Source organism: Curvibacter microcysteis, assembly GCF_028649455.1.
GTDB classification, from domain to species: Bacteria; Pseudomonadota; Gammaproteobacteria; order Burkholderiales; family Burkholderiaceae_C; genus Curvibacter; species Curvibacter microcysteis.
In genome coordinates this window covers 624,108-681,778 of sequence record NZ_JAQSIO010000003.1, presented here as the reverse complement: position 1 = coordinate 681,778, position 57,671 = coordinate 624,108, and the positions used below count along the sequence as shown (strand labels likewise).

Below are 57,671 nucleotides of genomic sequence, written 5' to 3'. Positions count from 1 at the left end.
TGATTTTTCTAGGCGAGAAGAGCGATCTTTTTTGAAGAATTTCAGATTTGACCCTTTGGTCAGCCAGGATCGACATTTCGCCATCCCCCAGTGGATGCTCAATTGAACTTCTGTTCGTTAGGTGACCAATGTCGGTCTCAAGCGAGCTGCTATTTGTTACATTGGAATGGCTCAGTTTGCTGAAGCAGATTGGGCGCTGCGTCCAGATCGACGACAAGCAAGGAACACAAGATGCGGGTTCAGCAAGTGATACTGAAGGCCGGCCAGGATTGGGCTGCCTTGGATGCGTTGAAGGCCTTGGAGCCCGACCTGTTGCTGGTGTTTGGCGCCGTGCCATTCTTTCGGCAAGCGGGCCTTCATGAAGCCTTGCGGCAGCGCTTTGACCAGGCTTTGTTGCTGGGTTGCTCCACGGCGGGAGAGATCAGCTCTGACGGCGTGAGCGACGGGAAGTGCGTCGTGACAGGGGTGCGCTTTGAGCACACGGCCTTGCGCCTGGTGGCCACCCGCGCAGAGACCATGGCCGACTCTTTTGGGGCAGGCGAGCGCCTGGGGCGCGACCTGGCCTCGGATGATTTGCGGGGCGTCTTGATCTACGGGCCCGGCGTGGCGCTCAATGGCAGTGCCTTGGTGGATGGTCTGTGTTGTTCCGTGGGCCGCGAGGTGCCGATCACCGGTGGCCTGGCCGCTGACGGTGGTGCCTTCACCCAGACCTGGGTGCTGGGCAACGAGGGCGTGTCCGACCGCAGCGTGGTCGCCTTGGGTCTGTATGGCGAGGCCTTGCGCCTGGGCCATGGCTCTTTTGGGGGCTGGGTGCCGTTCGGTCCCTCCCGCCGCGTGACCCGAGCCGAAGGCAATGTGCTGCACGAGTTGGACGGCGAACCCGCACTCACCATCTACAAGCGTTACCTTGGCGACCACGCCAAGGACCTGCCGGCTTCCGGCCTGCTGTTTCCGTTTTCGATGCAGGACGAAGCGCTGGAGGGCACGGGCCTGATCCGCACCATCTTGAGCGTGGACGAGGCTTCCGGCAGCCTGACCTTGGCGGGCGAGGTGGCCCAGGGCAGTTATTTGAAGCTCATGCAGGCCAGCACGGACCGCTTGATCGATGGCGCCGAGAACGCGGCCGAAGCGGCTCGCGCCATGCTGCCGGGTGAGCAGGCCAGCTTGGCCATTTTGGTCAGCTGCGTCGGGCGCAAGCTGGTCATGGGCAGCCAGGTGGACGAGGAGGTGGACGCCGCCGCCGGTGTGTTGGGAGCGCAGGCGCTGATCACTGGTTTTTATTCCAATGGCGAAATCAGCCCCTTGGTGGCCTCAGGCGTCTGTCAATTGCACAACCAGACCATGACCATCACCACGCTGCACGAGGCCGCTTGATGCACCGTGGACTGAAGCGACAACTCAAGCGCACGCTGGGGGTCGAAGACGAGGCCAGTTGGCAGCAGGTGCTGGGTGAATTGGGCGCCGCCGCGGCTGCGCTGCCACCTGAGTTGGGGCGGGTGCTCCAAGGTTTGGGCGAGCTGGTGCAGCAGGTCGACGGCGCCTATGCGCAGTACGAGCGTGACCTGGAGCTGCGCATGCGCAGCCTGATGCTCAGTTCGGATGAAATGAGCCAGGTCAATGACCGGCTGCGCCTGGAGCTGAACAGCCGCGAGCGCGCCATCGACTCGCTGCATGCGACCGTGACCCACTTGCTGCCTGAGGCAGCCACCGATGCGCCGCTGGACCGCAACCTGGAAGACCTGTCGGGCCTGCTGTCCGACTTGGTGGCCCAGCGCGAGGCCGGTCGCCGCGCCCTGAATGACCAGCAATTTGCCCTGGACCAGCACGCCATCGTCAGTGTGACCGACCTGAGCGGCACCATCCTGCATGCCAACGACAAGTTCTGTGAGATCAGCGGCTACACCCGCGAAGAGCTGTTGGGGCAAAACCACCGCATCCTGAAGTCCGATGTGCATCCCGACGAGTTCTACACCCAGCTGTGGCGCACGATCGCGTCCGGTCAGGTCTGGAAGGGGGAGCTGTGCAACCGGGCCAAGGACGGCAGCGTGTATTGGGTGGCGGCGAGCATCGTGCCGGCACTGGACCCCGCCGGCAAGCCGTTCCAGTACACGGCCATCCGCACCGACATCACCGAGCGCAAGCGCATTGAGGCCTCCTTGGCTCAGGCGGCCAGCCGCCTGGAGCTGGCCACCAGCTCCGCGGGCATCGGTGTGTGGGGCTGGACCCCGCGCAATGACACGCTGTGGATTGACCAGCAAATGGGTCGCTTGTTTCAGATCGATCCGCAGAACTTCAGCCAGCACTTCAAGGAGTTGCTGGAGCGCATCCACCCGGATGACCAGTCCAGGGTGCTGCAGGACTTTGAGTCGGCCCTGCGCGAAGGCATCGACATCCGCACCGAGTTCCGGGTGCGCCTGCCCCGGGGCGAGGAGCGCTACCTGCGCTGTGCCGCCTCCTGCGTCATGGGGCCAGATGGCCGAGTCGATCACATGATTGGCGTGGACTTTGACATCACCAGCCTGCGCATGGCCGAGTTGAACATGCGGCAGGCCAAGGAGTCGGCCGAAGCGGCCAACCGGTCCAAGAGCGACTTCCTGGCCAACATGAGCCATGAAATCCGCACCCCGATGAACGCGGTGCTGGGCATGTCGCACCTGCTGCTGCAAACCCCGCTGGACCGCAAGCAGACCGACTTCGTCAACAAGATCCAGCACTCGGGCCAGCACCTGCTGGGGATCATCAACGACATCCTGGACTTCTCCAAGGTGGAGGCGGGCAAGCTCGATGTGGAGCACATCGAGATGGACCTGGAAAAGGTGCTCGAGAACGTGGCCAACCTGGTGGGTGAAAAAGCCCAGGCCAAAGAGTTGGAGCTGCTGTTTGACGTGGCACCCGACGTGCCCACGCACCTGGTGGGCGACCCGCTGCGCCTGGGCCAGGTCCTGATCAACTACGCCAACAACGCGGTCAAATTCACCGAGCGAGGCGAGGTGACGATCGAGGTGCGCAAGGACAGCGAAAGCGACACCGAGGTGGTGCTGCGCCTGGGCGTGCGCGACACGGGCATTGGGCTGAGCGCGGACCAGATGGACCGCTTGTTCGAGAGCTTCCAGCAAGCGGACTCTTCGACCACGCGCAAGTACGGTGGCACGGGGCTGGGGCTGGCGATCAGCAAGCGCCTGGCGGCCTTGATGGGGGGGGAGGTGGGGGTGGACAGCGTGCTGGGCCAGGGCTCGACCTTCTGGTTCACCGCCACGCTCGGCAAGTCTCAGCAAAGCCCTTTGCCACGACCGCAAATCGCCGACTTGCGCGGCAAGAAGATGCTGGTGGTGGACGACAACGCCCGCGCCCGCGAAATCCTGGGGCAACTGCTGGCCCAACTCAGCTTCGAGGTGCATTTCGCCGAAAGTGGTGGCCAGGCCTTGCATGCCTTGCAAACCGCGGACGACGCCCTGCAGCCTTATGACTTGGTGTTTTTGGATTGGCGCATGCCGGACACCACGGGCATCGAACTGGCCCAGCGCATCGGGCAGCTCCCGCTGCAGCGCCGCCCCAAGCGCTTGCTGGTGGCCGGGCATGGGCGGGAGGACGTGCGCGCCAGTGCCCGTGAAGCCGGGATCGACGGCTTGATCATCAAGCCCTTCAACCACTCGGTCTTGTTCGATGCCGTGATCGAAGTGCTGGGCACGGGCCAGACGCCCCGCCGTTCTGGCCAAGGCAAGAGCGCATTTTGGAGTGGCGGCTCAGGCCTGAACGACCTGGCCCAGGTGCGCGGCGCACGGGTGCTGCTGGTGGAAGATAACGACCTCAACCAAGAGGTGGCTGCCGGAATTTTGCGACTCTCGGGCCTGTTGGTGGACATCGCGGGCAATGGCCAGGTGGCTTTGGACAAGATCCGCCAGCAAGAGTACGACCTGGTGCTGATGGACATGCAAATGCCGGTCATGGACGGCATCACGGCCACGCAAGAGATCCGCAAGTTCGACGACCTGGCCCACATTCCCATCGTGGCCATGACCGCCAATGCCCGCGATACCGATCGGCAACGGTGCATGGCCTCTGGCATGGTCGACTTTGTGGCCAAGCCCATCGAACCCGAAGAATTGGGTCGGGTGCTCCTGCGCTGGATTCCGGCCAAATCAAGCGAAGTGTTGACGAGCCCTTCTGAGCCCCGTGGCGGTGGTGCCACAGAGGCTGCACCCAAGGTCGACCCCGTCGAGCTCTTGAGCCGCTCTGTGCTGCAGATTCCTGGCCTGGACGTGGCACAGGGCTTGCGCCGGGTCATGGGCAGCATTCCGCTGTACCTCTCGCTGTTGCGCAAGTTCATCACCGGACAGCGCGAGGTACCAGACCAGATCCTGCAGGCCTTGGCCGAGCCCGACTGGGACCGGGCCGAGATGCTGGTGCACACGCTCAAGGGCGTGGTGGGCAACATTGGCGCCACCGAACTGCACCAGTTGGCGGCCCAGCTCAATGAGGTGGTCGATCAGCGGGCGGATGTCAATGCCGCCTTGGTGCTGGCCGGTCAACTCAAGCAAGGCCTGGTGGTGGTGGTCAGCGGCATCGAGTCGCAGTTGTCGCCCGCACCCGCCGCCGCGGCCCCCAGACCGGCCAACCCGGCTGAGCAAGCCCAGGCCCAGGCCCTGTGTGAGCAGTTGCGGGGCTTGTTGAGCGATGACGACCCGGACGCCGGCGATCTGCTGGACAGCCATTCGGCCTTGCTCAAGCGCCACTTGGGGGTGCACTATCGGGCGGTTGAGTCGGGCATTCGGGGTTTTGACTTTCCCGCCGCTTTGGCTGCATTGCAGCAGGTGGCCTGATTGCCCATGCTGACGCTTCCCTTTGTTTTTTCCCGTTCGGCCGGCGCCTTGTTCAGGCCCTGCGGCCTGACCGGCCCGTGTGTGCGGTCCCCGGTAACCTTTTCCTGATTCAGGTAGCTCCATGCAAGCCCCCGCCATCCCCCTTGACGAAGAAAGCCGACTGGCAGCCCTGCACCTGAGCGGCCTGCTCGACACGCCCCCCGAGGAGCGTTTTGACCGGCTGACCCGGCTGACCTGCCAGGCCCTGGGCGTGAAGATCGCGTTGGTGTCCTTGGTCGACAGCGAGCGACAGTGGTTCAAGTCCTGCCAGGGCCTGGATGCGAAAGAGACGCCCCGCGAGCTGTCTTTTTGCGGTCATGCCATCTTGCAGCGCGACATCTTTGAAGTGCCTGACGCGCTGCTCGACCCCCGCTTTGCCGACAACCCACTGGTCACTGGCGCACCCCATGTGCGTTTTTACGCGGGGGCGCCCTTGCGTGGGGCCGATGGCTACCGCCTGGGCACGCTGTGCATCATCCATGACCAGCCGCGTCTGTTGAGCAGCACCGAGCGTCAAACCCTGCGCGACCTGGCCGCCTGCGTCGAGCAGGAGATTGGGCAGCAAAAATTGCAGGAGAAGACCCTGGCCCTGCAGCAGGCCCGCCATTTGGGCGAGGTGCTGGTCGACACCCAGGCCTTGTTCATCCGCGATGCCGACCGGCCCCGCGTGTTTGAGAACCTGTTGAGCGAGTTGCTGGCCCTGACCGGCAGCGAGGTGGGCTTTCTGGGCGAGGTGTACCACCTGGGCGATGACTTTCCCAGCTTGCAGATCCAGGCCATCCATTCCCTGAACCCCGACCCGGCCACGCTCCTGCCGGGCGATGTCCCTGACCCCGAGGCGGCGCTCAGCGAGGACCTGAAAAGCCTGCAGCGGGTGTTTGCCAGCGTGCTGGAGAACGGCACGCCCGTGCTGCGCGATCAGCACGACGACATCGCAGGCGAGTACGACCTGGTCTGGGGCGACACCCAGCTCAGCGCCTTCCTGGCTGTACCCATCCACCATGGCGGCGAGTTGGTGGCCTTGCTGGGCGTGGGCAAGCTGCGTGGCACCTATGAGCTGGAGCTGACCGAGTTTTTGCGCCCCTTGCTGGTGACCATTGGTCAGCTGATCGAAGCGGCCCGCATCCAGGCTGAGAACACCCGCATCCAGCGCGAGCTCACGCGCCTGTCCCGCGTGGCCAGTGAGACCACCAACGCGGTCATCATCACCAATGCCCGCGGCGAGATCGACTGGGTCAACGACGGCTTCACGCGCATCACGGGCTACCGGCTCGAAGAGGTGCGCGGTTTGCGCCCCGGGCACTTTCTGCAGGGTGCCGAGACCGACCCCGCCACCGTGGCCCACGTCAAACGGTCGCTGCGCGCGGGGCAGGGCTTCCGGGTCGACTTGCTCAACTATGGCAAGAGCGGTGTGCCTTACTGGGTGAACATCAGCTGCAATGACCTGCGCGACAGCGACGGCGTCTTGCAGGGCTTCATGGCCATTGAGACCGACATCACCGAGAGCAAACGCGACGAGCAGGCCCTGCGCCAGGCCCGCATCGAGGCCGAGGCGGCGAATCGCTCCAAGAGTGAATTCCTGGCCAACATGAGCCATGAAATCCGCACCCCGATGAACGCGGTGCTGGGCATGTCGCACCTGCTGCTGCAAACCCCGCTGGACCGCAAGCAGACCGACTTCGTCAACAAGATCCAGCACTCGGGCCAGCACCTGCTGGGGATCATCAACGACATCCTGGACTTCTCCAAGGTGGAGGCGGGCAAGCTCGATGTGGAGCACATCGAGATGGACCTGGAAAAGGTGCTGGAGAACGTGGCCAACCTGGTGGGTGAAAAAGCCCAGGCCAAAGAGTTGGAGCTGCTGTTTGACGTGGCACCCGACGTGCCCACGCACCTGGTGGGCGACCCGCTGCGCCTGGGCCAGGTCCTGATCAACTACGCCAACAACGCGGTCAAGTTCACCGAGCGAGGCGAGGTGACGATCGAGGTGCGCAAGGACAGCGAAAGCGACACCGAGGTGGTGCTGCGCCTGGGCGTGCGCGACACGGGCATTGGGCTGAGCGCGGACCAGATGGACCGCTTGTTCGAGAGCTTCCAGCAAGCGGACTCCTCGACCACGCGCAAGTACGGTGGCACGGGGCTGGGGCTGGCGATCAGCAAGCGCCTGGCGGCCTTGATGGGGGGTGAAGTGGGGGTGGACAGCGTGCTGGGCCAGGGCTCGACCTTCTGGTTCACCGCCACGCTCGGCAAGAGCTCCTTGCAACGTGTTCCGCCAAGGCCAGAGCCCGACTTGCGCGGCAAGAAGATGCTGGTGGTGGACGACAACGCGCGGGCCCGCGAGATCCTCGGCCAGCTGCTGACGCACCTGACCTTCCAGGTCAGTTTTGCCCACAGTGGCGACGAGGCCCTGGCCCAAATTCAAGCTGCCGACGACGCCAAAGACCCCTTCGACGTGGTCTTCCTGGACTGGAAGATGCCCGGCCTGGGCGGCGTGGCGGTGGCCGAGCAACTGCGCCGCCGCGTGCTGCTGCAAGCCCCGCGCAGCGTGCTGGTGGCGGCAGACAACGGCGACGCGGTGCGCATGGAGGCCTTTGCGTCCGGCATTGACGCGGTGGTGGTCAAGCCGGTCAACCCTTCGCTGCTGTTTGACAGCGTGATGCAGGTGCTGGGGGGGCGCATGCTGCGCAAGTCCTCGGTGGGATTGGGCAGTGTTCAGGTCCACGCCCAAGCCCAGGCGCTGGGCCGGGGCCTGGGAGCGGCGGCCGATGTACTGCGCGGTGCGCGTGTCCTGCTGGTCGAAGACAACGAAATCAACCAAGAGGTGGCGGCCGGCATGCTGACGCTGTCAGGCCTGGTGGTGGATGTGGCCGAGAACGGCCAGGTCGCCCTCGACATGATCCGCCAGAAGGAATACGACCTGGTGCTGATGGACATGCAGATGCCTGTCATGGATGGCGTGACCTGCACCCGCGCCATCCGCCAGATCGATGAGCTGCAGCACATTCCCATCGTGGCCATGACCGCCAACGCGCGCCAGTCCGACCGCGAAGCCTGTTTGTCTGCGGGCATGGTCGATTTTGTGACCAAGCCCATCGAGCCCGAAGAGCTGTGGCGCGCCTTGCTGCGCTGGATCCCGGCGCGCCGCGCCCAACGCTCGGCGCCCAGCACCCTGGCGGCACTGGGCACGGCGGCCCAGGCCGGCCAGACCGCGGCCGAGGCCACCGGGGCCATGGGGGGCGCCGTGATTCAGATTCCGGGCCTGGATGTGGCTCAGGGCCTGCGCCGAGCCATTGGCAACATCCCGCTGTACTTGTCCCTGCTGCATAAATTTGTCAAAGGCCAGCGCGATGTGGTCAATGACATGAAGTCGGCACTGGCCGAGCAGGATTGGGGCGGGGCCGAACTTCTGGCCCACACGCTCAAGAGCGTGGCCGGCAACATTGGGGCCCACAGCCTGCAGCACGCCGCTGCCGATGTGGAAGACCTGTTGCACGACCCGTCGCGCCGGACGGAGGCACCTGCCTTGCTGCCATCGCTCGCGGCCCAGTTGCAGGCCCTGGTGGCCAGCATCGAACAACAGTTGTCGCCCAGCAGCGCCCCAGCCCCTGCACCGGTTGAAGCGCCCCAGCCCACGGCGGCGGTGAAGGTAATGGAAGCCGCCAATGAAAAACCCCTGGTGCTGGTGGTCGACGACACGCCAGAGAACCTGTCGCTGATGAGCGCGGTGCTCAAGGACCGCTACAAGGTCAAGGTGGCCAGCAAGGGTGAGCGCGCGCTGCAAATTGCCACCACCAGCCCGGCGCCAGACATCATCTTGCTCGATGTGATGATGCCCGAGATGGATGGCTACGAGGTCTGCCGTCGCCTCAAGGCCGACCCGCGCAGCGCCCACATCCCGGTGCTGTTCCTGACGGCCAAGACCGATTCGGAGTCGGAGGCCACGGGCTTCCAGTGCGGCGGCGTGGACTACATCGGCAAGCCCATCAGCCCACCGGTGGTGCTGGCCCGGGTGGCGGCGCAGTTGCAGCTCAAGCGCATGGCGGACTTCCTGCGCGACAAGAACGACTTCCTGGAGCAGGCCGTGGCCGAGCGCACGCGGGAGCTGTCCGCCATTCAGGACGTGACCATCCTGGCCATGTCCTCCATGGCCGAGACCCGCGACAACGAGACCGGCAACCACATCCTTCGCACCCAGCGCTATGTGCAGTGCCTGGCGCAAAAGCTGCAGGCCAATCCCCGCTTTGCACCGGTGCTGACCGACGCCTACATCCACCTGTTGTACAAGTCGGCGCCGCTGCATGACATTGGCAAGGTGGGCATCCCGGATCACATCCTGCTCAAGCCAGGCAAGCTCACGCCTGACGAGTTTGAGATCATGAAGACCCACACCACGCTGGGCTACCTGGCCATCGACCGGGCGGAGAAGTCGCTGGGGATGAACCTGCCCTTCCTGGCGCCGGCCAAGGAAATTGCGCTCTACCACCAAGAAAAATGGGACGGCTCAGGCTACCCCGAAGGTCTGGTGGGCGAGGCCATACCGCTGTCTGCGCGCCTGATGGCCGTGGCTGACGTTTACGACGCCTTGATCAGCCGGCGCGTCTACAAAGGCGCCATGACCCACGACGAGGCCATGGCGATCTTGCGCCAGGGCCGGGGCCAGCACTTTGACCCCGATGTGTTCGATGCCTTCCTGGAGGTGGAAAACGACTTCCGCCGCATCGCCATCAGCCTGTCCGACCCGGACGAGTGAGCGCTGGGCGCGCCCAGTGCCCCCAGCGGGGCGCCGGGCGCGTGGGTTCAGACCAGCTTGTGGCGCACGCGGTTGAGCGCCAGGCGCGCAATTTGGGGCGCGGCCGCGCTGGTGCCCACCAAGCGGACGGTGGCGCCGCCCCGCGTGCCGGCGGCCCGAATGCCTTGCAGCACCGGGTTTTCGTCGGAGGGGGCCAAGGTGCGTGGGGTCTTCACCACCCGGGCTGAGCGGGCCGGGCGCAGCCGGTCTGGGTCGTCCACTGGGGCCGAGTAAGGGGCCCAGCGGTGCTGCGGGTCGGCCTGCAGGCGCGTGCCCCCCACCGAGATCACATGCTCACCCGTGGCAATGCTGTTGAACGTGCCACTGCGCCGCACCAAGGGATGCACCTGGAGCGGCAGGGTGTCCAAGAGCTGGTCCGGGGCGTAGTCCGGGTCATCGAAACGGGACTGCGACGGGCCGCCACGGCGCCCCAGCAACACATCATCCCGTTCAATGTAGGCATCGAAGGTGAAGGCCTGGGCGCCGGTGTTGTGCAGGGTCAGCTCCCACAGCCCTGAAGGGGCGGTCGGCACGCCCGCCCACAAGGAAAAGGTGGGGGACAGGGCCAGCAAGGCACAACTGTCGAATTCACCCAGGGCGCTGTGCTTCAAAAACACCAGCGAGGCCAGGGTTTGACCATCTGCACTTTGCCACGCGCCGGCCTGCTCGACCTGCAGTGGGGGCAGCTCACCGCGCCCAGGCACCTTCAGGCTCAGTGACAGGCCCGGCGCGGCCGCCGCAGGCAGCCACAGCTCCAGGAAGTTCTGTGTCGGGTCGCCGGGCGGGCTGCGCCACTTCAGTGTCAGGGATTGGCCCGGCTGCACCGGGGCACTGGCGTGGGTGCGGCCCTGGTAGGCATTGCTGGTGGGTAACACCAGGGTCAGCGAACCCGCCCACAAGGTGATCAACTGGTCCATGGCCCGCTCCAGCAGGCTGCTGCCGTCGTGCGGACCCGCCAGCGTGCCCCAGCTCAGGTTCACCACCACTTCGGCCTGGGCATCGCAGCAAGACAGGATGTACATCAGCCCGTCGAGCAGGTGCACGCGCATGGAGCCGCCCGAGGTGTCCTGCACCGTGGCCTTGTCCAGCTGCACCGCCACCACAGGGCAGCGGCTGGCCTCGTCGTCGGCCGCCTGCCAGGACGGTGGGGCCAGCGGCTCCCAGTCAAGGCGGGGGCTCAGGCCGGCCACACTGGCACTGACCGTGCGCGGCCCAGCGGCGATGTCGAGCACATGGGTGCCGTGGTTGATGCGCTTGTCCAGGTCCAGGCCCATGCCAAATTGGCGGTACACCTGGGCCTCGTCGTCTTGCCCCTGCTGGCGGCTGGCTTGCACGGCGGTGTCGATTTCGGCGGCCGTGATCTCGCTGCCGTAGTGCAGGCCGGGCGGTGCGCTTTGGCCGGGCAGGGCGTCCTGGCTCCAAAAATAGGCAATGCGGGTGCCACCGCCCTGGGCCTCAGGGTGCCGAAAGCGCGGGTGGGCAAAGGCCAGGCCGCCATCGATCAGGCCCAGCACCTTGCCCGTCAGCCCCGAGGGGCTGCTGGCCTCGCTGTCGCAGAAGGCGCGGCGGGGCGTGGCGGCGGGGCCGCTGGGCGTGGTGCGGGCCAGGGCCAATTCATAGCGGACCAGCAGGGGCTTCAGGTCGGTTTGGCTGCGCTGAAAAAAGGCCGGGCTGGCGTCGGCCGTGCAAAAGCGCAGGCCGGCGGGCAAGGGCCCGTCGCTGCGGGTGTACAGCTCAGGAATGCGCAGGCAGGCGCCGGCTGCGGTCTGCAGTTGGGCGGCACTGCAACCAGGCGTCAACTCGATCAGCAGGCTCAGTCGGTGGGCCATTCGGCCGTGGGCACTGGGGCTGTGGGTGCACAGGCCCACGGTCTCGGCCCACATCAGGTAGGGGTCTTGGCCTTCGCGCACCGCGGGGTCGGCCCAATCGAGGCCTGTGAAGACCCCTTGGGGTAAGTCGGACCAGGCCAGGGGCTGCGCACCAGTCGAAGAGGGGGGCGGCGCCATGGCTCAGGCCCACTCTGCGGCGGCCAACTGCCACATGGTGCTCAGCCAGGCTGAGCGCGGCACGGGACTGGCGGCGGCGTTGTACTGGTAGTAGGCGGGCGCCTCCTGGCCTTCCATCGGGATGCGGGGGTCGAAGTCCTGTTCCGGCGGGTAGTGCGCCCCATCGAAATGCCGGGCATGGAAGGCACTGCCTTGCAAGCTGCGCGCCACAATGAACTCGGCCAGGCTGGTGCCCAGAAGGCGCCCTGCGGCGGAGTCCACCGGGTAATGCAGGCCCGCCACCGTGCGGTTCACCGCGACGCGGGCGGCCAGGCGTTTGAGCTGTTCGGCCGTGCGTGGGTCGGCCGACAGCAGGCGCGTCAGCAAGGCCGCCACCAGGTGGGTCTCGGTCGAATGCCCGCTGGGCCAGCTGGCATGTCCGGGCGTGGGCACCATGGGCTGAATCTGAGGGGACAGCTGCACGGGGCGGGGCGCGTCAAAGCCCAGCTTGAAACGCATTTCCACCAACTGGGCCAGCGACAAGGCGGCGCTGAGCCACTCCAGCGTGCGCTTGTGCCGCTCCGGGCTCAGGCCCACCACCGTGGCCACGTAGTCCAGAGCCCCTTGGGCTTGGGACAGGATTTCCCCGCCGCGGTCGTCGCGCAGTTCGGCGTAGTTGGCCACCAGGTCCAGTTGACCCTGGAAGGTTTCGGCATTGGGCCGGGTCAGGCGCACCACCTCCACGCCCGCCGCGCCAGGGCTGTTGAACACCAGGGTGATGTGCTTGCCGTGCTGTTCAAACGCCAGGCCGGACAACATTTCAAACGTCACCGTGGCCACGCGGGCCGGGGCCAGGCTTTTGGCCAACGCGTTGGAGGCGTCCACCGGCGGCAAGGTCGGCGCGTGGGCCAAGGGCACATAGCTGCCCACGAGCGCGGCTCGGCTGTTGGTCAGGGACCCCGCCAGCAGCTCGATGGGCACCCCACCCAGGCCGGCAAAGCCCCCGGAGAAACCGCCTGAAAATCCGCCAGAAAAACCACCCGAAAAGCCCCCGGAAAAACCGCCCGAGAAACCACCAGAAAACCCCCCAGAGAATCCACCCGACATGGCAAGCACTCCTTTGCTTCGTTGTTGACTTCAGTTCACTTGTTTATCTGTCATCTTCAAAAAGGAGGTGCCTGACGCCTAGGCGTCGGGCACACCCAATGCACGCAAGGCGGCGATGCAGCGTTGCCGGGTCACACTTTGGCTGCTGCCAATCGCCATGTATTTTTGAATCGTCAGGCCGGGTTGCTCTTGCAGCAGCCGGGCCAGGGTGCGGCGGCCTTCCTCGATCTGGCCCAGCTCGACCTGGGCCGTGAGCAGCACGCGGTAAGCCGGGGCGTGGTGGGCATTGGCCTGGATGGAGTGGCGGGCGTAGCGCACGGCGCCTTCATGTTCTTGGTTGGCCAGCAGCGCCGACGCTGTGATCAGGTCGTAGTAGTACTTGATGGGGTCCAGCGGCGACAGGGCCTCGGCGTAGAAGGCCTCCGACACCGACTCCGAGGCCGAGCCCCACATGGTGGACAGCACGCTCTTGAACAGCCACGCCATCGACTCATTCGGGTTGGCTTTGACCGCTGCATTGAGGCGCTGCTCGGCCAGACCGAATTCGCCCAGCAGCTGGGTGTAGATGTGGCCCTCCACCGAGAGGGTGAGGGCGTTTTCGGGGTCCAGATCGAGGGCGCGCTGGGTTTGGCTCAGCGCAATCTGGACCTCACGCTGCGGGTCGGCGCTCAGCCCACGCACGATGTTGAGCACATGCCACTTGGCCAGCCAGGCCCGCAGGTTGGCGACGCGGCCGTGGCGCTCGATCAGCACGGACAGGATTTCTCGGCTGCGCTGAAAGTCCGCCATGGAGGTGCGGTGCATGAGGCCAATGCCGCCCAGCATGAGCGCGTTGCTGTCCAGGCGGGGCAGCGGCTGTGACAGGGTGCGGGCCACCTCGGTGTTGACGATCTGGCGGTTCACCCCCTGCGCCAGGCGGCCAATCAATTGGCTGTCGGTCTGCAGCAGGTCCAGGGTGAGTTCGCTCAGGCGCTCGGCCCAGATCACCTCGTTGCGCTGGGTGTCGACCAACTCGGCCATGATCAAGGTGTTCTCGCCCATCACCGCGTAGCTGCCGCTCAGCAGGTACTTGGCCCCCAGCTGGCCGTTGGCGATCTCCGGGGTGTTGCTGCGCTCGCGCAGGCCATGGGTGGACATGCGCGAAATCACCCGCACATCGGGCAGGCGCGACAGGCTGGCAATCACCCCATCGGCGATCAGCTCGCCGATCACCCATTCTTCCGCCACGGTACTGCGCGATCGAAAAGGCACGACCGCGATGGTGGGGCGCAGGGATTCCTGCTCTTCTGCCAGATCGCGCAGCAAGGGGTTGTTGCCCACCGGGCCCAGGCGGTAGGCGCGCACGGGTTGGTCCAGGTGCTTGAGGTAGCACTCGCCCAGGTCGCTGAGGTTGGCGTCCAGGCCGTGGGTCAAGAGGTCGCGCACGCTTTGGCTGGCCACCGTCTCACCCGGGCCGGCCAGGCCGCACAAGCGGGCGGCCAGGTTCACATCGTTGCCGTAGATGTCGGCTTGGTCTTGGTACACCGCCCCCGCGTTCAGGCCCATGCGCAAGGCCATGGGCTCGACGCCCGGGGTAGGGCGCATCTGGGCGTGCAACTGAGCTGCCACCGAGGCAGCGTGCTGGGCCTGGTCAAACTCGGCCATCAGACCGTCACCCAGGCTTTTGACGACCCGCCCGGCGCCCGATTCGATCAGGCGCCGGGCTTCCTGGGTGAAGGCATGCCAGCGCAGCACCGTGCCCTGTTCGTCCTGCTGCATCAAGCGCACCGATTCCACCAGGTCAATCACCAAGATGACCTTCACGGCGCCAGGCATCAGCAAGCGGTTGGCGCCAGAGGAGTGGTCGGTGTCAATGAAGTGCAGGGGGCTCAATGCAGCGGCTTTGGGTGAAGTGGGGCCAATGTCAGCCGTAAATCGGCAGAATCGTACCGTTGATTCTGATACCGCGCAATTTAAACTGACTCGCGCGCGCTGTGGTGCCTGGGGCGCTCAAGGGTGGGCTCCGCTGCCGCAGGGGCCTACCAGGGCCTGGCACAGCTGCGGGCGCCCAAAAAAGAAGCCCTGTGCATAGGTGCAGCCCAGCTGCTGCAGCAGCTGGGCGGTGGCTTCGTCTTCGATGCCTTCGGCGATGGTGCTCAGGCCCAGCATGTCGGACAGGGCCAGTGCCGAGCTCACGATCTGCACGCTGCGCTCGCCGCTGTGCAGGCGCTGGACAAAGCTCCGGTCGATCTTGAGACAGGAAAACGGCAAGGTCTGCAGGTAGTCCAGCCCGGCGTAGCCTGTGCCAAAGTCGTCCAGTGCCACCCCAATGCCCATGGCCCGCAGGCCTTGGACCACATGGCTGACCAGCTCCACGCTGCTGATGATGATGGTTTCGGTCAGCTCGATGTGCAGTTCCTGGGGGGGCATGTCGTGGGCGGCCAGGCAGGCCTGGATGCGTTGCACCACCCCTGGCGTGCACAGCTCGGGGGCAGACAGGTTCACGCTCATGAAGGGCACACTGCCATCGCTGGGGCGGCACAGCGGGCGCAGGGTGGCCCAGTCGGCCACGGCGCGCTGCAGCACAAATTCACCCACGCGGTGGATCAGGCCGGTTTTTTCGGCCAGCGGGATGAACTCATCGGGGCTGATCAAGCCCAGGGCCGGGTGGCGCCAACGCACCAGGGCCTCAAAGCCCACCACCGAGGCATCGCTCAACAAGACGATGGCCTGGTAGTGCACCTCCAACTGGCCGAGCCGGATGCCATCCGACAGGCTTTGCGCCAATGACAGCGTGCGAACCGCCGCACTGTGCAACTGCTCGCCCGGGTCCAGTTCAGTCAGGGCGTTGTGGTCGGAGTGGTCGTCGCGCTCCCGCAGGGGGCGGGGCGTGCGCGCGCTGCGCACCCTTTCGAGCAGCAATTTGACCAGGTACTGGACCACTGGATCGGCGCGCTGCAACAGGCCCTCCACATGGTCGCGGTCGATGCGGATCAACTCCGTCGGCACCAGGGTGCGGACCGTGGCCGAGCGTGGCAGGCCATCCAGAAGCGCGATCTCGCCGAACATGGCGCCAGCGGCCAGCACGTCCACCCGGCGCTGGTCGCCCTCGGGGCCCAGCAAGATCTCCACGCAGCCGCAGTCAATGACATAGGCCGCCTCTCCCACCTCTCCGGCGCGAAAGACGATTGCATTGGCGGCATAGGTTTCCCGCTGGAAACCCGTGGTGACATCGGCCATCGTTTGAATCCTTAGCTCTGGGCAGCATAGCAGGATGTTTCAAGACGTTACAGCCATTGGTCAAATGCAGACAGCGCCAAGCCGGACGGCGCTGGGGTGTCAGGCGTCCGTTGCTTTTTGGGCGCCGTGCTCGGCCTGGGTGGGTTGCAGGAAATCGCCTGCCGGGGCGTTGGTCGAAGCCCAAGGGCCGGGCGGGACGACCATGGGCTCCTGGGGATTGACCCTGAAGTGAGGCGACATGATCTGCACGCCCATTTCATTGAACACGTCCTGGATGTGGCCGTGCAACTGGTTCAAGGCCTCAATGCGCCGGTGCGGCGCTGAGCGATTGCTCTGGGCACAGAGCCGGTACTCGACATAAAAGTCTGACAGCGCCGTTTGCACCACATAGGGCGGTGGTTCGCTGGCCACGCCGGCTGAGCGCTGCGCAGCCTCCATCAGCATGGCGTGCACCTGGCGCCAAGGCGTGTCGTAGCCGATGGTGATGGCGGTGTGCAGCATGAACCGACCATCGGCCACCAGGCGTGAGAAATTGCGGATGGGCTGGTTCAGCACCAGGGTGTTGGGCAGGCAGATCTCCTCGCCCATGCCCGTGTGCAGCCGGGTGCTGAACAGGCTCAGGCCCACCACAGTGCCTTCGGTTTCGCCCATTTTCACGTGCTCGCCGACGCGCAAGGAGCGCGAATACAGCAGCGACAGCCCTGCCAGGGCCTGCCCAACCATGCCGGACGCGCCCATGGACAGCATCAGACCGGCCAGCACGGTCATGCCCTTGAACGCTTCGCTGTCTGCCCCGGGCAGGTAGGGGTAGGCCATGGCCAAGGCAAACAGCCAAATCAGCAAGTTGCCCAGGCGGCGCGTGGGCATGGCGATTTCGGCGTCCAGCGACCCCAGCGTGATTTCGCCCTGTTCCACCCGCTTCATCACGGCGGAGAAGACCTGGGTGGCCAGGCGGGCCATCCCAAGGATCAGCAAGGCCACCATCAACTGGGGTATGGCGTTCAAGATGGCGCCTGCGAACTGGCTGAGCAAGCTCAACAAGCGGTCGCTGCCGCGCTCGCCCCAGGGGCGGGTGTAGGCAAACTGGCGCAGCACAAAAGTGGCCCAAGTGTCCAGCAACAGCAGCACCAGACCCAGGGTCAGCGCCTTGCTGAGCCATTGGATGGCGCGGCCGGAATGGGCCAGGTATTCCTTCAAAAACAGGCCCAAGGCGCCCTGGAACTGGTTGCCACTGAGCGCTTGGAACAAGCGCTCGGACCAGCGCCTTCTCAGCGCGATCAACAGACGCAGCGCCCCCAAAGCCAGGGCACTGGCCAGCAAGGTGGTGATCAAGGCCCGGCCCAGGGCCTTGGGGTCCCGGGACTCTCGGTGCTCGGCCACCGCCTGTTGCAGACGGCGCAGCACCTGACGCGCCGCCGCATCTTGCTGACCCAGGTTCAAGCCCGCGCCCAGGTCGGTCGGCGTGAGAACAAACAAAGGCTGGCCATTGAGCTCCACGCGCTGGACATCCCCTTCGCGCTGCAGGCCGAGGTCGTTGGCCTCGGAGCTGGCCAGGGCCTCGTTCAGCACCTCTTGTGCTTGTTCGGCCCGGCTCGCCGGTCCTTCGCCCAGCCAATGGCTGCGAAAGTTGACGATGGGGCGGTGGTTCAGGCGCAGGCTCGCGCCCTTGGCGGCCGACTGGGGCTCGACCGGCGGCTTGTCCGCTGGCAAGGGCTGGGTGGGCCAGGCCCCACTGGCTGGCAATGCGCTCAATTCGCTGCTCAAGCGTTCGGCCCGGGCGCCACCCGGGGCGAGCCATGCCCCGACAATGAGCAGGCAGCAGACCAGGATGCCCCAAGGCGGCACTGCGCCCGGCTTGACCTGGGGCGACGAATGAGGTCCAGGCCACAGACGGCGCAGCCAGGAGGACAGGACAGGGGCAAAAAACGGGTTCATCGGCGCCAACGCCCAGAGGGCCATCCAGAGGGGTTCCGATGATAGGGACGCCCCTGCAGCGCTTGACCGTAAGCATTTGCCGCAGATGTGAGCTGCGCTGCTGATTTGTGAGCGCGTGCCTGGTGAGGCCCCCGGGGGGCACGGCCTCGGTTCAGTTCAGCTCAGCCGTCCGACCAGGCTCGGACGCCACAGACCCCGATGGCGGGGACAAGGGCGCCTGGGCTTCGGCCTGCGAGGCCCAGGGGCCTGGCGGCACGACCTGGGCCTCGGGCGGGTCAGACCGGTAGTGGGGCGACATGATCTGCACGCCCATTTCATTGAACACGTCCTGGATGTGGGTGTGCAGCTGGCTCATGGCTTCGGCCCGGCGTTGCGGTGCCTGCTTATTGCTTTGCGCACACAGGCGGTACTCGACGTAAAAGTCCGACAGCGCGGTCTGCACCACGTACGGTGCGGGCGCCTGGGCCACCCCGGGGGTGCGCCGGGCGGCTTCCAGCAGCATGGCATGCACCTGGCGCCAAGGCGTAGCGTAGCCAATCGTGACCGCGGTGTGCATGACGAATTGCCCGTCTGCCACCAGGCGCGAGAAGTTGCGGATGGGCTGGTTGAACACCACCGTGTTGGGCACGCTGACCTCTTCGCCCAGGCCCGTCTGAACCTTGGTGGTGAACAGCCCCAGGGCCACCACCGTGCCTTCGGTGTCGCCCAACTTCACGTACTCGCCGACCCGCAGCGAGCGCGAATACAGCAGCGTCAGGCCCGACAGCGCCTGCCCCACCACACTGGAGGCGCCCAGTGACAGCATCAGGCCCGCCAGCACGGTCACGCCCTTGAAGGCTTCGCTGTTGGCGCCGGGCAGGTAGGGGTAGGCCATGGCCAGGGCGAACAGCCAAATCACCAGATTGCCCAGCCGGCGCGTCGGCATGGCGCTGTCGGCGTCCAGCCAGGGCAGGTGGATTTCCGAGCGCTCGACCCGGGCCAGAAAGGCCGACATGAGCCGCGAGCCCACACGGGCCAGCCAAAAGATCAACACCGCCACCACCAGGCTGGGCACCGCCTGCGCGATCACCTTCAGCAATTGCTGGCCCAGGTCCAGCAGCCAGGCCGTGGAGCGCTCGCCCCAGGGGCGGGTGTAGGCAAATTGCCGGACCACAAACGTGGCCCAGGCATCCAGCAGCAAAAGGATCGCAGCCAGGGTCAACGCCCCGGCCAGCCACTGGGTGGCGGTGCGGGCGTGGGCCATGTAGTCCTGCACCAGCAGGCCGACGGTTCCGTTGGTACTGCCTCTCTTGAGCGCTTTTTGCATCCGCAAGGTCAGGCGCCGGCGCAAGGCCAGCAGCAGGCGCAGCAGGGCAAAGGCCAGCCCACTGGCCAGGGCGGTGTACAGCGCGCCCCGGGCCAGGCTGCGGGGGTCGGTGGCCTCGCGGTCCTCATCGACCGCGGTTTGCAGGCGCCGGCTCACCTCGCGGGCGGCCGGCTCCAGCAGGCTGGCCGGGCGGGGGCCGCCCAGATCGCCGGGCAGCAAGAAAAACACGGCTTGACCATCCACTTCCAGGCGCACCGAACCGTCCTGCAAGTGGTGCGTGACGCGCCCGGGGCCGCCCGCTTGCAGCGCTTGGGCCAGGGCCTGGCGGGCCAGTTCGGTGCGTTCGGTGGGGGTGTCGCCCAACAGGCTGGCTCGGAAGGTGACGATGCGCCGCTGGTTCAGGCTGAGGGTGCTGAGTTCCGGCACCGCCGCAGGGGCGCTCGCGGCGGGCGACGGCACCGGGGACACCGGGCCCGGCGCGGCCAAGGCAGGCGCCGACTGGGGCGCCGACAAAGGCGCGGCCGCTGGGGCCAGGGCCAGGTCTGCCGCCAGGGCGAATTGGGGGGGGCTCAGCAGCAGGCCGAGCAGCCAACACGCCGCAGGCCATGCCTGGCCAGCACGCGGGAGCAGGGGGCGCACACCCCTCGTCATCGGTAAAAAGCCCATCCGCTCTGCCGCCTTCGCTGAAGTTGACTTGAGCGTCGATGATAAAGCGCAGGCGGCAGTGTTCAGAAGATGATCGGCGTATCAGATCCGACCCTTGCCCCCAGCGAAGGCCGAGTGCCGGGGACACTCCGATCAAGCCAAGGTCTGCGCGCGGTACACCAGCACTTTGAGCGAGCGCTCTGGCGACACGTCGGCAAACACCGCCGGGTTGGCCACACGCTCCAGCCATTGCAGTTCGGGGGCGAGTTCCTGCATCTGGTCCTGCAAAAAGGCCAGGCCCAGCTCAGGCGCATTGAGGCACAGCAGCACATGGCCGCCCGGGGTCAGCAGGTCGGGCAGGCGGCGCATCAGGCGGGCGTAGTCCTTGGTGGCCACGAAGCTGCCTTTTTGGTAGCTGGGCGGGTCCACGATGATCAGCTCGTAGGGGCCCGCGCGGTTGATCTTGCCCCAGGTGCTGAAGATGTCGTGCGCCAGAAAACTCACGCCATCGGTGATGCCATTGAGCTGGTGGTTTTGCTGGCCAATGGCCAAAGCGCCATGGCTCATGTCCAGGTTCAACACCTGGCGCGCGCCGGCCTGGCGCGCCACCACGGAAAAAGCACAGGTGTAGGCAAACAGGTTCAGCACCTTGAGCCGGGGGTGGGTCGCCACCTGCGCCTGGACGTGTTCGCGCACCCAGCGCCGGCCTTCGGCCATGTCCAGGAACAGACCGTGGTTCTGGCCCCTGAGCACGTGGACGCGGTAGTTCAGGCCCTGTTCGCTGACCTGGTGTGGCTCGGGCACGGCACCGGCCATGAGGCGGGTCTCGCTGCGGCCTTCGTGGCGGCACTGGTAGACCCAGTTCAGCGGGCGATCCGCGGGCTGGCTTTGCCAGCGCTGCGTCAGGGCGTCCTGCACCGCGGCCAGCTCCGCCTCGCTGGCAGGTTGGAAGCTGGTCAGCACCCAGACCGGGGGGAAGGCGTCGAGCACCCAGTGCTCGCAGCCGGGGTACAGGCCACCCCGGCCGTGGAACACGCGCTGGGCATCGGTGGGGTTCAGGTCCATCGTGGCGATGGCGTCGAGCAAGGCTTGCATGGCAGTCGGCAAAGAAATGAATCAGCCCGGCGGGTGCGGCACAGGGGCCGCCCGGGGCCGGGCTGGGGGCTGGGCCCGGGGGAGGTCAGCTCGCGTCAGGCTTGGCGGCGCGGGGGCGACGCGGGCGGGCCGGGGCTTTGCGCGCAGGCTCGGGCGTGGCTTCGGTGGCGGGTGTGGCCACGACAGCCACGGGCTCGGCCACGGGCGCCGCCGCAGCGGGCGAGGTCGGTTCAGCGTCCACGGCGGAGGCGGCGCTGTTGCGCTGGCCGGCGCCGCGTGGGCTGTTGCGGCCACCACGGGCGCGGCGCTTGGCCGGGGCGCTGTCTTCGCTCACGGCGGTGGGCGCAGGCGCTGGCGTGGGTTCGGCCTCGGGGGCTGCCGCCTGGGCCCGCGCGGGGGCGGGCGCTGCTGCTGGGGCGTCATCCTCGTCCAGGTCCTGCGGCAGGCCTTGCAGGGCGGCGCTGGCACGGCCACGGCCTGTGCTGCGCCCCCGGCCGCCGCGCGGTCGCCCGGTCAGCGGACTTTCGTGCGCGTCCGGGTCTTGCGGCTGGGCTTCGTCGTCGTCTTGCAGGCGGGGGGTGTCCAGGCCGGTGGCGATCACCTCGTCGTCGCTGACGCTGGGGGCCGGGCGTTGGGCCGGTTGCGGCGCAGGCGCGGGGGCAAAAGCCTCGGGCGGGAAGTAGCGCGACACCGGGCGTTCAACCGCCTCCAGCACGGGCGAGAACTCATGGCGCTCCGCGCGCTCACCGCGTTCGCCACGGTCTGCACGATCGGACCGGTCCTGGCGTGCCGGGCGTTCTTGCCGCTCTGGCCGTTCGCTGCGCTCGCCGCGTTCGGGGCGGTCTTGGCGTTCCGTGCGCTCGCCACGGTCTGGGCGATCGCCGCGTTCGCTGCGCTCATGGGCGCCATCAGTGCGCGGGCCGGTTTGGCCAGCGGCCACCGGGGCGGCGCCACCGCTGCTGCGGTACACATAGGCTCCCGACTTTTCGTCGCGGCCAAACTCCATCAGGCCCCGCGCCTGGGCTTCTTCGAGCAGGTTGCCAAAGGCGCGGAAGCCGAAGTAGTTCTCGTTGAAGTCGGGGCGGCGGCGCTTGATGGCTTCCTTGAGCACCGAGGCCCAGATCTTGCCGCCATCGCCGCGTTCGGCCATGAGCGCGTCAAAGGTCTCGGCAGCCATTTCCACCGCCTGGGTGCGGCGGGCTTCCAGTGCATCCTTGCGGTGGCGCTCTTCTTCCGGCGTGCGGCGTGCGGCCGGTGGCGCATCGGCGGCGGGCTGGCGGCGTGCCAGGGCGCGCTGCTTTTCGCGCACCAGGTCGTCGTAGAAGATGAATTCGTCGCAGTTGGCGATCAGCAGGTCCGAGGTGGACTGCTTGACGCCCACGCCGATCACTTGCTTGTTGTTCTCGCGCAGCTTGGACACGAGGGGCGAAAAATCAGAGTCGCCGCTGATGATCACAAATGTGTTGACGTGGGACTTGGTGTAGCAGAGGTCCAGCGCATCCACCACCAGGCGGATGTCGGCCGAGTTCTTGCCGGACTGGCGCACATGGGGGATTTCGATCAGCTCGAAATTGGCCTCGTGCATGGTGGCTTTGAAGCCTTTGTAGCGCTCCCAGTCGCAATAGGCCTTTTTGACCACGATGCTGCCCTTGAGCAGCAAGCGCTCCAGGATGGGTTTGATGTCAAACTTTTCGTAGTTGGCGTCGCGCACGCCAAGGGCCACGTTTTCAAAGTCGCAGAACAGCGCCATGCTGACGTTGTCGGGTGGGGTCGCCATGGGGTTCTCCGGTGGATAGCAGCCTGGATCATCACACGGTTTCAGGTGTGTGCGGTCCGGGGCAGGGGGTGGGTGGTTCAAGTGGCCTTGCGGCGCGGGGTTTTGGCGGGGCTGGTGGACGCCTTGCCTGGGGGCTTGCTGGCCACCTTGGCGCCGGGTTTGGTGGCCTTGGGGGCTTTGAGGCTGGCTTGCTCCAGCCACAGCAAGGTGTCGACCTGGGACACCAGGTGCTCCAGGTAAGCCGGCGAGAGCTTGCGCAGCAACTCCAGCGAGCGCAGCAGCAGCATCTGCGAGTTGAAGGGCCCGGCCTGGTCGGGTGCCTGGGCCAGGGCCTGGCTCACGCGCTGCTCGGCGCGCAGCCGGGTCCAGCCCGGGCGGAAGCGGGTGGCGCTCTTGAGTTCGGGCAGGCCATCCCGGCGCAGCACTTCGCCGTCGCTGGGGACTTGGGCGCTGGCCTGCTCCAGGTACTGGGTCAGCGCCACCAGCGGGCGGCTGCCCGGCGCTGCTGGCCGGGCCAGGCGCTGCCGTCGCAGCGCAGGCCAATCCTGGGCTGCCAACAGGCGGGCCAGCTCGCGCGCGGCCTCAGGGGCGCTGGGCTCGAGTGCGCTCAGGCGGGCCTGGGCCTCGCTGCGCGCCTGCGCGACTTGGGCTTGCAAATCGAGCAGGCCCTGCTCCAGCCGGGGCTGCAAGCGCGCCGCACGGTGCGCAGGGGCCTGGGCGATGCGCTGGGCCAACAGGGTCAGGTAGTGAAAGCGCAGGGGCTCCAGGCGGTCCGCGCCCTGGGCCCGCAGCGCGTCCAGCGGGGCCTGGTGGGGCGTCGCCGGGTTGCCTGGCGCGGGCGGGGCAGCGGGCGCGGCGCTGCCGGGCCAGGGCGGTGGGGGCAGGGGCGTGGGCTCGCTCATGGGCTTGGCGTGGGGCAGTCCAGGGCTTCAGGGGCGCGCGGTCTGCGGCGAGGCCGCCTTGGCCGCTTTGGGCACCGGGGCCATCTCGACACGGCGGTTCAGGCTGCGGCCACGCTCGTCGCTGTTGGCGGCCACGGGTTGTTCCGCGCCAAAGGCGGCGGCAAACAGCAAGGGCGAGGGCATGCCCTCTTCGATCAGGGCCCGGGTCACGGTGAGTGCGCGTTGGGCCGACAGCTCCAGGTTGTCGCTGAAGCGGCGGTTGCCGTCCTGGATCGGGCTGTCGTCGGTGAAGCCGCTGACCATCAGCATTTCGTCGCGCTCCCCCAGGTACACGCGCAGGGGCTGTACCAAGGTCTTGAGCAGCTGACGGCCCTCGGGGCGCAGCTGGTCTGAGTTGAGCGGAAACAGCACGCTGCCACTGATGCCGATGCGACCGTTGTTCAGGGTCACACGGCCACTTTGCAGGGGGATGGCCAGGGCTTTTTCCAGCGCCATGCGCCGGGTTTCTTCAACCTTGCGCTTCTCCACCTCGGCTTGCAGGCTGGCGGTCAGGTCGATCTGCACCAGCAGCACGCCCATGAGGATCAGCACAAAAGCGCCCAGCAGGCCGGACATCAAATCGCCAAACACGGCCCAGACCGGGGCACTGGGCTCCAGGCTGTCTTCGCGTTCTTCGAGCTCGCTCATCCCGCGCTTCCTTCAGCGCTGGCCTGGCGGGCCGGCAGTTGGCGCAGGTCTTCGACAATGCCGCGCTGGGCTGCGATGCTGAGGTCGATCACCTCGCGCGCCTGGGCCACGTAGTAGGCCAGTTGTTCGTCGCTGCGGCTGCTGGATTGGGCCAGGGTGGCTTCGATGCGCTGCAAGGCGTCGATCAATTGCCCGTTGCTGTTGCTGAACAGCTGCACGCCTTGCTGGAAGGCGCCGCCCAGGCTGGCCAGCTCGATGGCGCTGCTGCTGAGGTCGGCCGACAGCATCTCGGCGCGCTGGGCTTGCAGGCCCAGGCTGTCGGCCACGCGGGCACTGGCCTGTTCCAGCAAGGCCAAGGCCTGGGTGCTGAGCGCGCTGACGGCCTGGCCGTGGTCGCCGGCATGGGCTTCCAGGGCTTGCAGCAGCGTGCCCAGGCGCTCCATCAAGGCCACGCGCTCGCTCAGGGCCTGTTGGTCGCGCTGGCTCAGTTGGCTGACCTGCTCACGCAGTTGCAGCAGCAGCTCGCTGGCGGCCTGGGGGACTTCGGCCGCAGTCTGCATGAGGCGGCTCATGGGGGCCTCCAGCGACTGGCCCAGGTTGCTCAGGTGCTGGGCCACGGCGGCTTCCAGGGCGCCCAGGCGCTCCAGCGCGGCTTGGCCGCGCTCGGCCTCGTCGGTGCGCAGGCTGCTGAGTTCGCCGCGCCACAGCTCGGCCATCTGGCCCAGGTGTTGGCGGTGTTGCTCGGCCCACTGCGCCTCGGAGGCGCTGCGCGCCTGGCTGAAGGCCTCGGACTGCTGCAACAGGGTGTGCAGCGCCGCCAGGGTTTGTTCGGCCTGGGCTTGGCTTTGCTGGCTGATCTGGCTGGCCGTCGCCTGCAACTGGGTGCTGACGGCTTGTTGCAGTTGGCCCAGCTCGGCCGTGGCGGCCTGGTGGCGTTGGGCTTCTTCGGCGCGCAGGGCGCTGAACTCGCTGCGCCACAGCTGCGCCATCTGGTCCAGGTGCTGGCCTTGTTGCTGCGCCCATTGGGCTTCGGCGGCACGGCGCTGGCTGGCCAGGGCTTCGGCCTCGCTGCTGAGCTGTTGCAAGGCGGCCAGGGTGCGTTCGGCTTCGGCGCGGCTTTGGGCGCTGACTTGGGCCACGGTGGCTTGCAGCTGCTGGCTGACGGCTTCCTGCACCTCGCCCCACTGGGCCAAGCCGGCCTGGCTGCGCTGGGCTTCTTCGGCCCGCAAAGCACTGAATTCGCTGCGCCACAGCTGGGCCATCTGGTCCAGGTGGGCCCCTTGTTGCTGCGCCCATTGGGCCTCGGCAGCCCGGCGCTGGCTGGCTTGGGCCTCGGCCTGGGTGCTGAGGGCTTGCAGGGCGGCCAGGGTGCGTTCGGCCTCGGTGCGGCTCTGGGCGCTGATCTGGGTCACCGTGTCTTGCAGGCCTTGTGCCAGCGCCTGGGCGGTGTCTTGCAAAGACAGGCCCGTCGCCTGGTGCAAGGCCTGGACCTGGGCATCCCGGGCTTGCAGGTCGGCTTGCCAGTGCGCGGTCTGGTCTTGCAAGGCCTGGGTCCACCGGGCCAGGCGAGCCTGGTCGCTCTCGGCCCAAGCGGCCTGGGCCTGGGTGGCATTCGCCTGCACGCCGCTGAGCAGGCGCTCGGCGCTGTGCTCAAAGCCGCTGGTGAAGCGGGTCAGTTGCTGGTCCAGCTGGCCCAGCACGCGATCGCCTTGCTGCTGTTGCTGGTCCAGGGCCTGGCTCCAGCCCTGGGCCAGTTGCTGGGCGGTCTGGCCCAGTTGCTGGCTCATGCCATCCAACTGCGCCTGGGCGATGCCACCCAGACGGGTGTGCAGTTCGCGGGACGAGGCCACGACCTCGGCCATGGCGGCTTCCACCACGGGCTTGAGGCTGTCGCCAGCCAGGCGGGCGCTTTCAGACAGGCTGTTTTTCAGGGCCGCGCCGACCGAGCTGGCGAGCTCGGTGTAGGCCGTGCTGGCCTGTTGGTGAAAGGCTTGCTGCTGGGCCAGCAGGCGCTGGCTGAGCTGCTCGCTGCTGTGCTGCACCTGGGCCATCAAGGCTTGCAGACCGTCCACGGCAGCGGGCAGGGCGCTGGCCTGCACCTGCAGGACGCGCAGGGTCTCCTGGCGCTGGTGGGCCAGGCTCTGGGGGCGGAAGTGGGTGCTGATCTGGGCGTCGAGTTGGCGCAGCACCGCCAGGCGCTCGCGCCGGCTCAGGGCGGACAGCAGGCCCAGCAGGGCCGAGCTGGCCACACCCGCCACCGAGGTGCCGAAGGACAGGCCCAGGCCCTTGATGGGGGCGGCCAGCGCGGAGCGGATGGCCAGCAGGTCACTCGAGCCTTCCAGTGCGAACAGCGCGCCCTTGAAGGTCATGACCATGCCCAGGAAGGTCCCCAACATGCCCAGCATGACCAGCAGGCCCACCAAGTAAGGCGTCAGCGCCGGGCCGGGCAGGGGCACGCGCTCCCCTTCAATGCGTTGGCGCAGGGCCGGGCGCAGGGCGGCGGGCAGGCTGGCCAGCCAGTCGTCCAGGCCGGGGGCTGGGCGGCCCGCCTCGCCAGACAAGGCCTTGAGGCCCTGGCCCAGGGCTTGGCTGGCCTGGTTGTAGCGGTGCAGCTCCAGGGCGCCCAGACCGTAGACCAGGGTGATCAGGGCGGTGACGGCCAGGGCCAGGCTGTTGCTGTCCCAAAAGCCCATCCCGACCCAGGCCAGGGTCAGCAGACCGATGGCAAACAGCACAGCGAAAACAATCCGGTGGTTCATGGGGACGACTTGACCTCGTTCTTGAATGCTTCAATCAGGCCCACAAGGGGCTGGAGACGGACCTCGAGCTCAGCCAGCAACACGTCTTGCATGTCCTGGCGGAAGCCGGCCTGCCACGGCGGGGCCGGGGCGGCGAGCAGGGCCGACACGGGGTCGGCGCCCTCGGGCGGGGATTCGGTGGCGCTGGCCTGGGCCTGGCGCAGTTGTTCAAAGCGCTTTTCCAGCAGCGATGGCACTTTGGGCAGCAGTTTTTCAGCCCGCGCGTCCAGCGTGGCGCCCAGGGCCACGTCCAGGGTGGCGAGTTGGCGTAGCGCCGGCGTGGCGCCAAACAAGGCCTGGCGGACTTGGCCCCGCAGGGCGTTGACGCGGGTGTCCATCAGGTGCTGCAGGGCCTGGTAGCGCTGCTTGAAGACGGGCCAGCTCAGCTCGGGTTCCTCGGCCAGCGGGCTGTGCGCGCTTTGGAAGCGGCTCAGCCGAGCGGGCTTGGGCGCCGGGGCGGGGCTGGTGCGTTCGTGGATGGCTTGGCTCAAGGTCTGGTGCAGGCGCTCCAGGGCCTGCACCAGCGCGCGGGCGCTGTCCTCGGTGGGCGCGACACCGGGCTCCTGCCCTGAGGCCTTGATGGTTTGGTGGGCGGCGTGCAGGTTGACGGCATCGAACACGCCCAGCCAGGGGCTCAGACGCTGCGCCAGGTCGTGCTCAGCGGGACCCACCTCTTGGTGGGTCCAGGCACTGAGCAGGCGAACCAGGCGCGAACTGCTGAAACTGCTTGGCAAAACCATTCCTTCGCCGGCCCGGTGGGCTGGCACATGCATCGTCTTGGGGGTGAGGGCCCGGCGGACCGCGACCTCTTCTTGCGGGGCGGGACGGAGGGCGTTGGGGCGCCTGGCGGCGCACCGGCATGCCAGCGCGCCCGGGGCCACGGTATGGGCCGCAGGCCTGGCCCGCCGCTTGTTGAGCGGTGTCAAGTGCCGTGTGGCCGGTTCCTCCCTGCCAGTTGGCAAGCCTTCTATTATCTCCCGGGTGCTTTGGCCTGCCGCCGTGGCCCGGGCTGGGGCCCAGGCGAGCGCGGGCAGAGCCTGATTTTTCTCACTGTTTCATCGATTTGTTGGCTCTCTTTCTTCCTGTTCATGATCCATTCCCCGCGCTGTGTCCCCCGACTGAGCCTTGCCCTGTGCATGCTTTTGCCTCCCGCCGCCCTGATGCCGCTGCTGTGTGCGTGGAGCGGGGTGTCCTATGACGAACTCGGGCGGTCCAGCGAGGCCTTGCAGCGGGTGGTCATTCCACTGGAACTCTTGTCCCTGCTGTGGCTGCTGCTCATCACCCGGTGGGCTGGCTGGTGGCCCGGACGGCTTCAGGTCGGCCCGTTTGCCAGGCTGCCCCGGGTCTTCTGGAGCCTGCCCGTGTTGTGGGGTGTGGCCTGTGCGCAACGCCTGGGCGCTGTCGCTTGGCCCGAGATCGACGCGGCCGAGGTGGCCTGGCTGCTGCTGGCCACGGCCCTGGTGGGGCTCACCGAAGAGCTCATGTTCCGCGGCTTGGTGGTGTGGGCCGCCCGGGGCGGGCGATCGGGTCGTGCGTGGTTGGAGTGCCGCGCCTTGTGGGCCAGTGCGTTTGCCTTTGGCCTGTTCCACTTGCCGAACGTGGCTTCCGGACAGGCCCTGGCGCTCACCGGCGTGCAGGTGCTGATGGCCACGCTGATGGGCGTTATTTTTTTCCTGGCCCGGCGATTGTCGGGCGGGCTGTGGCTGCCGGTGCTGATGCACTGGGCCTGGGACTTTTCCACCATCGCGATGCAGCGCTCGGCGTCGCTCGGGCCGGCGGAACTGTCTGGTGCGGCCTGGGCAGCCGGCTTGAACGGCCTGCTGGCCCTGGGCGCCTTGCTGAGCCTGGGGTGGTTCAGCCTGCGGGAGCGCTCAGGCGGTTTTTGAGGCTCACAGCTTCTTGAAGGTGTGCAACTGGTCCTTGCGCAGCACATGGACGCCAAAGAACAGGCCCCCCGCACTGGTGGCCTGGGTCATGTCCCCGGCGATGCGCACCAGCACCTGGCTGTCGGTTTCTTCGATCAGGTCAGCGTGGTGCACATAGATCAGGCTGGCTGGTATGAGGCCTGAGGGTTTGCCGCCCACCAGGTGCAGGCTGCCCACCTGCACATCCTGGCCGCGGGACTTCAACTCGCCCCGGCTGCCACGCTCGATCAACTGGTTCAACACGTCGGCCCCGGCCAGCAGGTCGGCGCGCACCGCGTTCAGCACCTCGGCGCTGGGTTGCTTGATCTGATCGGGTGAGTAGGTGCCGGGCACGTGGTACTGGTAGCGTCCCACCCAGCCCGGCCCGCTGAGGTGGTAGATCAGGGTCAGCCGGTATTGGTCGTCACTGCACTCCTGCAAGGTCACAAAGGGCTGCAGGGTCAGGTAGCCCCCGATGGCGCGCCAGTAGGGGCGGTCTTGCAGGGTCTGGAGCGCGATGCGGTACGGGTCCACAGGGGCCAGGCGCTCTTCAAAAGACTGGGCGGTGTGGCTGTTGAGCGCCGAGGTGATGGCCTCGGCCACAAAGGGGACGGGCATCAGCAGGCCCACCGCGTTCTCCTCGGGCAGCAACACAAACTGGGTGTGGGGCACGGGCTTGGCCTGGTCGGGCAAGGCCTCGGGCAGGGACTTGCTGACCGTCAGCCCTTTTTGCAGGGCGTCGCCTGCCATGGGAACACTGGCTTGCATGGAGGTGCAAGCGGCCAGCCAGAGTGTGCAGAGCAGGGTGGCCGAGGCCAGGCGCAGGGACATGGTGGGTGGAGGCGTTGAATGTGTGACTTTGTTACTTTACCGCGCCCAGGCCGCCCGACCCCCTTCAGGGCCGCCAGGCTGCGTTCAGCCGCGCAGGCCGCCCTGGGTTAGAGTCCAGCGCTGCGCGCCATCCCACCATGCGGTCAGGGGTGCCGCTTCATTTGTCTGATGAGCTGAGCCATGAACCGACTGCAATCCGAACTGCAACGCCTCTACGCGATCCCGCCTGTGCCCGCCGAGGTGGCCCTGCCGCCGCGCGCCCTGGTGCTGGAGCTGGCCCGTCCGGCTGACTGGAGCGCCTTGTCCGCCGTCTGGGTGGGGGTTCAAGCCGACCTGGCCTTGCCCGCGCCGGCCATCGCCATCAATGGCGTGGACGCCTACCAGCTCTGGTTCTCCCTGGCCGAGGCCGCAGAACCGGCGCAAGCCCAGGCGTTTCTGGACGCCTTGTGCCAGCGTTACCTGGCCGACATCGTGCAACGCCGCCCGCAGCGCCTGAGCCGCTGGCCACGCACCGAGGGGGGGCTGGCTGCCGCGCTGCCCGCCTTGCCCCGCGAGCAAGGTGACAGCGGCCTGTGGTCGGCCTTTGTGGCGCCGGACCTGGCCGCGGTGTTTGGCGACGAGCCCTGGTTGGACCTGCCGCCCGGCATCGAAGCCCAGGCCGACCAACTCTCGCGCCTGAGCCCCATCCAAGCGGCCGACTTTGAACGTGCCCTGGCCGAGCTGCAGAGCGAAGCCGCGGCCGCGGCGCCCGGCCCATTGGCCCCATCGGCCTCGCCGGCTGGGTCGGGGGCAACGCCCCCTGCGCATGCCGCTTCCCTACCAGCCCTGCAGTTGGTCGACCTGCCCGTGACCCAAGACCCCCGGGCCTTTTTGTTGTCGGTCATGAACCACCCCGGCCTGGACCTGGCCTGGCGCCTGGATGCGGCCAAGGCCTTGTTGGGCAGCGCCTGATCCCACCCCCGGGGGCCTGCTGCCGTTGACGGCGCGGTGGCCCCTGTGCCGCCCTCTGCAAGACCCGGGCGCCGGTGCTAAAGTGCGCCGCAGCTGCCCGACCGGTGGCGCCGGTGCCGCGCCGGTGCGTGGCGGGTGGCTGCCACGGAGACACCATGAGCGACACGCCCGAATCAGACCGTCCAGAGCAGACGGCGCCCCAAGCCCCCCTCAAACACCGATCAGCCACCCTGTACGAAGGCACCATCCGCGCCACCACGCGGAGCTTTTTGTACGCCTTGGGCCAGGACGACGAGGACATCGAACGCCCGCATGTGGGCGTGTTCCACACGGGCGGCGAGATGAGCCCCTGCAACCTCAACCTGCGCGAGCAGGCCCAGCACGCCAAGACCGGCATTTACGCCGCCGGCGGCACGCCCCATGAATGCCCCGTGGTGTCGGTCAGCGACGGGCTGACCATGGCGCATTCGGGCATGCGCTTTTCGCTGGTCTCGCGCGAGCTGATCGCGGACAGCGTGGAAGCCTCGGTGCGGGGCCACCAGTGGGACGGTATTTTTGGCATCGGCGCCTGCGACAAGAACCTGCCTGGTCTGATGATGGGCATGGTGCGCTGCAACGTGCCCAGCGTGTTCGTGCATGGTGGCTCGGCCCTGCCAGGGCAAATGCCCGGGCCCGAGGGGCGCGACCTCAACGTGGTCGACACCTACGAAACCATTGGCCAGGTGCTGGCAGGCCAGGCCACGCCCGAGCAACTGGCCGAGGTCAGCCACGCCTGCCTGCCTTCGGCAGGTGCCTGCGCGGGGCAGTTCACGGCCAACACCATGGGCATGGTCAGCGAGGCCCTGGGCCTGGCGCCGATTGGCTCCAGCATGGTGCCGGCGGTGTTCAGCGAGCGGGCGCCCCTGATGCGCCGCGCCGCACGCCAGTTGATGAGCGCGGTGCACGCCACGCTCACCGGCGGGGCGCCGCTGCCGCGCGACATCGTGACGCGCCAGGCGCTGGAGAATGCCTGCGCCGTGGTCTCGGCCACGGGCGGTTCGACCAACGCGGCCCTGCACATCCCCGCCATCGCGCACGAGGCCGGCATCCGCTTTCACCTCGACGACGTGGCCGAGGTGTTCGCCCGCACCCCGCTGATCGCCGACCTGCGCCCCGGTGGGCGCTACCTGGCGCGCGACGTGCACTACATCGGCGGTGCCGGCGTGATCCTGCGCGAGCTGTTGGCCGGGGGCTTTTTGCATGGGGACGTGCTGACCTTCACAGGCCGCACCCTGGCCCAGGAGTTGGCCGATGCCAACGAGCCCGATGGCCGCGTAGTGCGCCGCCTGGCGGATGCGCTGAGCCGCGATGGCGGCCTGGCCGTGCTCAAAGGCAATCTGTGCCCGGACGGGGCGCTGCTCAAGACAGCGGGCCTCAAGACCCTGGTGCACAGCGGTCCGGCCCGGGTGTTCGAGAACGAAGAAGAAGCCCAGGCCGCCGTGCAGGCCATGCGCTACGAGCGCGGCGATGTGATCGTGATCCGCAACGAGGGCCCCAAGGGCAGCCCCGGCATGCGCGAGATGCTGGGCATCACCGCCTTGCTTTATGGCCAGGGCATGGGCGACCAAGTGGCCTTGCTCACCGATGGGCGTTTTTCCGGGGCGACGCGCGGCTTGTGCATCGGCTATGCCGGCCCCGAGGCCGCCGATGGGGGCCCGATTGCGCTGCTGCGCAACGGCGACCTCGTGCACATCGACGCGCGCGCCGGCGTGCGCAGCATCTCGGTGGCGCTGAGCGAAGAGGCACTGGCCCAGCGCGCGGCGGCTCGGGCCGGTGGCGCCGGCCGGTCCGCCCGGCCCTTGGGTGGGGTGCTGGAGAAATACGCCGCCACGGTGCGCCCCAGCCACCAGGGCGCCGTCACCCACTCGGGTGGCGTGGTGTGGCTGCGCGACGAGAGCTGAGTCTGGCGGTTGTTGGTTCAGCGGGGGGGGGCGAGCGCCGCCTTGTCGGCGCTGTGCCCGGGCCGGGGTGGCTCGGCCCGCCCGCCGTCGCCTGGGCCTGAAGCTCAGGCGTGAACCAAAGTTTTTGCTCTTTCGCTATGCGGTTTTGATCGTGGTCTTGGGGGGATGCTCGCCCTAGCATCGCCATCCAACAAAGCGGGGTCTTGAGCCATCCAAGGCGGACTGGGCCTGCATCCGCTTTGAGCACACATTGAACCCCCGTACCGAAAGAAGCTGATGTCCGAGACCCTGCTGGCCGATGCGCCTGCCCAAGTGCTTCCGTCCGTGGCGCCGCCGGCTGCCCCGGGGCGCAGCTTGTCCGAACTGAAGCGACGCGTGACGCTATTGCTGCCAGCGGTGCGTGAAGGCGCTGAAGCGCGTGAGCGGGATCGGGTGCTGCCTCAGGCGCAGGTGCGCTCGTTGGTGGCTGCAGGGCTGCTGACGCTGCGCATCCCCGTGCGCGATGGCGGTCCGGGCGGCTCGGTGCGGGACTTGATCGAATTGGTGATCGACATCGCGGCCGCGGACTCCAATGTGGCTCAGGCGCTGCGCCCTGGCTTTCTGTTTGTGGAGGGCCTGCTCGCAGGCCCGGACGAAGCAGCGCGCCAACTTTGGTGGCCGCGCTGCCTGCGTGGTGATTTCATTGCCAACGCCGGTTGGGAAATTGGTGGGCCCAGCGGGGCGGTGACGACCCAGTTGCGCCGCGAGGGCGATCATTTCCGCGTCACGGGCAGCAAGTACTACAGCACAGGCGGCCTGTATGCCGACTGGATCAGCACGGTGGCGGTCGACGAACAGGGCCAGCCCGTGCGCTTTGTGCTGCCACGGGACCGCGCCGGGCTGGAGCTGCTGGACGATTTTGATGCGATGGGCCAGCGCCTGACCGCCAGCGGTACCACCCACTTGAGCGACGTGCTGGTCCATGAAGCGGACATCGTGCCCAACCCCACCGGTGGGCTCGCCGAAGGCGTGCGCACTGTGGTCACGCCCCTGGCCCAGTTGTTCCTGGGGGCCGTGCTGGCCGGGATTGCCCGCAATGAGCTGCGCGACGCCGTGGCCTTTGCCCAGCAGCACGCCCGGCCCATCAAGCACAGCAGCGCCAGCCGTTCGGTGGACGACCCCTATGTCGAGCTGTCGGTGGGCGAGATCTCGGCCCGTGCTTTGGGGGCTGAAGCGGTGGTGCTGCGGGCTGCCGAGCGCATCGACGCCGCCTGGGGCGCCGATCTGGACCAAGACGCCATCGTGCACGCCTCCATCGACGTGGCACAAGCCCAGTACCTGGCCTCGGAGTCGGCGCTCAAGGCGGCCGAACTGCTGTTTGAAGTGGGGGGCGCCTCCACCACCTGGCGCCGCCATAACCTGGACCGCCACTGGCGCAACGCCCGCACGGTGAGCAACCACAACCCGCGCCTCTGGAAGGCGGCTGTGGTGGGGGCTTGGCACCTCAAGGACGTTCCACCGCCAGCCTCGGGTCTGTTCTGAGCGCTGTCTTTTTTGGGGCGGCCTCTGCTGGCAGCTCCTTGGGGAGCCCCCGGCCAAGTGGTTTGCTCTCACCTGGCGGGTGCCGCCTGGTCATTCATTTACCTTTGTTCCTGAAAGTCCCTTGGCCAAGAAGCCACTGCTGCTCAACGCGTTCAACATGAACAGCGTGGGCCATATCAACCACGGTCTGTGGACCCATCCGCGCGACACCTCGACGCAGTACAACACCCTGGCCTATTGGGTCGAACAGGCGAAATTGCTGGAGCGGGGGCTGTTCGACGGCCTGTTCATCGCCGACATCCTGGGGGTGTACGACAGCTACCAGCAGTCGGTGGAACTGACCCTGCGCGAATCCGTGCAGTGGCCCATCAACGACCCGGCCTTGCTGGTCTCAGCCATGGCGGGGGCGACCCAGCACCTGGGCTTCGGCATCACCACCAACCTGAGCTATGAAGCCCCTTACTTGCTGGCCCGGCGCTTTTCCACGTTGGACCACCTGAGCCAGGGGCGAGTCGGCTGGAACATCGTCACGGGCTACCTCGACAGCGCGGCGCGGGCCATGGGCTCACCCCAGCAGTTGCCGCATGACGAGCGCTACGACCGGGCCGACGAATACCTGGAGCTGCTCTACAAGCTGTGGGAAGGCAGCTGGGAGGAGGGCGCCGTACGCCGCGACAAGGCCGCCCGGGTCTTTGCCGACCCCGCCCGGGTGCACCCGGTGCAGCACCAGGGGCGGTATTTCAAATCCGAGGGCTACCACCTTTGCGAGCCGTCTGTGCAGCGCACCCCGGTGCTGTTCCAGGCGGGCAGTTCCGGGCGGGGCCTGCGTTTTGCAGCGCGCCATGCCGAGTGTGTGTTTGTGTCGATCCAGGACCGCGACAGCACACGTCGCCTGGTGCAGCAGTTGCGTGAAGAACTGCCCCGCGCGGGCCGGGCCCCCGAGGACGTGAAAGTCTTCATGGGCCAGACCGTGATCGTGGCCCCCACCGAAGGCCAGGCGCGCGAGAAGTGGGCGGAATACCGCCGCTACGCCAGCCCCGAGGCCGGCATCCTGCACTTGGCGGCCACCTCAGGCATTGATTTCTCGGCCTATGCTGACGACACCCCGCTGATCCAGCAACAGCCCAGCAATGGCATCCAGAGCGCCATCTCGCGCCTGAGTGGCGGGCGGCTGGACTACACGCTGCGCGATCTGCGCGAGGACCTGGCCCTGGGCGGCCGCTACATGACGGTGGTGGGCGACCCCCAGCAGGTGGCCGACCAGTTGCAGCAATGGGTGGCCGACACCGGCATCGATGGCTTCAACCTGGCGCGCACGGTGTACCCCGAGAGCTTTGTCGACTTCATTGACCTGGTGGTACCGGAGTTGCAAAACCGCGGCCTCTACAAGACCCACTACACCGAGGGCTCGCTGCGCCACAAGCTGTTTGGTCAGGGCCACCACCTCGATGCCCGCCACCCGGGTCGGGCTTACCGCAGGGGGTGACATGGCGCCCTGAGCGCACACGCCTTCCCCATGGTCGATTCCATTTTCTCTACCCATCCCTTCACATCAGGAGTCCCTCATGACGAATCCACTGCCGCTCTTCAAGCGCCCACCCACGACCGAGGCGCGCCGCCGCTGGTTGCAGCAAACCATGGCCTTGGCTGGCACTGGCCTGCTGGGCGGCACCGCCCTGGCGGCGCCAAAAGAAGCACCAGGCACGACCAAGGTGCTCAAGGTCGGCGTGACCACGGGCCCCCATGAACAGGTGTTCGAGGTGGTGCGCAAGGTGGCCGAGCGTGACTACGGTTTGAAGATCGAGATCGTGCCGTTCACGGACTATGTGCGTCCCAACGCCGCGCTGGACGCGGGGGATCTGGACGCCAACAGCTACCAGCACCGACCGTTCCTGGCCGCCCAGATTCGGGCCCGTGGCTACAAGCTGGTGGGCTTTGGTTCCACCTGGATCGGTCCGATCGCGATCTACTCGAAAAAATACAAAAGCCTGAAGGACTTGCCCCATGGCGCCACCATCGCTATCCCGAACGACCCAGCCAACGAAAGCCGGGTCTTGCTCCTGTTGCAGAAAGCCGGTCTGATCAAGCTCAAGCCGGGCATCGACCCGGTGGCGGGCGTCAATGCCACGCCGCGTGACGTGATCGAGAACCCGCGTCAGTTCAAGCTGCTGGAAATCGATGCGGCCCAATTGCCCCGCACCTTGGACGACACCGACGCGTCGGCCATCAACGCCGACTATGCCAACAAGGCCGGCCTGAACCCGGTGCGTGACAGCCTCTTGGTGGAAGACAAGGACGGGCCTTACGCCTGCTTGATTGCGGTGCGTGAACAGGACAAGGATCAGCCCTGGGTGCGCCAACTGGTGAAGGCCTACCAGACCGACGAGGTGCGAGACTTCATCGTCAAAACCTATGCCGGTGGAGTGATCCCAGCCTTTTGACGCCCCGCGCAGGGCCGGAACGCGCCCATGGGCCCTGCGGTCTGTTGACGCGACATCACGGGTCTTCAGCTGTCCAACCCCCGCAGCGCATGCGGGCCCTGGCGCAGTTGCTCGATCAGAAACTGCAGGCACAGGCGCAGCTTGGGTGACTGGGCGGTGCGTGCCGCCGTCACCGCCCACACGTCCGCGCTTTGGGCGTGGTCGGGCAGCAAGCGCACCAGTTGACCTGAGCGCAAAGCGGCCTGCACATCCCATTCCGCCAGCAAGACAATGCCCTTGCCCCCCAGGGCCCACTGGTAGACCACGTCCGCGTGGTTGGAGCCCATGCTGCCGGTGATCTTCACCATGCCAGGTCCTTGGGGGCCCTGCAGGCGCCACACGCCAAAGGCCTGGTGGCGTTCGCGCAGCAGCAGGCATTCGTGACCGGCCAGGTCGGCCAGGCTGCGTGGGGCGCCGCGTCGCGCCAGGTAGCTGGGGGCGGCGCACAGCACGCGCACATTGCTTTTCACAGGGTGGGCGATCAGGTGGGGCTCTTGCACTTCGCCCATGCGCACGTCGATGTCGATGCCTTCTTCCAGCAAGTCCACGGGGCGGTCCAGCAGCTCCAGCCAGATGTCGAGTTGGGGGTAGCGCTCCCCCAGCAAGGCCAGGATGGGGGACAAGTGTTGGCGGCCCAAGCGCAGGCTGGCACTCACGCGCAGCGAGCCGCTGGGCGCGGGTTCTGAATGGGTTTGATCACCCCATTCCGCCGCACTGTCCAGCACGCGGCGCGCCCAGGTGTAGGCGGCTTCGCCCGCTTCGCTGATCACCACCCGCCGGGTGCTGCGGTGGAACAGGCGCACACCCAGGGCTTTTTCCAGGTGGGCGATGCGTTTGGTCACATACGCCCCTGAAATGCCCAGGTCCAGGGCCGCTTGGGCAAAACTGGCACGACGCGCAGCCTGGCAAAACACCTGAAGGTCGACCAGATCCCAATCGGACTTGAGCATGGTTTATTCACCAATCGTTAATTCTGAATGCTTTATTGGCCATGTTGGCCACTGGTTGGTTGACTGTATCGTGCCACCAGCCGCCATCAAGGCGGCCCCCCCCTTGAATTCAGGAGTTCAGCCAGATGACCCGCCAACCGGCCCCCACCACGCCCCCCGCCGCCACCGCCCCCCTGCGCCTGGGCGTGCTGGGCTGTGCCAACATCGCCCGCCAGTTTTGCCGTGACGTTGCGGCCAGTCCCACGGTGCAGGTGGTGGCCGTGGCCAGCCGGCAAGCCGATAAAGCGGCGGACTTTGCCGACACCTTGGGCATTGGGCGTTGGCATGCCAGCTACGAGGCCTTGTTGGCCGACCCCGAGGTCGAAGCCATCTACTTGCCCCTGCCCAACAGCTTGCACGCCGAGTGGGCTGTTCGCGCGGCCCAGGCCGGCAAGCATGTGCTGTGCGAAAAGCCACTGGCCCTGAACCTGAGCGAAGCGCAGGCCATGCACCACGCGGCCCGTGAACACGGTGTGATCTTGCTGGAGGCTTATCCCTATGCCTTCCAGCCACAACACCAGCACCTGCTGGCTTTGTTGGCCGAGGGGGCGATTGGCCAGGTGCGTTCCGTGCAGGCCTGCTTTGGCTTCATGCTGCCGCCCGCGCCGGGCAACATCCGCTTGCAGCCCGACCTGGGCGGAGGGGCCTTGCTGGACGCGGGCAGTTATGCCCTGAGCCTGATCCGCGAGGTGATGGGGCAGGCGCCGGTGCGGGTGCAGGCCGACGCCAGTTGGGCCCCCAGCGGGGTGGACATCAGCCTGATGGCCACCTTGCACTACGCCGACGGGCGCCGGGCTCAATTGTCGTGTGCCATGGACGCGGCCAACCATCGCCGCGCCACCGTGGTGGGCAGCGCTGGCATTTTGGAGACCGAGTTCCTCAACCACACGGCCGCCGTGCCCGACGCCGTGACCGGCTTTTTGCCCAGCCAGATGCGCTTGCGCCGGGGCACGGCCAACTCCCTTGCTTTCGAGGATTTGACGGATGAGTGCGGCAGTGGCTTCCGTTTCGCCGCTGAGGCCTTGGCACGGTGGGTCGTTGCGCCCGATGCGGTGGCCCTGGCCCGCCACGCCCAGGCCAGCCTGGACAACGCGGCCACGCTGGAGGCCCTGGGGCGCAGCGCCCGCTTCGGGCAGGTGGTGGCGCTGCAGGCCTCTTAACGCACCTCGATGCTGCTGGGCGCCAGGCCTCCGCTGCTGATCGAGCCCAAGGCGGTGAGGCCGCAGCCCGATTGGATGGCGTACTGGCTCAGGGTGGCCGACCCTGCATTGGCCACGTAAAGGAACTGGCTGTCGGGGCTGATGGCCAGGCCGGTGGGCAGGCTGCCGGCCGCGATGGCCCCCGAGGCGGCGGCGGTCAGGCCGCTGCTGGTCACCACATAGGGCGACACCGTGCCGTCGCCCCGGTTGCTGACGTAGGCGCATTTGCCGTCCGGGCTCACGCGGATGCCGCGTGGTGTGTTGCCAGTCGCCACCGTGGCCGGGCTCAGCGCGGTCAAGGCGCCGGTGCTGCCGATGCTGTACTGCGCCACCTTGGCGCTGTCGGCCAACACCACATAAACCGTGTTGCTGCCGGGGTCGATGTCCAAGGCGAGTGGCGTCGTGCCCAGCGCGTTGGTGCTGGTGCTGCCGCTGCTCAAGACCGTCAAGGCCCCGTTGCTCACCGCGTAGGGGGTGATGGTGTTGCTGCCCGCGTTGGCCACGTAAGCGTATTTGCCGTTGGCGCTCAAGGCCACGGCATAGGGTGTGCTCTGCGTGTCCACGCTGGCGGGCGACAGTGCCGACAGGGCGCCGCTGCTGGCCACGGCGAACTGCGACAAGCTCTTGTCCGTGTAGTTGGTGACGTACAGGTAGGCGCCACCGCTGCCCACGGCCAGGCCCCGGCTTTCGCTGACCGCCGCCGTGCGCGCGGACAAGGTGGGCACCCCGGTGCTGGACAGGCTGAAGGTGGACACGTTCTTGTCGTCCTGGTGGGCCACAAAGGCCCGGCTGCCGTCGGGGCTCAGGGCCAGGGCCGTGGGCGGGTAGGCGGTGCTGACCACGCCGGCGCTCAAGGCACTCAGACTGCCGCCGGATCCCACGCTGAAGCTGGCCAGGTTGCTGCTGCCGGTGTTGGCGACATAGACCACGTAGCCGCGGCAGACCACACTGACGCTGGTGACGTTGGCGCTGGCCGTGCCGCTGCCGGCGCTGACCAGGCAGGTCTGGCCCGTGGGCTGGCTTTTCACGCTGACGGCATAGCTGCTGACGGCCGTGTCAAAGACAAAGCTGGTGGCGCCCGAGGCGACGCTCTTGGTTTCGGTGCCATTGGCCAGCACCAGGCCGGCCGTGCTCAGGCCGCTGATGCTACCCCCCACGGTGTAGCTGCCGCTGCTGCCGCCACCGCCGCAGGCGGCCAACAGCGCCACCAGCAGGGCACTTGGTACAAAGCGTTTACCAGGTCTTGACAAGTCTGAAATATTCATATTTAAACCAATTTAAAGGACTTTGCGCGAGTATAGGGACGGGCTGAACCCCCCTTCAAAACTCGCCGGGCAGCGCCCGTTCTGGCGCCACAATAGGTGCCCACTTCTGGCCGGCATCTCCGATGGGCCGGTCCTTGCCGACCCGCTGTTTGACCTTTTGTAATGGGGCCCATGCGCATCCTTCACACCTCCGACTGGCACCTGGGCCAGCACTTCATGGGCAAGAGCCGGCAGGCTGAGCACCAGGCCTTGATCGACTGGCTGCTGCAGCAGGTCCAGGTCCACGCGGTTGACGCCGTGCTGGTGGCCGGTGACCTGTTCGACACTGGCACGCCGCCCAGCTACGCCCGCGAGCTTTACAGCCAATGGGTGGTGCGCATGCACCAGGTCGGCGTCCCCTTGCTGTTGCTGGGGGGCAACCACGACTCGGTAGCCATGCTGGCTGAAAACCAGGCGCTGTTGGCCTGTTTGGGCGCCACCGTGGTGCCGGCGGTGCGCGGTGAAGCCGCCGACGCCCTGGTTGAGCTGCCCCAGCGTCATGTGGCGCCACGCCACGCTTCGGCCGACCCCACGCCGGACCTCTTTGAGACCTTGGACGCGGCCCCCGTGCCCGGCTGCATCGTCTGCGCCATCCCCTTCATCCGGGCCCGTGACCTGCTGCAAAGCCAGGCCGGCCAAAGTGCGGAGGACAAACAGGCCGGTCTGCAGCAGGCCATTCAGGCCCATTACGAATCGGTCCATCAGGCGGCCTTGCTGCGTCAGGCCGAGTGGCTGGCCCGCAGCGGCCGGCGCGTGCCCATCCTGGCCACCGGGCACCTGACCACGGTCGGCGCCAGTGCCAGCGAGTCGGTGCGAGAGATTTACGTGGGCGCGCTGGAAGCCTTCCCGACCCGGGCCTTCCCGGGCGCGGACTACATCGCGCTGGGCCACATCCACCGACCGCAGCGCGTCGGGGGCTTGGAGCACATCCGCTACAGCGGCTCGCCCCTGGCCCTGAGCTTTGACGAAGCACGCCAGACCAAGGAGGTCCTGTTGGTCGACCTGGACGAACGCGGCCTGCGCACCGTCACTCCCTTGGCGGTGCCGGTGTGGCAGCCCTTGCAAGCCCTGCGCGGCACGCTGGAGGACCTCACGCCGGCCTTGGTCGAGGCCGCGCAAGCCGGGACGCCTGAGCGCCCGGTCTGGCTGGAGGTCACGGTCGCTCAGGACGACTACCTCAGCGACTTGCCGCAGCGCCTGCAGGCCTTGACCGAGGGCCTGCCGGTGGAAGTGCTGCGCATCCGCCGCGAACGCGGCGCCGCCACGGCCCGGCTGCAAGCCCAGGCCCGTGAAACCCTGGACGAACTGAGCCCCAGTGAGGTTTTTGCGCGCCGCTTGCAGCAAGAGGAACTGAGCCCCGAATGGCAGCAGGCGCTGAGCCAGCGCTACCAGCAGGTGCTGAGCCAGTTGCAGGAGGGCGCAGCATGAGGATCCTGAGCCTGCGCCTGAAAAACCTCAACTCGCTCAAGGGCGAGTGGCGGATCGACTTCACCCAGCCCCCGTTCCGCGACAACGGCTTGTTCGCCATCACCGGCCCCACGGGGGCCGGCAAGTCGACCTTGCTCGACGCCATCTGCCTGGCGCTGTACCACGAGACGCCGCGCCTCAAGACCATTTCAGCCTCGGCCAACGACATCATGACCCGGCACACGGCGGACTGCCTGGCCGAGGTGGAGTTTGAGGTGCAAGGTCAGGTCTACCGCGCCTTTTGGAGCCAGCGCCGCGCCCGCGACAAAGTGGACGGCGCCTTGCAGGCTGCCAAGGTTGAGCTGGCCAAGGGGGATGGCAGCATCCTGAGCAACCAAAGTCAGGACAAGCTCAAGCAGATCGAAGCCATCACCGGCCTGGACTTTGCGCGCTTCACCAAGTCCATGCTGCTGGCCCAGGGTGGCTTTGCGGCTTTTCTGAATGCCAGCGCCAACGAGCGCGCCGAGCTGCTCGAAGAGCTGACTGGCACCGACATTTACGGCCAGATTTCTGAGGCCGTGTTCACCCAGGCGCGCCAGGCCAAGGAGCAGCTCGAGCAGATGCGCGCCCGCGCCGAGGGCATGGAGCTGCTCAGCCCCGAGCAACAAAGCGCCATGCAGCAGGACATGGAGCGCCTGGCCGCCCAACTGGCCCAGCTGCAGACCGAGTCACAACAAACCGAGCAGGCCCGGCATTGGCGCATGGGCCTGGACCGCAGCCAAGCCCAAGCGCAGGCCGCCCAGGCCCGGCGTGATCAGGCCCTGCAGGCCCTGCAAGCGCTGGCGCCCCTGCGGGAACGCCTGGCCCAAGACCAGCCCGCCCAAGCCCTTCAGCCCTTGTACCGGGAGCTTCAGCAACTGCGGCAGCAGCAGGTCCAAGGCCTTGCCGCGGTGCAAGCCACCCAGGCGGAACACCAGACACGCCACGCACAGCAGCTGGCACACCACGACCGCGCGCTGGGCCTGGCCCAGTTGAACGCACAGCAGGCCCAGCAGGCGCTGGCCCAATCGCAAGGGGCGCTGCAGACGCTGGCGGACTGGCGCCATCAGCACGCCGCGCAGGCCCAGTGGGGCGAGCAACTGCTGGCTTGGCGTGGGCAACTGGCGCAGCGTCAGGAGCTCCAGGCCACCGTGGCCCAGCGCGGGCAACAGCGCGACCAGGCCCAACAGACCTGGCAACAGCACCAGCAAAGCCTGCTCAAGTTGAATGAACAACTGACCCAGTTGGAGCGGCAGCATGTGCAGGCCCAGACCCGCCAGCAAGCGCTGCTCACCGAGCACGAACAGCGACTGGCGGGCGATACCCTGGCCCAATGGCGCCAGCGGGCCCAGGCCGGGCAAGAGCGGCTGCGCCACTGGCAAGGCCTGAGCACCCTGGCCCAGGGCCTGCGCGCGCTGCAAACGCGCCAGGAGAGCCTGGCCCAGCAAGGGGCCCAGGGCCAGGCAGAGCTGCTGCCGCTGCAGCAGGCGCTGGAGGCTTTGCGCCAACAGTACGCCCAGACCAAGTCCCGCGTCACCGACAAGCAAAAGCTGCTGGAACAAGAGCGCCGCATTCACAGCCTGGAGGCGCATCGGCAGCAGCTGCAGCCCGGTCAGGCCTGCCCCTTGTGCGGTGCCCTGGACCACCCGGCCGTGGCCGCCTACCAAGCGTTGGATGTGAGCAGCACCGAGGCCGAGTTGCAGGTCCTGCAGACCGCCCTGGAGCAATGCCAGCAACAAGGCCAGAGTGCCGGCGCCGCCCTGGCCGCCCAGCAGGCCCGGGTGGCGCAGTGGCAAGTCCAGCGAGAGCAAACCGGCCAAGAGCTTGCGCAGGCCCTGGTGGATTGGCCCGCAAGCGATGACTTGAAGGCCCTGGCCGACGCCCTGACCGCCGAGCCTCCTCACTGGACCGACCCGACTCCCTGGCCCAGCGTGTTGGCTGAGGCCGAGCGGCTGGCGCAGCAAGACCTGACCGGCCTGCACGCGCTGGAGCAGGGCGAGCAGGCTGCCCATGCAGCCCGCGATCAGGCCCTGGCGGCTCAGCGTGCCTGGCAGCCATTGCACAGCCAGGCGGAACTGGCCCGCCAGGCCGAGCAGCACCAGCAGCTCCGATGCGACGAACTCCAGCAAGCCTGGCAGCAAGCCGCTGCCCAGGCCGAGGCGCACGATGTCCGCCTGCGCGAGGCGCTCCAGGCCCAAGGTCTGGATTGGCCTGAGGACGCCTCCGCTTGGCTGGCCCAGCGTGAGCAGGAGTGGCAGGACTGGCAGGCTGCCGAGCAGCGCCGCCAGGCCCTGGCGCAGGACCTGATCCGCCAGCAACAGGCCTGCGAGGCCGCCCAGGCCCTGCTGGTTTTTTGGCAGGCGCGCTGGCAAGCACTTCACCCGCATCGGGCTTCTGCAGACACGCCCGCCCCAGGGCAGGGCCCGACGGCGTTCAGCCCCGCCGAGCAAGCCGACCCCGCTGGGGCCCTGTCGGCCTGCACCACGCAGTTGGCCGAGTTGGCCCAGGACCTGGCCCGCTTGCAGGGCCAAATAGCCCAGCTGGAACAGCACCTGGCCCAAACCCAGGCCCGTGTGCAGCAGCTTGATCACGATTGGCAAACGGCCCTGCGGGACAGCCCCTGGGCGGATGAGGGCACTTACGAAGCTGCCTTGCTGACCGAGACGCAGCGCAGCACCTGGCAGGCCGAACTGGCGCAGGCCGAGCGTGTGGCCCATGAGGCCGAAGCCCTGTGGGCGGCGGCCCAGGCCGAGCTTGCGCAGCTTCAAGCCCAAGCCCCGGGGCAGAGCCCCAGCGCACTGGGCCTGGCCGAGTTGGACGCGCTGGCCGCCCAGCAAAGCGCCCAGCGACAGACCTGGACCGAAGCCTGGGGCGCTCACAAAGCCTTGCTGGAGCAGGATGCGCAGCGCCGGCACAGCCAGCAGGCCTTGATGGCGCAACTGGCAGCGCAGAGCGCGGATGTGGACGTTTGGCAGCGCCTGGACGACCTGGTTGGCTCAGCGCGAGGGGACAAGTTCCGCCGGTTCGCCCAAGGCCTGACTTTGGACCACCTGCTGCACCTGGCCAACCGGCACCTGGAGCGCCTGCATGGGCGCTACCTGCTGCGGCGCAAGGGCTCGGGCGAATTGGAGCTGGACATCGTCGACACCTGGCAGGGCGAAGTCGCGCGCGACACCCGCACGCTGTCGGGGGGGGAGAGCTTCCTGGTCAGCCTGGCCTTGGCCCTGGCCTTGTCCGATCTGGTCAGCCACAAGACCTCGATCGACTCGCTGTTCCTTGACGAGGGCTTTGGAACCCTCGATGGCGACACCCTGGACATCGCCCTGAACGCGCTGGACAGCTTGAATGCCAGCGGCAAGATGATTGGCGTCATCAGCCACGTGGAGGGCCTGAAGGAGCGCATCCCGGCACAGATTCGGGTTGAGAAGGTCAGTGGCATTGGCCACTCCCGGTTGCGCATCTGAGCGCGGGCTGGGCCGGGCAGGGCGCCCGGCCCGCGTGGTGGGCTTCAGCGCGCCACGAAGCCCCGGCGCGACATCGGCAGCCAGCCCAGGGCAAAGCCCAGTGCAGCCAACGCGCCCACGTAATAGGCTGGGGCCAGCACGTCTTTTTGCAGCCAGGTGGTCAGGATGATGGGGGTCAGGCCGCCAAAAATCGCGTACGCCATGTTGTAGGCAAAGGACAAGCCGGTGAAGCGCACCGGCGCCGGGAAGGCCCGCACCCCCACGATGGGCACGATGGCGATGATGCCCACAAACAAGCCCGTCAGGCCGTAATGCCAGACCAGGCTGCTGGGTGTGCCCGGCAGGCTGGTGTAGAAAAGAGCGCTGCTCAGCAACAGGCCGGCAAAGCCCACCAGCATGACGGGGCGCGTGCCAAAGCGGTCGTTGGCCCAGCCCACGAGCACGCAGCCCAGGGTCAGCATCAGGGTGGCCACGGCATTGGCTTCCAGGGCCAGGGTGGCCGGCAGGTGGTGCACCTTTTGCAGGTAGTTGGGCGTGATCAGCACGACCACCACGATCGCGGCCGACAGCACCCAGGTCAGCAGGCCCACCAGCACGCAGGCGGCGCGGTGCTCGCGCAGCACGGTTTTGACGGGCAGCTCGGCGGCCACATGGCGGCGTTCGGCCAGTTCCTGGAAGACGGGGGTTTCGTGGAGAAAGCGGCGCAGGTAGACCGACACCATGCCGAACACACCGCCCAGGATGAAAGGCAGGCGCCAGGCAAAGCCACTCACCTCTTCCGGGCTGTATTGGTGGTTCAACCCAATGGCTACCAGCGAGCCCAGCAAGATGCCACCGGTGATGCCCGCGGTCAGCGTGCCCACGGCCAGGCCGTAGTGCTTGGCCGGGACATGTTCGGCCACAAACACCCAGGCCCCGGGCATCTCGCCGCCAATCGCAGCGCCTTGCAGCACACGCATGGCCAGCAGCAGCAAGGGCGCGGCCACGCCAATGCTGGCGTAGGTGGGCAACAGGCCGATCACCAGGGTCGGCATGGCCATCAGGAAGATGCTCAGCGAGAACATGCGCTTGCGGCCCAGCTTGTCGCCAAAGTGGGCAATGATGATGCCGCCCACCGGGCGGGCCAGGTAGCCGGCGGCAAAAATGCCAAAGGTCTGCAGCTGTCGCAGCCAGTCTGGCATGTCCACCGGGAAGAACAGACCGCCGATGACAGCGGCAAAAAAGACGTAGATGACGAAGTCGTAAAACTCCAGCGTGCCGCCCAAGGCAGACAGGGCCAGCGTTTGGTAGTCGGAACGGGTGAGCGGACGGCTGGGCGCCGCCGCCAGCGTCGGGTTGAGTGCGGTCATGGAGAAGGCTAGGGTGTCGGAACAAACAAGGTGCGACAGCCGCCCGCAGGTCTTGCGGGGGCGCCTGGTCTGTTCAACAGCACCGGGGTGGGGTGCATGGGCGGGTCAGCGTCGGCGATGGCGACACGACCCGGGAGCAGAGGGCGGGCACAGGGGAGGGTGAGAGTATAGGGTTTTCCCTAGTCTCTGACCGAGTGGCGGGTGTGACTACCTTCTGCGCGCTGACGCTTGACTTCGAGCGCCGCCCTCAGCGCGCGGCCGCTTGAGCCCCCAAGGCATTGAGGTGGGCCTGTATGGCCGACACGCCCGCTGTCGCTAACTGGTTGCGCAGTTGCCCGGTGAAGCTGGTGGAGGCGCTTACCAATCGCCTCACGTACAGCGAATAGCCCACGTTGCTGCCAGCGGGCCACCAATTGCCATCCCCTTCGTTGACGCTGTTCTTGAACACATAGGTTTTTTCCAAGGCGTTTTGAGCGTTCAACTTGACGCACAAAACGCTGCCCGCGTAAGCGCCTGAGATTTGGTTTTCGCAGCCATAGCGGCCGTCGGCACTGGCCACCAGGCCGTTGCCGTTGGTGCCGGAGGATTGGGTGACCTGCAGCAGAGGGACCTCCGCCACCCAGCCCTCGGGGGTGTAGGTGGTCAGCACCCAGGCGCCTTTGAGGTTCTCTGCTGTCGCTGCGTAACCAAAGTTCAGGCGTGAAATGGCTTTCTCCATCTCGCCCGGGAAGGTCACAAAGCCGCTCAAAGCATCGGTGAAGCGCAGTGACACACGCCCCACCGATCCCACGGTGACCGCTTGGCGCGGGCCGCTGGCAAAGGACGGGCCCCCCTCGTGGCGCATCATCTCGGTGCTGATCTGGTTGTCCGCCAACGCGCCCACAGCGGTGAAGAAAGAGGGGCGTCCATCGTCGTCGTAGGCATAGACCTGCATGGCAAAGATGTCGTTTTGCACGTCGATGCCCATGCCCCGCCCGGGTTTGCCGTTTTCTTCCGCCGTCACGATCCAAACCCCGGCTTGGGGCATGAAGGCCTGTGCGCTGCTCAGCAGCAGCACGCTCAAACAAAAAAGGATGGGTTGGCGCATGGTCGGTCTCTTCTGTTTGAAAACAGGGCACCGCAGGGGATGCGATGCGGGTGATGCCTGGGCTGGAGGCGTTGCAGGCGCGTCGGGCTCAGCCCCAGCCACGGCGGTGAGGCTTGGGCCCTTGCTATCGCGACCCCTTGGCGATCCTATAAGCCGTTCGGCAGAAAGCCAACTCTGTTCGATAAGTGGCATATGGATACCGATGTATTCATATGTATCATTAACACCCGTCTCCGGTGGACCCACCGGATTCAACCCCCAGCCTACCTTCTCTCTTCCAAACCATGTTCAGCCCCCCTGTGGCTTTGTTTCATCGCTGGGCGGATCGCGCTGCAGTGCTGCCTTGGCCAGTGGGCATCTTGTTCACCTTGCTGTCAGCGGCGGCGCTTCATTTGGCCACCGGGGTTCCGGTCGAAAACCTCTGGCTTGGCAGCGAATGGCTGGCCCGTCATGCGGAAGGCTGGGGCGCATGGTTCATGCAGGCCTTGCCCTTGTTGGGCTTGCTGCTGGCCGCACTGTCTTTTTGGGGGCGGCAGCGGCGACAACGGCAATTGGCCGCCTTGGTGCGTGACCCCAACACCGAGGCGCTGGTGCGCTTGCGCCCTCGTGAGGTGGAGGTGCTGTTGATTCGCCTCTATGCGCTGCAAGGCTACGAGCACAGTTCCGGGCTGGACGAGGGCAGCCAATGGGTCATGTGGTCGGAGGGCGAGAAATACATCTTCCACGCCCAGCAATGGCGGTCCTTGAAGGTCGGTGTGGAGGTCTTGCGTGAGCTTCAATTCCTCATGGATGGCATCGGGGCCGAAGGGGGGCTGGCCTTCACCACTGGCGCCTTCACCCCGGCCGCCAAGGCCTATGCCAGCAGCCGCGCCATCACCTTGCTCGACGGCGCCGCCTTGCAGCAGCTGCTGCGGGACTACGAGGCCGAACGCCTGGGGCCCCCACGGAACGTGCCGCCGCCCAGCCAGGACATCAGGCGTTTGCCGCCCACCCAGAACCTGCCAGGGGTGCGCCGGCTGAGCCTGCCGCCGCGCCCCACCTGCCCGCAATGCAGCCGTCCCATGCTGCGTCGCCATGAGCTGCAGGGGCCGCGCAGTGGCGAAGCCTACTGGGGTTGTGCCGGTTTTCCGGTCTGTTCCGGCCGCCGTCCGATGGCCTGAGGCCTTGAGCAGGACTCTGCCAGCCCGCATCCGGGCTCTGCAACTTTACAAACAGGCGACCAAACCGCCGTGAGGCGGTCAAATGCTGCTGCCAAACTCCCAGCAGCCTTTTTTGTTGGGAATTCATGTCCATAGAAGCCAAGCGCTGGGTGCGCCCCGTCCTGGGGGTGGCCTTGCTGGGTGCCGTGATCTTCGGTGCTCAAAAACTCTTTTTCGCCCCTCCGGCGGCGCCTGCTTACATCACCGCCCCCGTGCGCCGGGCCGACATCGAAGACACGGTGTTGGCCAATGGCACGCTCAAGGCCTATCGCCAGGTCAGTGTTGGCGCCCAGGTGTCAGGCCAGGTGCGATCGCTCAAGGTCAAGCTGGGCGACACCGTGAGCAAGGGCCAGTTGGTGGCCGAGATCGACTCGCTGACGCAGCAAAACACCTTGCGCAATGCCGAGGCGGCGCAGGCCAGCGTGGTGGCCCAGCTGCGCTCGGCAGAAGCCACCTTGAACCAAGCCGAACTGGCGCTGAAGCGGCAGCAGCAGATGCGGGCTTCAGAGGCCAGCTCCCAAGCCGACCTGGAGGCCGCCCTGGCCAGCTACAAAACCAGCCTGGCCAGTGTCGAGGCCCTGCGGGCTCAACTCGAACAGGCCAAGGTGGTGGTGGACACGGCCCGCGTCAACCTGGGCTACACCCGCATCGCCTCGCCCATCGACGGCCAAGTGGTGGCGGTCGTGACCGAGGAGGGCACCACCGTCAATGCCAACCAAGCCACGCCCACCATCATCATCGTCGCCAAGGTGGACACCATGACGGTCAAAGCCTCCATCTCTGAGGCCGATGTGACCAGCGTGAAGCCAGGCCAGCGCGTGTATTTCACCATCCTGGGTGAACCCGAGCGGCGCTACGAAACCACCTTGCGCACCATCGAGCCGGCCACCGACAGCATCACCACCAGCAGCAGCACCAGTTCCAGCAGCTCGTCCAGCACCAGCTCCACCACCAGCGCGACAGCCATCTATTACAACGGCTTGTTCGACGTGCCCAACCCCGACAACAAGCTGCGCATCTCGATGACGGCCATGGTCAGCATCGTGCGCGGCCAGGCCAAGGGCGCATTGACCGTGCCGGTGGGCGCGCTCAGTGCACGCCAGCCGGATGGCCGTTACCTGGTCAAGGTGCTGGGCGCCGACGGTCAGGTGCAGCCCCGCCCCATCCGCGTGGGCATCAACAACAACATCACGGCCGAGGTGCTTGAAGGCCTGAACGAGGGCGACAAGGTGGTCTTGGGCCAGGCCTCGGCCAATGCGCCTGGCCCGGCGCAGGGTGGTGGCATGCGCCCGCCACCAGGGATGTGAGATGGGGCCAGAAGCGATGAACGTGGCCTCCGAGCCCCTGCACAGCACGGCAAAGCCTGACGACAAGGACCTGCGGCCCTTGCTGTCCTTGCAGGGCGTCTGGCGTGAGTTCACGGTGGGCGAGGGCACCCTGGCGGTGCTCAAGGACATCCAGCTCGACGTGGCCGCTGGCGAGATGATCGCCATCGTCGGCCAATCCGGCTCGGGCAAGTCGACGCTGATGAACCTGATCGGCTGCCTGGACCAGCCCAGCCGGGGTCATTACCGCATTGCCGGTCGCGAGGTGGGCAGCCTGCAGGCGGACGAGTTGGCGGCGCTGCGGCGCGAGCACTTTGGCTTCATCTTCCAGCGCTACCACCTGCTGGGCGATTTGTCGGCGGCCGCCAATGTCGAGGTGCCCGCGATTTATGCCGGCCATGGGCGTTCCCAGCGCAAGGCCCGGGCTTTGGCCCTGCTGGAGCGCTTGGGCCTGGCGGGTCGCACCGACCATGTGCCCGGCAAGCTCTCAGGCGGCCAGCAGCAGCGGGTGTCGATTGCGCGGGCCCTCATGAACGGCGGCAGCGTGATCCTGGCCGACGAGCCCACCGGGGCCCTGGACACCCAGTCTGGCGCCGAGGTGATGAAGATCCTCGGCGAGCTCAACGCACAGGGCCACACCATCATCCTGGTCACCCATGACCTGAAAGTGGCGCGCCATGCACGCCGCATTGTCGAACTGCGCGATGGTGTGGTGGTGTCTGACCGCGTGAACACGCCAGACCCAACGGGCGAAGCACTACAAGACACCCGACGGGCCTCACTGGCTTCAGCCCTTGCGGATGACCGGGCCTGGTCTGCGGCGCCCCGTCCCCGCCCCACAGGGCGTTGGGCGGCCTGGGGCCAGTGGGCAGACCGCTTCAGCGAGGCCTTTCAGATGGCCTTGCTGGCCATGAACGCACATCGGCTGCGCACCTTGCTGACCATGCTGGGCATCATCATCGGCATCGCCTCGGTGGTGTCCGTGGTGGCCTTGGGTGAGGGCTCGCGGCAAAAGGTGCTGGCCAACATCAGCGCCATCGGCACCAACACCATCGACGTGTACTCGGGCACCAGCTTTGGCGACCCGCGCTCGGCCCGCATTCAGACCCTGCGCCCTGAAGACGCCGACGCCTTGAGCGAGCAAAGCTATGTCGACAGCGTGACGCCCAATGTGCAAAGCGCGCTGACCGCGCGCTTCGGCAATGTGGATGCCTCGGTGCAAGTCAGTGGTGTGGGCGAGCAGTACTTCCGCGTCAAAGGCCTGGCCCTGGCCCAGGGCACGGCCTTTGGATCAGCGGCGGTGCAGGGCATTGCCCAGGTCGCGGTGATCGACGAGAACGCGCGCAAAAAACTCTTCCCCAACACCGACCCGGTGGGCCAGGTGCTGCTGCTGGGCAGCATGCCCGTGGCGGTGGTGGGCGTCACCGCCAAGCGTGACAGCTTCGGCCCCAATGCCGAAAGCCTCAATGTGTATGTGCCCTACACCACGGCCATGCGCCGCTTGATGGGTCAGGGCTACCTGCGCAGCATCACCGTGCGGGTGGACGACGGCACGCCCATGGCGGCCGCCGAGCAGGGTATCAACCAGTTGATGGAACGGCGCCACGGCCGGGTCGATTTTTATGTGCTCAACACGGACAGCATCCGCCAGACCATTGAGAACACCACCCGCACCTTGACCCTGCTGGTGTCCTCGATTGCGGTGATTTCGTTGATCGTGGGCGGCATCGGCGTGATGAACATCATGCTGGTCAGTGTCACCGAGCGCACCGGGGAGATTGGGGTTCGCATGGCGGTGGGGGCTCGGCAAAGCGACATCCAGCAGCAGTTTCTGATCGAAGCCGTGCTGGTTTGCCTGATTGGCGGGGTGCTGGGCATCTTGGCCGCCTTGAGCTTTGGCGCCTTGTTCACCCATTTCAGCAGCAACTTCACGATCGCGTTTTCGCCCACGGCCATGGCCGCCGCCTTTGTCTGTTCCACCCTGATTGGCGTGGTGTTTGGCTTCCTGCCGGCGCGCGCCGCCGCCCGACTCAACCCGATTGAAGCCTTGGCCCGTGATTGAGGCCTGTGCCCACCCCACCGCCAGAGCAATGCATTTCCATGACTGATCACCCCCGTTCTTTGACCCCGACCCGCACCGAGTTGCGCTGGCGGCCCCGTGCGTTGATTTGGGCGCTGGCCTGGAGCCTCAGCGCCTGCAGCAGCCTGCCCAGTGTGGCGCCCGCTCCCAGCACGGCTTTGCCCACGCAATGGGGGCAGGGCGGGGCGCTGCTTGCGCCCGATGCGGCCCTGGCCCCAAGTGCCTCGGGCCAGCCCCTGGAGCCCTGGTGGACGGCGTTTGGCGACCCCCAGCTCAACGCCCTGGTCAACACCGCCCTGGCACGCAACACCGACTTGGCGGTGGCCGCCTTGAAGCTGCGGCGCGCCCAATTGCAGTCCCAACTCGCGCAGCGCAACCAGGTGCCCGGCGTGAGTGCTGGACTCAGCAGCCAGAACCAGCGCGCCTTGGACAGCGGCGGCAGCACCTCCTCTGGCAGCACCCGCAGCAGCAGCGCCAACCTCACCGTCAGCTACGAGGTCGATTTGTGGGGCCGCTTGGCCCGGCTCAGCGAGGTGGCCGACTGGGAGGCCCAGGCCACCGAGCAAGACCGACAAAACACCGCCCTGAGCCTGACGGGCACGGTGGTGCGCCAGTACTGGCAGATCGCCTACCTCAACCAGCGCATCCGCAGCGCCATGCAAAGCGTGGCCTATGCCGAACGCACCCGCGACCTGATTGGCGCGCAGTACCGCGCCGGCGCGGTGTCGGCCCTGGAAACCAGCGAAGCCGAGCGCAGTGTGCTGAGCCAGCGCGCCACCTTGACCGATCTGGAGCAACAGCGCCTGGAAGCCCGCACCACCTTGGCCCTGTTGTTTGATGCGGCCCCTGGTGACGCCACCCTGGCCCAGCTGCTGCCGCAGGAGCCGGCCCAATTGCCGACTCAGGCCATGCCCGCCGTGGCCCCGGATCTGCCCGTGCAGGTGTTGGCCCGGCGGCCCGATTTGCGCGCGGCCGAAATGCGGCTGCGCGAGAGCCTGGCCAGCGCCCAGGCCACCGCGGCCAGCTACTACCCCCCACTCACCCTCACGGGCGCTTTGGGGGGCAGCAGCGCCGCGCTGGGCAGCGTGCTGGCCAACCCCTATGCCTTGTTGGGGGCGGGCCTGAGCTTGCCGTTTTTGCAGTTCAACACTCAAAAGCTCAACAACGCGATCGCGCGCACAAATTACGAAAGCGCGGCGGTGAGCTTTCGGCAGACCCTGTACACCGCCTTGGGCGACGTCGAAAACACCTTGAGCGCGCGCCAAAGCCTGGCCCGCCAGGGCGAAGCCTTGGCAGGCGCCTTGCTGGCCAGCCAGCGCAGCGAGCAGCTGTACGAAGTGCGCTACCGCCAGGGCGCCGTGGCGCTGAGCCTGTGGCTGGACGCCCAAGAAACCCGACGAGCCGCCGAAGTGGCTTGGGCGCAGAACCAGTTGCTGCAGCTGCGCAACCAGGTCAGCCTGTCACTGGCCCTGGGCGGGGGCGCGACTTGAAGGGGCGATGTCGTCCTGGTCGGCCCTGAGCGCTCTGCCAGCAGGGCAAAATACAGCGACGCTCATCACCTCTGCCCATGTTCAATTTGCCTTTGATCCTTCAGCACCGCCCAGACAAACGCCTTGCGAGCGCAGGACATCGATCCTCCGGGCGGGGGCGCTGAGGTGCGCGCCGGTCTTGGCTTGATCGCCTTGCTGCTGGCCCTGGGCCTGGTCGGGCTGCTGGTGAAGAAGCAGCTGACGGCGGCTGTTCCCGCCACGCCGGCCCTGCAAGCGGCCCCCGCCGCAGGCGCTGCAGGGGCGGCGAACCCAGGCTTGGCGCCGCAGCAGCAGGTGCAACAGTTCCGCCAGGCCTTGGAGTCGGCGGTGCAAACACCCCGGCCCACGGGCGAAGACCCATGAGTGATCCCCGGATGTCCCCCTCAGACCAGCCTGCCAGCGGTGGAATCCTCCCCGAGGCCGGTGCCATGGAAGCGTGTGACCACGCCTTCATGCAAGAAGCCTTGGCCCTGGCGCGCGACGCCGCACACGCCGGCGAGGTACCGGTCGGGGCAGTGCTGGTCAAGGACGGGCAGGTCATTGGCCGAGGCCGCAACCAGCCGATTGCATCGCACGACCCCACCGCCCACGCAGAAGTGCAGGCCTTGCGGGAGGGCGCTGCTGCACTGGGCAATTACCGCTTGGAAGGCTGCACCCTGTACGTGACCCTGGAGCCCTGCGCCATGTGCAGCGGCGCCTTGTTGAATGCCCGGGTGGCCCGGGTGGTGTACGGCGCCCGCGAAGCCAAGACCGGGGCGGCCGGCTCGGTGCTCAACCTGTTTGACCAGCCCCAACTGAACCACCAGACCCAGGTCCATGGCGGCGTGGCCGAGGCCGAATGCGGGGCGCTGTTGCAGGACTTCTTCCGCCAGCGGCGCGCCGACCAGCGCGAACGCGCCCGTGCCGCCCACCCGCTGCGCGACGACGCCGTGCGCCCTGCCGACGCCTTGTTTGCCCAGCTGCCCGGCTACCCCTGGGCCCCGCACTACGTGAGCGACCTGCCCGCCCTGGCAGGCCTGCGCCTGCACTACCTGGATGAGGGGCCGCGCGATGCGCCCATCACCTGGTTGTGCTTGCATGGCAACCCGGCCTGGAGCTACCTATACCGCAAGATGCTGCCAGTCTGGCTGGCGGCGGGCCACCGTGTGGTGGCCCCTGACTTGCCGGGTTTTGGCCGCAGTGACAAGCCCAAAAAGCCGTCGGCCCACGCCTTTGCCTGGCACCGCCAGGTGTTGCTGGAGTTGATCGAGCGGCTGGACTTGCAGCGCGTCGTGCTGGTGGTCCAGGACTGGGGCGGCATCCTGGGCCTGACCTTGCCGATGGCTGCCACGGCGCGCTACCAAGGCCTGCTGGTCATGAACACCTTGTTGGCCACCGGGGAGGTGCCTTTGTCCAAGGGCTTCATCGCCTGGCGCGACTGGTGCCGGCGCCAACCCCTGTACGACGTGGGGCGCCTGCTCGGTCGGGGCAACCCCCAACTCAGCGCGGGCGAATGTGCGGCCTACCAGGCCCCCTTTCCGGACCGGGGCCACCGCGCGGCTTTGCAGGCCTTCCCGCCGCTGGTGCCCGACGGGCCTGAGGCCGAGGGCGCGGAGGTCTCGCGGCAGGCCCAGGCCTTTTGGCGTGATCGCTGGCAGGGCCGCAGCCTGATGGTGGTGGGCGCGGCCGACCCCGTCCTGGGTCTGCCGGTGATGCAGGCGCTGCGTGAACAGATCCGCGGCTGCCCCGAGCCTTGGGTGCTGCCCGAGGCGGGCCACTTCGTGCAGGAGCACGGCGAACCCATTGCCCGCCGGGCTGTGGAATACTTCGGGGATTGAGCCGCCAGCCGGCCCGGGTCTGCTGGCAGACCGAGGGCCCCACGCCAGCTGATTTTTTGTCCATTTTTTGGAGCCGCCGGGCGCAAGGCCTGGCGGGTCAACACCTTGTCCGACCAGCACGACCACGACCACGCCCAGTGCGGCCACCACCACGGCCCCAAGCACATCTACATCTTTTCGCCCTCCAGCGCGGTGCGCGACAAGGCCGCGTTCAAGCGTGGCATCGCGCGCCTCAAAGCCTTGGGCCACCAGGTCGAGGTCGACAGCGCCGCCTTGGCGGGCCACATGCGCTTTGCCGGGGACGACGAGACCCGTTTGGCCGCGATCGCGCGGGCAGCCGCCAGCGGCGCGGACATCGCCCTGATTTCGCGAGGGGGCTATGGCCTGACCCGCTTGCTGCCCCGTTTGCCCTACAAGGCCCTGGCCAAGGCGGTTGAAAAAGGGACCGAGTTTGTCGGCCTGAGCGACTTCACGGCGTTTCAAAACGCTTTGCTCGCCAAGACCGGCGCCATCACGTGGTCCGGCCCGGCGCTGGGGGCCGACCTGGGCACCGAAGAGGAGCCCGATGACATCATGCTGGCCTGCCTGGATGATTTGTTCACCGGCCACGGCGAAGGGGCTGGCTGGGAGCTGCCGCGTCCGCGCAAAGGCAGCGCTGCGGCAGCCTTGCCCGGCGTCGCCCCGTTTGACCTGAAGAAGGCCCAGCTCTGGGGGGGCAATTTGGCGGTGCTGGCCTCCCTGGTGGGCACGCCCTACCTGCCCAACCCCAAGGGCGGCGTGCTCTTTTTGGAGGATGTCAACGAGCACCCCTACCGCATCGAGCGCTTGCTGACCCAGCTGCTGCACGCGGGCGTGCTGGACCGGCAAAAAGCCATTCTGCTGGGTCAGTTCACCGATTACCGCCTGACCCCACACGACAAGGGCTTCAAGTTCGACACCGTGGTGCAGTGGCTGCGCACGCAGACCAAGGTGCCCGTGTTGACCGGCCTGCCATTTGGCCATGTGGCGACCAAGGTGTTGTTGCCCGTCGGGGCGTCGGTGTCGCTGTCGGTGGATGAGCGCGATGCCCTGCTGTTCTGGGGCCACCTGCGCTGAGTGGACTGCCAGGCCTCTAGGCGGGGCCTGGGGGGGTCAATGACGGGCTTCGCGCCCGTTTTTTTGTCCCTGCGTCATGGCGCGGGGCAGCAGACCGTCAAACAAAGGGGTCAGCTGGCTGAGCTGGCGGCGTGCCAGGACTTCGCCTTGCTGGGCCGCCAGGACATGGAGCAAATCACCCCGCAGGTACCACAGGCTGTCGGGGTCGGCCGAGAAGCGGATGCGTTGTTGCACCTGGGCGGCGAGGTTGTCCGTGGGTTGACCCAGGCAGCTCAGCATGGCTTGGCGCAAAGCCTCCAGGCGGGCTTCACGCTTGGGCTGGGAGGCCGCGGAGCTGCCTGGACGCAAGGCCTGAAAACCACTTCGAACTGCGGATCGGAACCAATTCATTGAGAAGCACCAAGAGTGTGCGCGGGTTAAAAGAAAGACATTAATGTGGAATTCCGCACACTGCAATGGGCATAAGCCGCAACAGTGCGTAAAAAAGACATTGAATCATTGACATGTGAAGGATTCATGACCTAAGTCTGATAGGTCTGATAAATCGATTGATGACTTCCCCCCCTCGCTGGTGGGCCATTGCATAGGCGACAACCGATCCCCCACAGGGCACGGTATCGTCAGCCCCTCTTTGATGGAGCCCACGGTGTCCGATTCCACCCATTTTTACGAGCCCCGCCTGGGGCACGGTTTGCCCCATGACCCCTTCAACGCCATCGTGGGGCCGCGCCCCATCGGCTGGATCTCCAGCCGCTCGGCCCAGGGGCAGCTGAACTTAGCGCCTTACAGCTTCTTCAATGCCCTCAACTACGTGCCGCCCATCGTGGGTTTTTCGAGCATTGGGTACAAGGACACGGTGCGCAACATCGAGCAGACAGGTGAATTCGCCTGGAACCTGGTCACCCAGCCCCTGGTCGAGGCCATGAATCAAAGCTGCGCCGCGGTGCCGCCGGAGGTGAGCGAGTTCGATTTGGCCGGCCTGACGCCTGCGCCGTCGCGCCTGATCCAGGTGCCCCGGGTAGCGGAGAGCCCGGTCAGCTTCGAGTGCAAACTGACC

General features: G+C 67.1%; 38 protein-coding genes and 1 pseudogene (1 of these 39 only partly in view). 21 read left to right on the top strand and 18 right to left on the bottom strand.

Going from position 1 to position 57,671, the window contains the following annotated elements:
• The first annotated feature begins 231 nt into the window (after nt 1–231).
• The 4 genes and pseudogenes from PSQ39_RS11615 to PSQ39_RS11600 all read left to right on the top strand — a co-directional run bounded on the left by PSQ39_RS11615 (nt 232) and on the right by PSQ39_RS11600 (nt 9,609).
• Nucleotides 232–1,374: an FIST signal transduction protein gene (locus PSQ39_RS11615; protein ID WP_273926930.1), complete on the top strand. Its 1,143-nt coding sequence runs from the start codon at nt 232–234 to the stop codon at nt 1,372–1,374.
• Nucleotides 1,374–4,820, top strand: coding sequence for a PAS domain-containing hybrid sensor histidine kinase/response regulator (locus PSQ39_RS11610; protein ID WP_273926929.1), 3,447 nt, complete (start codon nt 1,374–1,376; stop codon nt 4,818–4,820). The genes PSQ39_RS11615 and PSQ39_RS11610 overlap by 1 nt, the downstream gene beginning before the upstream one ends.
• Before the next feature lie 121 nt (nt 4,821–4,941).
• Nucleotides 4,942–8,421, top strand: a pseudogene (locus tag PSQ39_RS11605) (response regulator); the annotation flags it as partial.
• Between the two features lie 87 nt (nt 8,422–8,508).
• The gene (locus tag PSQ39_RS11600; protein WP_273926957.1) at nt 8,509–9,609 is read left to right on the top strand and encodes a response regulator; all 1,101 of its coding nucleotides are present in this window, start codon (nt 8,509–8,511) and stop codon (nt 9,607–9,609) included.
• Nucleotides 9,610–9,656: 47 nt separating this feature from the next.
• On the opposite strand, the gene PSQ39_RS11595 is transcribed toward PSQ39_RS11600, so the two are convergent.
• The 12 genes from PSQ39_RS11595 to PSQ39_RS11540 all read right to left on the bottom strand — a co-directional run bounded on the left by PSQ39_RS11595 (nt 9,657) and on the right by PSQ39_RS11540 (nt 27,838).
• On the bottom strand, nt 9,657–11,654 hold the full coding sequence (locus PSQ39_RS11595; protein ID WP_273926928.1) for a S8/S53 family peptidase: 1,998 nt from the start codon (nt 11,652–11,654) through the stop codon (nt 9,657–9,659).
• A gap of 3 nt (nt 11,655–11,657) precedes the next feature.
• On the bottom strand, nt 11,658–12,740 hold the full coding sequence (locus PSQ39_RS11590; protein WP_273926927.1) for a phosphatase PAP2 family protein: 1,083 nt from the start codon (nt 12,738–12,740) through the stop codon (nt 11,658–11,660).
• A gap of 78 nt (nt 12,741–12,818) precedes the next feature.
• Nucleotides 12,819–14,612, bottom strand: coding sequence for an adenylate/guanylate cyclase domain-containing protein (locus tag PSQ39_RS11585; protein ID WP_273926926.1), 1,794 nt, complete (start codon nt 14,610–14,612; stop codon nt 12,819–12,821).
• A gap of 117 nt (nt 14,613–14,729) precedes the next feature.
• Entirely contained in the window at nt 14,730–15,959 is a 1,230-nt protein-coding gene (locus PSQ39_RS11580) for an EAL domain-containing protein (protein ID WP_273926925.1), read from the bottom strand.
• 99 nt (nt 15,960–16,058) lie between these two features.
• Entirely contained in the window at nt 16,059–17,711 is a 1,653-nt protein-coding gene (locus tag PSQ39_RS11575; RefSeq protein ID WP_273926924.1) for a mechanosensitive ion channel family protein, read from the bottom strand.
• A 334-nt stretch (nt 17,712–18,045) separates the two neighbouring features.
• Nucleotides 18,046–19,839, bottom strand: coding sequence for a mechanosensitive ion channel family protein (locus PSQ39_RS11570; protein ID WP_273926923.1), 1,794 nt, complete (start codon nt 19,837–19,839; stop codon nt 18,046–18,048).
• Nucleotides 19,840–19,998: 159 nt separating this feature from the next.
• A complete protein-coding gene (locus tag PSQ39_RS11565) occupies nt 19,999–20,940 on the bottom strand; it encodes a class I SAM-dependent methyltransferase (RefSeq protein WP_273926922.1) in 942 nt (313 codons plus the stop codon).
• Nucleotides 20,941–21,025: 85 nt separating this feature from the next.
• Entirely contained in the window at nt 21,026–22,717 is a 1,692-nt protein-coding gene (locus PSQ39_RS11560) for an NYN domain-containing protein (RefSeq protein WP_273926920.1), read from the bottom strand.
• A 77-nt stretch (nt 22,718–22,794) separates the two neighbouring features.
• Complete coding sequence (locus tag PSQ39_RS11555; protein ID WP_273926919.1) at nt 22,795–23,619, bottom strand: DUF2894 domain-containing protein; 825 nt, start codon at nt 23,617–23,619, stop codon at nt 22,795–22,797.
• A gap of 27 nt (nt 23,620–23,646) precedes the next feature.
• On the bottom strand, nt 23,647–24,306 hold the full coding sequence (locus PSQ39_RS11550) for an OmpA family protein (protein ID WP_273926918.1): 660 nt from the start codon (nt 24,304–24,306) through the stop codon (nt 23,647–23,649).
• Nucleotides 24,303–27,065, bottom strand: coding sequence for a coiled-coil domain-containing protein (locus PSQ39_RS11545; RefSeq protein ID WP_273926917.1), 2,763 nt, complete (start codon nt 27,063–27,065; stop codon nt 24,303–24,305). The genes PSQ39_RS11550 and PSQ39_RS11545 overlap by 4 nt, the downstream gene beginning before the upstream one ends.
• Nucleotides 27,062–27,838 carry a DUF3348 family protein gene (locus tag PSQ39_RS11540; RefSeq protein WP_273926915.1) on the bottom strand — a complete coding sequence of 259 codons (777 nt, stop codon included), beginning with the start codon at nt 27,836–27,838 and terminating at the stop codon, nt 27,062–27,064. The genes PSQ39_RS11545 and PSQ39_RS11540 overlap by 4 nt, the downstream gene beginning before the upstream one ends.
• Nucleotides 27,839–28,240: 402 nt before the next feature.
• Here PSQ39_RS11540 and PSQ39_RS11535 point away from each other — a divergent pair, with 402 nt between their 5' ends.
• Nucleotides 28,241–28,990, top strand: coding sequence for a CPBP family intramembrane glutamic endopeptidase (locus PSQ39_RS11535; protein WP_273926914.1), 750 nt, complete (start codon nt 28,241–28,243; stop codon nt 28,988–28,990).
• Nucleotides 28,991–28,993: 3 nt separating this feature from the next.
• Here PSQ39_RS11535 and PSQ39_RS11530 read toward each other — a convergent pair whose 3' ends face one another.
• Entirely contained in the window at nt 28,994–29,839 is an 846-nt protein-coding gene (locus PSQ39_RS11530; RefSeq protein ID WP_273926913.1) for a hypothetical protein, read from the bottom strand.
• Nucleotides 29,840–30,019: 180 nt separating this feature from the next.
• On the opposite strand from PSQ39_RS11530, the gene PSQ39_RS11525 reads away from it, so the two are divergent.
• From PSQ39_RS11525 to PSQ39_RS11505, 5 genes are all read left to right on the top strand, one after another.
• A complete protein-coding gene (locus tag PSQ39_RS11525; RefSeq protein WP_273926912.1) occupies nt 30,020–30,790 on the top strand; it encodes a hypothetical protein in 771 nt (256 codons plus the stop codon).
• A 155-nt stretch (nt 30,791–30,945) separates the two neighbouring features.
• Nucleotides 30,946–32,730, top strand: coding sequence for a dihydroxy-acid dehydratase (gene ilvD, locus PSQ39_RS11520; RefSeq protein WP_273926911.1), 1,785 nt, complete (start codon nt 30,946–30,948; stop codon nt 32,728–32,730).
• Between the two features lie 276 nt (nt 32,731–33,006).
• Nucleotides 33,007–34,251, top strand: coding sequence for an acyl-CoA dehydrogenase family protein (locus tag PSQ39_RS11515; RefSeq protein WP_273926910.1), 1,245 nt, complete (start codon nt 33,007–33,009; stop codon nt 34,249–34,251).
• 121 nt (nt 34,252–34,372) lie between these two features.
• Nucleotides 34,373–35,737: an LLM class flavin-dependent oxidoreductase gene (locus PSQ39_RS11510; RefSeq protein ID WP_273926909.1), complete on the top strand. Its 1,365-nt coding sequence runs from the start codon at nt 34,373–34,375 to the stop codon at nt 35,735–35,737.
• Between the two features lie 79 nt (nt 35,738–35,816).
• Nucleotides 35,817–36,692 (top strand): MetQ/NlpA family ABC transporter substrate-binding protein, encoded by an 876-nt coding sequence (locus PSQ39_RS11505; RefSeq protein WP_273926908.1) that lies wholly within the window; start codon nt 35,817–35,819, stop codon nt 36,690–36,692.
• Between the two features lie 65 nt (nt 36,693–36,757).
• On the opposite strand, the gene PSQ39_RS11500 is transcribed toward PSQ39_RS11505, so the two are convergent.
• A complete protein-coding gene (locus PSQ39_RS11500; RefSeq protein WP_273926907.1) occupies nt 36,758–37,681 on the bottom strand; it encodes a LysR family transcriptional regulator in 924 nt (307 codons plus the stop codon).
• A gap of 125 nt (nt 37,682–37,806) precedes the next feature.
• Here PSQ39_RS11500 and PSQ39_RS11495 point away from each other — a divergent pair, with 125 nt between their 5' ends.
• Nucleotides 37,807–38,880: a Gfo/Idh/MocA family protein gene (locus tag PSQ39_RS11495; RefSeq protein ID WP_273926905.1), complete on the top strand. Its 1,074-nt coding sequence runs from the start codon at nt 37,807–37,809 to the stop codon at nt 38,878–38,880.
• Here the strand turns inward: PSQ39_RS11495 and PSQ39_RS11490 are convergent.
• Nucleotides 38,877–40,184 carry a lactonase family protein gene (locus PSQ39_RS11490; protein WP_273926904.1) on the bottom strand — a complete coding sequence of 436 codons (1,308 nt, stop codon included), beginning with the start codon at nt 40,182–40,184 and terminating at the stop codon, nt 38,877–38,879. The genes PSQ39_RS11495 and PSQ39_RS11490 overlap by 4 nt on opposite strands.
• Nucleotides 40,185–40,355: 171 nt before the next feature.
• Here PSQ39_RS11490 and sbcD point away from each other — a divergent pair, with 171 nt between their 5' ends.
• Entirely contained in the window at nt 40,356–41,651 is a 1,296-nt protein-coding gene (sbcD, locus tag PSQ39_RS11485) for an exonuclease subunit SbcD (protein ID WP_273926903.1), read from the top strand.
• The gene (locus PSQ39_RS11480) at nt 41,648–45,133 is read left to right on the top strand and encodes an AAA family ATPase (RefSeq protein ID WP_273926902.1); all 3,486 of its coding nucleotides are present in this window, start codon (nt 41,648–41,650) and stop codon (nt 45,131–45,133) included. The genes sbcD and PSQ39_RS11480 overlap by 4 nt, the downstream gene beginning before the upstream one ends.
• A 44-nt stretch (nt 45,134–45,177) precedes the next feature.
• Here PSQ39_RS11480 and PSQ39_RS11475 read toward each other — a convergent pair whose 3' ends face one another.
• Both PSQ39_RS11475 and PSQ39_RS11470 read right to left on the bottom strand, forming a co-directional pair.
• A complete protein-coding gene (locus tag PSQ39_RS11475; RefSeq protein WP_273926901.1) occupies nt 45,178–46,482 on the bottom strand; it encodes an MFS transporter in 1,305 nt (434 codons plus the stop codon).
• A gap of 247 nt (nt 46,483–46,729) precedes the next feature.
• On the bottom strand, nt 46,730–47,569 hold the full coding sequence (locus PSQ39_RS11470; RefSeq protein WP_273926900.1) for a hypothetical protein: 840 nt from the start codon (nt 47,567–47,569) through the stop codon (nt 46,730–46,732).
• Nucleotides 47,570–47,853: 284 nt separating this feature from the next.
• Between PSQ39_RS11470 and PSQ39_RS11465 the strand changes: the two genes are divergently transcribed.
• From PSQ39_RS11465 to PSQ39_RS11435, 7 genes are all read left to right on the top strand, one after another.
• Nucleotides 47,854–48,729: a restriction endonuclease gene (locus tag PSQ39_RS11465; RefSeq protein ID WP_273926899.1), complete on the top strand. Its 876-nt coding sequence runs from the start codon at nt 47,854–47,856 to the stop codon at nt 48,727–48,729.
• 125 nt (nt 48,730–48,854) lie between these two features.
• A complete protein-coding gene (locus tag PSQ39_RS11460) occupies nt 48,855–50,075 on the top strand; it encodes an efflux RND transporter periplasmic adaptor subunit (RefSeq protein WP_273926898.1) in 1,221 nt (406 codons plus the stop codon).
• A 16-nt stretch (nt 50,076–50,091) separates the two neighbouring features.
• Entirely contained in the window at nt 50,092–52,155 is a 2,064-nt protein-coding gene (locus PSQ39_RS11455; protein WP_273926897.1) for a MacB family efflux pump subunit, read from the top strand.
• Nucleotides 52,156–52,193: 38 nt separating this feature from the next.
• The gene (locus PSQ39_RS11450; RefSeq protein ID WP_273926896.1) at nt 52,194–53,663 is read left to right on the top strand and encodes an efflux transporter outer membrane subunit; all 1,470 of its coding nucleotides are present in this window, start codon (nt 52,194–52,196) and stop codon (nt 53,661–53,663) included.
• Between the two features lie 123 nt (nt 53,664–53,786).
• Nucleotides 53,787–54,065 carry a hypothetical protein gene (locus PSQ39_RS11445; protein ID WP_273926895.1) on the top strand — a complete coding sequence of 93 codons (279 nt, stop codon included), beginning with the start codon at nt 53,787–53,789 and terminating at the stop codon, nt 54,063–54,065.
• 65 nt (nt 54,066–54,130) lie between these two features.
• Nucleotides 54,131–55,519 (top strand): tRNA adenosine(34) deaminase TadA, encoded by a 1,389-nt coding sequence (gene tadA, locus PSQ39_RS11440; RefSeq protein WP_273926956.1) that lies wholly within the window; start codon nt 54,131–54,133, stop codon nt 55,517–55,519.
• A gap of 105 nt (nt 55,520–55,624) precedes the next feature.
• Complete coding sequence (locus PSQ39_RS11435; RefSeq protein WP_273926894.1) at nt 55,625–56,614, top strand: LD-carboxypeptidase; 990 nt, start codon at nt 55,625–55,627, stop codon at nt 56,612–56,614.
• Nucleotides 56,615–56,650: 36 nt separating this feature from the next.
• Here the strand turns inward: PSQ39_RS11435 and PSQ39_RS11430 are convergent, their stop codons facing one another.
• On the bottom strand, nt 56,651–57,004 hold the full coding sequence (locus tag PSQ39_RS11430; protein ID WP_273926893.1) for a hypothetical protein: 354 nt from the start codon (nt 57,002–57,004) through the stop codon (nt 56,651–56,653).
• A 244-nt stretch (nt 57,005–57,248) separates the two neighbouring features.
• Between PSQ39_RS11430 and PSQ39_RS11425 the strand changes: the two genes are divergently transcribed.
• Nucleotides 57,249–57,671, top strand: partial view of a flavin reductase family protein gene (locus PSQ39_RS11425; RefSeq protein ID WP_409242020.1) — the 5' portion only. It continues 210 nt past the right edge of the window; only the first 423 of its 633 coding nucleotides appear in the window; its start codon is at nt 57,249–57,251; the stop codon falls past the right edge of the window.

What these genes read in the sequence shown, in the direction of transcription:
- PSQ39_RS11615 (WP_273926930.1), top strand. Translation starts at nt 232, where the DNA reads ATGCGGGTTCAGCAAGTGATACTGAAGGCCGGCCAGGATTGGGCTGCC.
- PSQ39_RS11610 (WP_273926929.1), top strand. Translation starts at nt 1,374, where the DNA reads ATGCACCGTGGACTGAAGCGACAACTCAAGCGCACGCTGGGGGTCGAA.
- PSQ39_RS11600 (WP_273926957.1), top strand. Translation starts at nt 8,509, where the DNA reads ATGGAAGCCGCCAATGAAAAACCCCTGGTGCTGGTGGTCGACGACACG.
- PSQ39_RS11595 (WP_273926928.1), bottom strand. Translation starts at nt 11,654, where the DNA reads ATGGCGCCGCCCCCCTCTTCGACTGGTGCGCAGCCCCTGGCCTGGTCC.
- PSQ39_RS11590 (WP_273926927.1), bottom strand. Translation starts at nt 12,740, where the DNA reads ATGTCGGGTGGATTCTCTGGGGGGTTTTCTGGTGGTTTCTCGGGCGGT.
- PSQ39_RS11580 (WP_273926925.1), bottom strand. Translation starts at nt 15,959, where the DNA reads ATGGCCGATGTCACCACGGGTTTCCAGCGGGAAACCTATGCCGCCAAT.
- PSQ39_RS11565 (WP_273926922.1), bottom strand. Translation starts at nt 20,940, where the DNA reads ATGCAAGCCTTGCTCGACGCCATCGCCACGATGGACCTGAACCCCACC.
- PSQ39_RS11560 (WP_273926920.1), bottom strand. Translation starts at nt 22,717, where the DNA reads ATGGCGACCCCACCCGACAACGTCAGCATGGCGCTGTTCTGCGACTTT.
- PSQ39_RS11555 (WP_273926919.1), bottom strand. Translation starts at nt 23,619, where the DNA reads ATGAGCGAGCCCACGCCCCTGCCCCCACCGCCCTGGCCCGGCAGCGCC.
- PSQ39_RS11550 (WP_273926918.1), bottom strand. Translation starts at nt 24,306, where the DNA reads ATGAGCGAGCTCGAAGAACGCGAAGACAGCCTGGAGCCCAGTGCCCCG.
- PSQ39_RS11545 (WP_273926917.1), bottom strand. Translation starts at nt 27,065, where the DNA reads ATGAACCACCGGATTGTTTTCGCTGTGCTGTTTGCCATCGGTCTGCTG.
- PSQ39_RS11535 (WP_273926914.1), top strand. Translation starts at nt 28,241, where the DNA reads ATGCTTTTGCCTCCCGCCGCCCTGATGCCGCTGCTGTGTGCGTGGAGC.
- PSQ39_RS11530 (WP_273926913.1), bottom strand. Translation starts at nt 29,839, where the DNA reads ATGTCCCTGCGCCTGGCCTCGGCCACCCTGCTCTGCACACTCTGGCTG.
- PSQ39_RS11525 (WP_273926912.1), top strand. Translation starts at nt 30,020, where the DNA reads ATGAACCGACTGCAATCCGAACTGCAACGCCTCTACGCGATCCCGCCT.
- ilvD (WP_273926911.1), top strand. Translation starts at nt 30,946, where the DNA reads ATGAGCGACACGCCCGAATCAGACCGTCCAGAGCAGACGGCGCCCCAA.
- PSQ39_RS11515 (WP_273926910.1), top strand. Translation starts at nt 33,007, where the DNA reads ATGTCCGAGACCCTGCTGGCCGATGCGCCTGCCCAAGTGCTTCCGTCC.
- PSQ39_RS11505 (WP_273926908.1), top strand. Translation starts at nt 35,817, where the DNA reads ATGACGAATCCACTGCCGCTCTTCAAGCGCCCACCCACGACCGAGGCG.
- PSQ39_RS11500 (WP_273926907.1), bottom strand. Translation starts at nt 37,681, where the DNA reads ATGCTCAAGTCCGATTGGGATCTGGTCGACCTTCAGGTGTTTTGCCAG.
- PSQ39_RS11495 (WP_273926905.1), top strand. Translation starts at nt 37,807, where the DNA reads ATGACCCGCCAACCGGCCCCCACCACGCCCCCCGCCGCCACCGCCCCC.
- PSQ39_RS11490 (WP_273926904.1), bottom strand. Translation starts at nt 40,184, where the DNA reads ATGAATATTTCAGACTTGTCAAGACCTGGTAAACGCTTTGTACCAAGT.
- sbcD (WP_273926903.1), top strand. Translation starts at nt 40,356, where the DNA reads ATGCGCATCCTTCACACCTCCGACTGGCACCTGGGCCAGCACTTCATG.
- PSQ39_RS11480 (WP_273926902.1), top strand. Translation starts at nt 41,648, where the DNA reads ATGAGGATCCTGAGCCTGCGCCTGAAAAACCTCAACTCGCTCAAGGGC.
- PSQ39_RS11475 (WP_273926901.1), bottom strand. Translation starts at nt 46,482, where the DNA reads ATGACCGCACTCAACCCGACGCTGGCGGCGGCGCCCAGCCGTCCGCTC.
- PSQ39_RS11470 (WP_273926900.1), bottom strand. Translation starts at nt 47,569, where the DNA reads ATGCGCCAACCCATCCTTTTTTGTTTGAGCGTGCTGCTGCTGAGCAGC.
- PSQ39_RS11465 (WP_273926899.1), top strand. Translation starts at nt 47,854, where the DNA reads ATGTTCAGCCCCCCTGTGGCTTTGTTTCATCGCTGGGCGGATCGCGCT.
- PSQ39_RS11460 (WP_273926898.1), top strand. Translation starts at nt 48,855, where the DNA reads ATGTCCATAGAAGCCAAGCGCTGGGTGCGCCCCGTCCTGGGGGTGGCC.
- PSQ39_RS11455 (WP_273926897.1), top strand. Translation starts at nt 50,092, where the DNA reads ATGAACGTGGCCTCCGAGCCCCTGCACAGCACGGCAAAGCCTGACGAC.
- PSQ39_RS11450 (WP_273926896.1), top strand. Translation starts at nt 52,194, where the DNA reads ATGACTGATCACCCCCGTTCTTTGACCCCGACCCGCACCGAGTTGCGC.
- tadA (WP_273926956.1), top strand. Translation starts at nt 54,131, where the DNA reads ATGGAAGCGTGTGACCACGCCTTCATGCAAGAAGCCTTGGCCCTGGCG.
- PSQ39_RS11430 (WP_273926893.1), bottom strand. Translation starts at nt 57,004, where the DNA reads ATGAATTGGTTCCGATCCGCAGTTCGAAGTGGTTTTCAGGCCTTGCGT.